A 57215-nucleotide genomic window follows, 5' to 3' on the forward strand; every position below is an offset into this window, starting at 1 on the left:
TAATCGAAGTTCTCGTCCCAATGGAACCCAAGTTCATCTTCCATAAGAACCACTCCATTCAAATCAACAATCTGTACCTTAAGGTCGGTCTTGTTGATGTACACTTTTATTTTGGAGGTAGTGATCACATATTCCGGTATCTCATCTTCCACGGTAAGTTCATTGTACCCAAGGTTTACATCTTCGCTAATGGCGTAGGAAAAATCGGGCTCGAACACATATTCCGTAGCATACCTGAAGCGCAGCACACTATCCCTGAGAATGGTCACCTGTAGAATTACTCCATTTTGAGTGGTAAAATATATTTTGTCGTTTTCATGTTTAAAATCGACTATGTGATTGGGGAACTGATTCCCTCTCTTTGCAATTTCCGTATTGGTTATCATCTGTAATCAGTTGAGGCTCACAAAAGAAATACAAAAGCCTGAATAATTAAAAATATGTTGTGAAAAGCAATCAACTATAACGTTTTAGTTGTATTTTATTTATACACGACCACACTCAATGGTGGAAGGTTCAATACAACAGACTGTCCATACCCGTTCCACTCGGTCTTGGAAGGCTTCACGGTTTTTTTGCCCATACCGCTTCCCGAATATTTTTTATCGTCACTGTTAAAAATCAATTTCAAGGTGGATGTCTTTGGAATCCCCAACCTATATTTTTCTCGCGGAACCGGGGTAAAGTTGCACACAACGATCAAATCATCTTTAGGATCTTCTCCTTTTCTGATGTAGGAAATGACCGTGTTTTCCTGATCATTGTACTCAATCCATTGGAAACCATCAGGACTGAATTGTCTTTGATACAATGCTGGATGGGTCTTGTACATCGTATTCAAGTCCTTGACCACTTCCTGTATACCGGAATGAAAATCGTATTGTGTTAGGTGCCATTGCAAGCTTTCCTGATAGTTCCATTCCGATGATTGGCCAAACTCCCCTCCCATGAACAACAAGTTCCCTCCGGGGTGGGTAAACATATAGCCGTAGAGCAATCTCAGGTTGGCAAAGCGCTGCCATTCATCCCCTGGCATTCGGTACAGTAGGGATTGTTTACCATACACTACCTCATCATGCGAAAAAGGAAGCATAAAATTCTCGGTAAAGGCATAGGTAAGGCTAAAACTGATCATGTTCAGGTCATACGAACGGTGTATGGGGTCTTTTTTGAAGAATTCCAAGGTATCGTGCATCCATCCCATCATCCACTTCATCCCAAAACCCAATCCGCCAAAATGCACTGGTTTCGTTACTCCGGTAAATGCAGTGGATTCCTCAGCGATGGTTTGCACTCCTTGAAAACTGGCATACACCTCTTGGTTCATCTCCCGCAAAAAAGACAAGGCTTCCAGGTTTTCGTTGTTCCCATACATATTGGGCTCCCATTCGCCATCTTCCCGCGAATAATCCAAGTAGAGCATGGAAGCCACGGCATCGACCCGCAATCCATCCACATGGTATTGATCGAGCCAAAAAATGGCATTACTGATCAAAAACGCCCGTACTTCATTTCTTCCATAATTGAATATTAGACTTTTCCAGTCTGGATGGTACCCTCTTCGTCTGTCTGGGTGCTCATACAGATGGGATCCATCAAAAAAGCCAAGCCCATGGGCATCTTCAGGAAAGTGTGAAGGTACCCAATCCAAAATTACCCCGATACCACGCTGGTGCAAGGCATCAACCAAAACTTTAAAATCCGATGGTTTTCCAAAACGCGAAGTCGGCGCAAAATATCCTGTTATCTGATAGCCCCAAGAAGGATCGTAGGGATATTCCATGACAGGCATAAACTCAACGTGTGTAAAGCCCATCTCCTCCACGTAATCGGCCAATTGTTCCGCCATCTCCAGATAGCTGAGTGATTCCCATCCGTTCTTTTTCTTCCATGAGGCCAAATGCACTTCGTAGACCGAATACGGCTTGTCCAGTCCGTTTTTCTCCTCTCTGGAGCCCATCCAGTCATCGTCCTGCCATTTATGGTTATCCTCCCAAACCACCGATGCCGTATGTGGCGGCTGCTCGCAAAAACGTGCGAATGGGTCGGCCTTCTCGGTCCAGATATCATTATTATTGGAGTGTATCTTATACTTGTACTTAGTGCCCTTGTCCACACCGGGAATAAACCCTTCCCAGATACCACTACTGTCCCAGCGTACATTCAATTTATGTTCGTCAGCGTTCCAATAATTAAAATCGCCAACAACGCTCACCGATTTGGCTGAAGGTGCCCAGACGGCAAAATACGTTCCCTTGACCCCATCGACTTCGGTAAGGTGGGAACCCAGTTTATTGTAAAGCCGAAAATGCTTTCCTCCTTTAAAAAGGTCAATATCAAAATCCGTAAAAAAACTATGAGGAACTACCTTGGACATATGAGCTGGTTTAGTACTATACAATAATAAGCATCTTTGAGCAAGAATACGATTATCCCAACATATTTGGTAAGGGAAACAACATTTTTTTAAAAATGGAACACTTTTTGATTTTATTGCAACAACAGTTAAAAATGAACACAAATCCAAAATCCAAAATCATGAATAAATTTAGTACAATTTTAGGTGCAGTTATCGTTTTTGTCTTCGCGGCATGTGAAGGTCCACAAGGCCCTCCCGGTTATGACGGCTTGGACGGATTCGACGGTCAAGATGGGCTTGACGGTATCCAAGGACAAGTCGTGGAGGTTGAAGGAGTCTACTTTGACTATATCCCCGAAGACAATGTCTTCAATACCTTGATTACTTTTTCCGATGTGACCGACTTTGAAGTATTTGAATCGGACGCTGTCTTGGTGTACAGACACGATGGTTTGATCGACCTAAATGATGGTTCCACTGCTGATGCCTGGACTCAAATACCACAGAATTACTTTTTGAACGAAGGCACCATTCAATATGTCTTTGCCCACACTTTTGTGGACTTGGAATTGTTCATCGATGGCAATTTTGACCTATCGGGATTGAGCACCGATTTTACGGACAATCAATTGTTCAGGATTGTATTTGTACCCAGCGAGTTTGCTCAATCAGCTGACTTTGATGCTTCAAATATTGACAATGTAATGTCCAAACTCAATATCAATGAAGGTGAAATCATGAAATTGGACATCAACTAAATCCCACAAAAAATGGTATCTTAAGTCTCATTGATAATCAATGGGACTTTTTTATTGGATTTTTTGAAAGGATTCCAATCCAATTACGTCCAAACACATAAAAAACGAACAATGGGAAAAAGATTGCTATTACTTCTTCTTATCGTATTCGCTGGATGCAAGGGAACATCCCAGGAAGAGAAAAAGGAAACGGTCAAGGAAACGGCTTTCAAAGTCGACAAAACCGATGCGGAATGGCGGGCAGAACTTACCGATATGGAATATTATGTGCTCCGAAAAGCCGCTACGGAAAATGCTTTTTCCAGCGATTTATTGGATAATAAGCAAAAGGGGACTTATGTTTGTGCTGGCTGCGGCACACCTTTGTTCAAAAGTGAGCATAAGTTTAAGTCGGGAACGGGATGGCCCAGTTTTGATAGGGAAATCAAAGGAAACGTAGCTTTTGACACTGATTATAAGATCGGTGTGGCCCGTACCGAGGAACATTGCGCTGTTTGCGGTGGACATCTGGGACATGTCTTCAATGATGGCCCGAGCAATACGACAGGAAAAAGACATTGTATCAATGGGGTTGCACTGGATTTTATCCCCGACGGCAACTAGACATTCCCAATACCCTATGGACAAAAAATATGGCGTAAACAAAACCGAAGAAGAGTGGAAAAAACAGCTTTCCGCAGAGGAATATTATGTTTTACGGCAAAAAGGGACTGAACGCCCCTATTCGGGCAAGTTCGACCTCCACTTTGAAAATGGCAACTACCGCTGTAAAGCCTGCAATGCGAAATTGTTCGAGAGCGACCACAAATTTGAAAGTGGTTGCGGATGGCCCTCCTTTGACCAAGCCGTTGAAGGTACCATTGAATATATTAGGGACACTTCACACGGCATGATCCGTACCGAGACCGTATGTGCCAATTGCGGCAGTCATTTAGGTCATGTCTTTAATGATGGCCCCAAGGAAACTACAGGCCAACGGTATTGCATCAATTCTGTGAGTATAGATTTTGATTCAGACCAGTAAATGAATTTCCAAGAGAATTATCTGTCCAATGTAAAGTTTGAGTTTCAGCGCTACAAAACGATGGGCAACAAAACTTTTGCCCAAATTTCAGATGACGACATACATTGGAAATACGCAGAAACCGACAATTCCATCGCCATTATTGTAAAACACATGATTGGCAATATGCTGAGCCGTTGGACCAATTTTTTAACAGAAGATGGTGAGAAGTCTTGGAGAGAACGCGATTTGGAATTTGAAAAACCATATATCACAAAAGCAGAAATGATTTCAGCATGGGAAAAAGGTTGGAAATGTCTTTTTGAAGCTCTGGAAAGTATTAATTCAACCAATTTTGACAGCAAAGTTTTTATCCGTGGGGAAGAACACTCCATCATAGAGGCCATTAACCGTCAATTGGCACACTATGCCAGTCATGTTGGTCAAATTGTATTTGTGGCAAAACTGATTAAAGGCAACAACTGGAAATCCCTTTCCATACCCAAAGGCGAATCCAAAACCTTCAATAAAAAGATGTTCGGCACAGATAAACCCTGATTTCACAAACTAATCCACATTTGAGTTTTTTCAACTTGGGAAATGGAGATTGATTTGCGTACTTTTGCACCTGCCGAATAACGGCTTTTTCTAATCTAACAACTAAAATCAAAATCTAATGAGCAAGTTCGATATAATTGTTTTGGGAAGTGGTCCAGGTGGATACGTTACGGCGATCAGGGCGTCACAATTAGGTTTCAAAACAGCCATTATAGAAAAAGAAAGTTTGGGAGGTATATGTCTTAATTGGGGTTGTATCCCAACCAAGGCCCTTCTTAAATCTGCTCAGGTTTTCGAATATTTGAAGCACGCCGAAGATTATGGTTTGAGCGCCAAGGATGTGGACCATGATTTTGAAGCCGTTGTTAAAAGAAGCCGTGGTGTTGCCGAGGGAATGAGCAAAGGAGTCCAGTTCTTGATGAAGAAGAACAAAATCGAGGTCATCAATGGGTTTGGAAAAATTCAACCAGGAAAAAAAGTATTGGTCAAAGGCACACATGGAGATACCGCAGAATACACAGCGGACCATATCATTATCGCCACTGGTGCTCGCAGCCGTGAACTGCCAAGTCTTCCTCAGGATGGAAAAAAGGTCATCGGTTACCGCGAGGCCATGTCATTGAAAAAACAGCCCAAGAAAATGATCGTGGTAGGTAGTGGAGCCATTGGAATGGAATTCGCTTACTTCTACCACTCCATGGGTACCGAGGTCACCGTGGTGGAATATATGCCGAACATTGTACCTGTTGAGGACGAGGACATCTCCAAACAATTGGAGCGTAGCTTCAAAAAATCAGGCGTAAAAATCAAAACCTCTGCCGAAGTCACCAAAGTCGATACTTCTGGCGATGGCGTAAAAGCTACCGTGAAAACCAAAAAAGGCGAAGAGGTACTCGAAGCTGACATTGTCCTATCCGCAGTGGGAATCAAAACAAACATCGAAAACATCGGGTTGGAAGACGTTGGAATCGCTACGGACAGAGACAAAGTATTGGTAAACGATTACTACCAGACCAACATTCCCGGCTACTACGCCATTGGCGATATAACCCCAGGGCAGGCCTTGGCACACGTTGCCTCTGCCGAGGGAATCATCTGTGTGGAGAAATTGGCAGGAATGCACGTGGAAGCACTGGATTACGGCAACATTCCAGGATGCACCTATTGTATCCCCGAAGTAGCTTCAGTTGGTTTGACGGAAAAACAGGCCAAAGAACAAGGATACGACCTTAAAATCGGTAAATTCCCGTTCTCTGCAAGTGGTAAAGCAAAAGCTGCTGGAACCCCTGATGGTTTTGTGAAAGTGATTTTTGATGCCAAATATGGTGAATGGTTGGGTTGTCACATGATCGGTGTTGGTGTTACCGACATGATCGCTGAAGCCGTGGTTGCCAGAAAATTGGAAACCACAGGTCACGAAGTGTTGAAAGCGGTTCATCCACACCCAACGATGAGTGAAGCGGTAATGGAAGCTGTTGCCGATGCTTATGATGAAGTAATCCATCTATAAAATATGCTAAAAATTTTTAGGGCCACTGCTATTTTAGAAGGTATTTCCTATCTACTCCTTTTCGGAATGACCATGCCGTTAAAGCATTGGGCAGATATTCCTGAACCGAACCAAGTTGTTGGGATGGCACATGGAATATTGTTTATTCTTTATGTAGTAGTGGCCACAGTTTTTTGCTGGGAAAGAAAATGGAAGCTCAAAAGGTTCCTTATTCTTTTTGTAGCATCCCTCCTGCCCTTTGGCACCTTCTACGCTGATAAGAAATATTTGAAGAATTTAGCTTAAAAAACTCTGGATGGCCAAATCATAGCTTTGGAGTCCAAATCCAAGGATGACACCTTTGGCCCCTGGCGATATGTAGGACACGTGGCGATACTCCTCACGCTGGTGCGTATTGGAAATATGCACTTCGATCACTGGGGTCTCCACAGCTTTGACCGCATCCCCAATACCAACAGATGTGTGGGTATAAGCAGCGGCATTTAGAATAATGCCATCGTAATCAAAACCCACCTCTTGTATTTTACCGATCAATTCCCCTTCTATATTGGATTGATAGTATTCCAGTTCCACTTGGGGAAACTTTTCCCGAAGTTGATTAAAATAGTCTTCAAAAGTGGTACTCCCGTAGACCTCGGGTTCTCGTTTTCCCAAAAGGTTCAGGTTGGGTCCGTTGATGATCATTAGTTTCATGCAATCAAAAATACAACAAAAAGAAAAGGGCGGGAAAACCCACCCTTAATTCATCATGTTTTATACATCAATTGTTGATGGCAAACTGGAGCCCAAAGCCAAAGGCCGCGACTTCATTTTCCCCTACATCGCTCAGCACCACGGAAGGTCGCCAATCAAAGTTGAGCACAACGGGAACCCCGTCAATCTTAAAGTCAAGTCCCAAATGTGGACGTAGCGCAAAAATATTATCCGAATTTTTAATAAAAATGACACTTGGTCCAACGCCTGCATACCAGCGCAAACCAGGTGCCCTAAAAAATCCTTTGTGGAAGGAATACAAGAATGTGGCAATGGTTGCATTATCCTCAAAACCCAAGTCGGCCTGACCTACATGGTTATCCGAGAAAAAGTATTTGCCTGAAGCTCCAAAAAAAGTGGCTTCGTCATAAAGGTCAATACCCAACCCCAAGGCCGCTCTATAATTGGTCTGGGCCTTTACAGCCAAATTGCCTAGCATAACAAGTGCAAAAACTAAAAGTGATTTTTTCATTTTTAAGTGTAATTAGTGGTTAATATTCATGGTTTAAACTGCAAGATTTGAGGTTACTATAGTTACTTTTTTTTCTAAAACAAAAACAGAATTCCCAATGCCGCCATCGAGAAATCATAATCATCACTTACTTTGACATAAGATATATTGAGTTCTGTGTTTCCACTTACATTTACCCCAATAATGGGCCGTAGATAACCCCCCCCCGTATTCCCATCATTTATACCTACAGCATAGCCTACATCGGCCCCCAATTTAAAATCGTACGTAGGGTAAAGTCGGAATACGGCAGCTACTGGAACATATTGGATGTTGGGAAAATCTCCTTCCACCGTCACTGGACCAGCATCCACGCTATCATTATTGATGAAAGCATTCATAAATCCAGTGGTCAATCCTGTATCAATCAATTCCGAAAGTGCTATATGGTATCCCACATCCAGACCCAATTCAAAATTTGAATGATCGGAAATATCACCAAACGGCACTCCTCCATGGATTCCAGCTTTAAAATTTGTTCTGTCCACCCTTTGCCCCATAGCGGAAAAACCAACACTGACCAAAGCGATTACCACCAATACAAATGTCTTTTTCTTCATTGTTAAAATTTTACTAAGAAGAAAACGTGATCATATTAAAAATAGTACAACTTGACTCGATTTTCCTACAAAAATCATTTTACTGATTTTTATCTTTCCGTATTCATTGGGGAAAATATGGAAATATAGGGTCTTTGCACCCTGCCATTTGACCAAAGGGTATTTTGAGTTGACCGATGGGTGGTTTTAATCAATCTTGATACGGTAATGTCACTATATTTGGACACATGAACTGGCAACAAGCAATAAAAGATTATCAAAATTATTTAAAGATAGAACGTGGTCTCTCCCAAAATTCCATTTCAAATTATACCATGGATCTACAAAAGCTTGTCAGCTATCTGGATGAGCAATCCCTAGATGAAAAACCGATAGGAATCAGCAAGGAAACGGTACAGCGGTTTATTTATGATATCGCCAAAATAGTGAATCCCAGAACACAGGCACGCATCATTTCAGGTTTGAAAGGCTTCTTCAATTATTTGGTGTTTGAAGATTATAGGGAGGACAACCCCATGGATTTGATTGAAACCCCTAAAATCGGTAGAAAATTGCCCGACACCCTTTCTGAAGAAGAGATAAACAGCTTGATTGCCGCCATTGACCTGTCCAAAGCAGAAGGTGAACGCAACAGGGCCATTCTGGAAACCTTGTATGGTTGTGGGCTTCGGGTATCTGAACTCATCAATCTAAAACTATCCGATCTTTACTTTGATGAGGATTTCATAAAAGTAACGGGGAAAGGCAACAAGCAACGTTTTGTCCCTATCAGTAATGTGAACCAGAAGTACATCAACATCTATCGGAAAGAGGTTCGGTTGCATTTGCCCATCAAAAAAGAACATGAGGATTTTGTTTTTTTAAACCGTAGGGGCAAACAACTGACCCGTGCCATGATCTTCACCATTGTAAAACGATTGGCTGAAACCATTGGACTGGAAAAAAGCATAAGTCCGCACACCTTTCGGCATTCCTTTGCCACGCATCTTTTGGAAAATGGTGCCGACCTTAGGGCCATTCAACAAATGTTGGGGCACGAGAGCATTACCACGACCGAGGTGTATATGCACGTAAACCGTTCACACTTGAACAAAGTGCTCATGGATTTTCATCCACGAAGGCAGGAGGATTAATCCTGTGTCAAAGTATCCCGTTCTACCTTATTCTGCTTTTTGAACGGTCGAATGATCAAACGGGCTTCACGATCGAATCGAATATAATTGTACACCCAATTGATGAAAACCACCACCCTGTTCCTAAAACCAATAAGGAAATACAAGTGCACGAACATCCATACAAACCAGGCAAATACTCCTTGAAACCTGAACTTTGGCATATCCACTACCGCTTTATTCCTTCCTACGGTGGCCATGCTGCCTTTGTCCTTATACACAAATGGCTTCATGGGTGTCCCCTCTATCAATCGAACCAAATTATCCCCAAGACTTCTCCCTTGTTGAATGGCAGGTTGCGCCATCATGGGCAATCCATGAGGAAAACGCTCGGTTTCCATTTGCGCCACATCGCCAATGGCAAAAACATTTTCCACACCGATAACTTGATGGCACTCGTCCACTTTTAAACGATTGCCACTGCTCAAGAGTTCCTCGCTATCCAATCCTTTCAATCCTACTGCCTTTACCCCTGCTGCCCAAACCAAGGTTTCAGCATCAAAAATGGTTTTGGTGTTCGTGGACACACGTTTTCCATCATAATCGGTTACACGTATGTTCTTCCATACATGCACACCAAGCTCTTCCAAAAATTTTTCCGCCTTTTCCGAAGCCTTCTCGCTCATGGCCGGTAAAAGTCTATCACCACTTTGCACTAGGTTTATCTGCGCCCTACGGGTATCCAAATCGGGATAGTCCTTGGGCAGTATTCCTTTTTTGATTTCGGCCAGAGCTCCTGCAAGTTCAACCCCAGTAGGTCCGCCACCGACAATGACAAAGTTCATCAAGGCATCCCTATGGTGGAGGTCATCGGTCAATAGTGCCTGTTCAAAATTCTCGAGAATCAAACTACGTAAGTTCAAGGATTGGGGAATGGTTTTCATGGCCATACCCTTGGTTTCAATATTTTTATTGCCAAAAAAGTTGGTCTCCGAACCCGTTGCCACCACCAGATAATCATAAAAGATTTCCCCAATATTGGTCTTGATCCTTTTATCATCGGTTTTTACCTCCTCAACCTGTGCCAACCTGAAGAAGAAATTGGGATATCCCTGTAATACTTTTCGAATGGGGTAAGCGATGGAATCAGGTTCCAACCCTCCTGTGGATACTTGATAAAGCAAGGGTTGAAAATTGTGGTAGTTGTGCTTGTCCACCAAAACCACTTGGGCTTCTTTTTTGCTTAATTTCTTTGCTAATGCAATGCCTCCAAAACCGCCGCCTATGATTACGACCCTTGGATAACTGGATTGAGGAATGTTCATGCTCGACATGCCAACAAATTTAAGTATTCCCCGCTTGAGCGAATCATCCCAGTGCTTGTTTTTTGTATCTTTCAAACTTTATTTCACAGAATTTCCACTGGAATTGTAACAAATGTCATGTTACGTATACCAATGAATAAAGCAAACTTACCAACCGCTTAGTGAACAAAGAACTGGAACATCGTTTTGTGACGGAACTTGAGGACAATCAGAATATTGTCCACAAGGTGTGCAGTCTGTATACCAACGACAAGGATTCCCACAACGACCTGTTCCAAGAAATCACTATACAGTTGTGGAAAGCTTATCCCAAGTTTCGGGGAGATGCCAAGTTCAGTACATGGATGTACCGCGTTGCTTTGAACACGGCCATAACCCTGTACAGAAAATCAAAGAAAAGGGTCAAGACCCAGGATTTTGATTCGGTCCTTTATAAAATCAAGGCCACAGATTATGATGATACCGAGGAACGGCAATTGAAACTGATGTACGATGCCATTAAGCAACTTGGCGATATTGATAAAGCCTTGGTCTTTCTTTATCTGGAGGACAAGGATTATTCAGAAATAGCCGAAACCTTGGGTATTACAGAAGTAAATGCACGAGTGAAGATGAGCAGGGTAAAAACTAAATTAAGAACCGTATTAAATCCGTGATTATGTTGGATGAACTGGAGCTCTTGAAAAAAGATTGGCAGAAGCGGGAAGCGAACCTTCCCAAACTGTCCTATGAGCAAATCTATCCGATGACCAAGAAAAAGTCGTCGTCCATAGTAAAATGGATTTTTTATATCAGCATTTTGGAATTTGTTTTCTGGGCAGCCATCAATGTTATTTTCAGTGGACCAGAGACCATGCAGGAGCTCAAGGACATGCATATCTATAAAGTAGTCATGGCCCTGAATGTCATCAACTATGCCATTATCCTTTACTTTATCTATAAATTTTATACCAATTACAGGAAAATCTCTTTCACGGATTCCTCCAAAAATTTGATGCGGACCATTTTGAAGGTTAAACGAACGGTTACCCAATACGTGTGGTTCAACCTTATCATCTTTACAATAAGTGCAATTATTTATGCCTATGGAGTTTTACTATACACATCAGAAGGGCAAGAATTAGTTCAGGCTGCTGCACAAGATGGGGATAGTACTGAATTTTGGGCATTAATCATTGTGACTTCAATAGCTATCACAACAGCAATACTATTCATAATATGGCTGTTTTATAGACTTCTATATGGCATCCTGTTAAAAAAACTAAGAAAGAATTACAACGATCTTAAACGGTTGGAGGTTTAACCATCCAACTTGCCCTTGTAGCTATATCGTCTTTTTTGGTTTTCCTCTTCGTAGGCAAGTAGCTCCTTCTCCGAAATTACTTTAAGGAATGATGGATGCTGCTCAATGGCATACTCCAATTTCTCCAAAATCGCATCAATGGATTCGTTGTCGTAATCAATATCCAATGGCTCCTTGATTTGCATGGATTGAAGAATCCCTTTCTTTTTTACCCTTAGTCCCTTTTTATCAAAAGAACGACGGAACCCATCAATCACTACGGGCACCACAACAGGCTTGTATTTTTTTATGATGTGCGCCGTGCCCTTTCGCAATGGTTTCCAAGGAGTGGTCGTACCTTGCGGAAAAGTGATTACCCAACCATCATCAAGTGCTTTACCAATATTGGAGATATCACTGAATTTCACTTGGCGGTTCACATTCTTGCCATCCGCTCTCCATGTTCTTTCTATACTGATGGAACCCGCGTAGGCCAGAATTTTGGTCAATAGACTCTTTCCCATGGTCTCCTTGGCCGCCACATAGTAAATGTTCAGTTTGGGATTCCAGAGATATCCTAAATTCTTGATATTATCGTCTCTGCCTTTTAAACTGGCATTGAACACATGGAACATAGCCACCACATCAGCAAAATAGGTTTGGTGGTTGCTCACGAAGAGCACATTGTTCTCCGGAAGCTCACGGATAATCTGCGACCCTTCGATTTCCAAAGTATTAAAACCCTTATAGCGCTGATGTGTCATCATGCCTGCAATACGAATCAGCCATCGCTTTAAAAATAAAATATGACCAAAAGGATTTTTCTTAAACAGACCCATGTAAAGTGTTGATTGTTGACGGCAAATTTACAAAATAGCGGTTAAAGCACTTGGCGCAAAAGCTCCTTGATCTCACTCAACATCATGGCCGTGGCGCCCCAAACCGTGTAACCATTTAATTTAAAGGCAGGTACATCTATATTTTTTGCGTAGGAGGTGCTCAAATTTTCTTGAATATGGTTGGAATCGTCCAAAAAATCCCTCAGATATACCTCTACCAAGCTTTCCACCTCACTTTCTTCCTTGATAAATGGTTGCGGATTTGGATAAATCCCAATGAACGGCCTTACCAAAAAGTTACTCGGGGGAATATACACTTCGCTGAGTTCCTTGATCACTTCCACTGCGCTGGGCGGCACCCCCACTTCCTCATGCGTTTCCCGCAAAGCGGTATCCATCAAATCTCTATCGATGCGTTCCACCTTCCCCCCAGGAAATCCGATTTGGTTGGAGTGAACGCCCTGATATACCTTTCTAAGGATCAAAAGCAATCGGGTTTCCTGCTCCACATCAGGGTAAAACAGTGCCATTACCCCTGCCCTTCTAGGGTTGGCATCCTGTACTCGATTGTCTTTCAACCATTGGATACGTAATTGAGGAGACATTTTATTATGGGAATCTTCCCCAGGAAGTGGGAGATTTTTTAATTTTAAAGCTAGTTCACAAAATTCATTAAAATTCATGCTGTTGAGACAATCGGCTATAACTACAACTATACTATTTCTATTATTCGTTTCCTGCGGAGAATCCCCTAAAAAGGATAAGGACAAAGTTCAGGAAAATATTGCAAATACCGATACCGTCCCAAAAGTAGCGGTAGATTCCACGGAAATCCAGGAAGAAGAGGAAGAACCCTTCAAGCTTACAGAGGAAAATGCTATTGACTTCTTTTTTGACTATTCCAAAAAACTAAAAAAGGATAAGGTCAAGATTACCACTACCATGGGCAGTTTTACCGTGCAGCTGTATGATGATGTACCCTACCACAAAGCCAATTTCATCTATTTGGCAAGGCAAAAATATTTTGACAGCACCCAATTCCATAGGGTGGTCAAGGATTTCATCATCCAAGGTGGCAATTCGGATGACCGAAAAACAGCGAGCAAACGTGGAGACATAGGGCGGTATCTACTTCCGCCTGATGCCAATAAGGGCCACAGACACCACCGCGGTACCATTTCCATGCCCAGTAGCGAAAGGGACAACCCGCACAAACTGGCCTCTCCCTATGAATTTTTCATTGTGGTAACCGACCCTGGCTCCTATCACCTTGATGGTTCCTACACGCCATTTGGACGTGTGGTGGAAGGAATGGATGTTGTGGATGCCATCAACAATGTTCCCGTTGGGGATGGCGATTGGCCATGGCAAAATGTCTACATTCTAAAGGCTGAAGTATTGTAATCGGTATCCATCATGATGCTTTTTTGAAGAGATTTTTGCCAAATAGCAAACCTTGGGAATAACCTTCCTTTTGATTTTTCAGTGGTAGATCTTTCTTTTCAAACACTTGTTTTCGTTCATAAATGGCAACAAGGGCCGCTATGATGATGATATTTTTCATGATGTATTGCCCTACCAAGGTCAGAGACAACGGCTCTTCGCCAAAAACATCATTTGGAAAAAAGAAAAGTGGTGCGAAAGTACATACCATATGGGCCAAAGCCAATAGTACAGCCTGCCTTCTGAAAAATCCAAAGACCAATAAGAATCCCAACCCCACTTCCCAAAAGGCAAGCAGGATTATGGAAACCTCATCGGGTATCATCCCAAAAGTGAGATGATGGATGGTATTTTTTGCCAGATCCTCAGCTGGACTAAGGTTCGGGACAAATTTCAATGCCCCAAACCAACAATATACCAAACCGATAGCAATAGCAATAAAACGATTTTTTCTGGTAGGATTTGAACGGTGCATACCTGTATTTTAAATTTTCATGTTGATTCCAAATATGATTTGACGAAAACCACCACCGAACACTCCCGAAGTGGCCCTGTTCAATCGCGAAGCCCTATAAATATTATCGGTAATGTTCTTTCCATTGACAAAAATGGTCGCATCGATTTTCTTGCCGATGGTCATATCATAGTTCAAAAAAGCATCAATCGTGGTGTAAGCTGGCAATTGGCCAATGGCCCCATCTGCGGATTCGTTCACAAAATTGTGAAACTCGGTGTATTGCTTGCCCACATGGTGCACATTAAATCCGCTCGATAATCTTTTCCAATCATAATTGAGACCAAGGCTCATATTGATATTGGGCGTATACGGTGCCTCCGAATCTGAAAGTCCTTCATTACCAAATGTGATGACACTCCTAGTGATGTTGGGAAATTGGGAAGTATCCACGGTTTGGTCGGTCAATAAGACTTCTCCACTTCCATTGTCCACATAAATTTCGTAAGCATCCCTGTTCGCATTTACCTTGTCCACATACTCGTTCTGCGTGGCGGTACCGTGAATAACCTGCGAAAAGAGATCTCTATCCTCCAATTTGCCCGCTTTTACCTTGGAATCCATATAGGTTACATTGCCCAAAAAGTGCAATTGATGCCCATTCATGTTCAAAAGCTCGGCATTGATGGCCATTTCCACTCCTTGCACATTGATTTCCCCCAACTCGGTAAACACTTCATTTCGTCCTCCAGCATAAAAGTTCCTGCTCGCATTGTGGAAATAGGTCAATTGTCCTTGGATACAATTGTCCAGTAGACTACCTCTCCAACCAATTTCCTTGTTCCAGCTCAACTCCGGTTCAATATTGATGCTCTGTCCCGCCAATGGATTGGTAACCACTCCGTCTTGCTCCACCAAAAACCCGAATACTTTAGAAGGTGCTATCATCCCTTGGTACACACTACCGTAAAATTCACCATTGCCATAATCGTAATTTACCGTGATTCCAGGTAAAAATTGATTGTACACATTTGGCTCCCTGCCTTCCGTGGTACTTTCCAAATCAGGATTTTGCGACAAGGCCAAAAGGTCCTGCCGGAACATATCCACGTGCTCGAAACGAAGAATAGGTGTCACTCCCCATTTTCCAAAATGGAACTCATTTCGGATATATCCATTGGCCGACCACAACCGATACCACAGATCTTTGGTCGCCGTCCCATACCTGGCCCATCTGGAATTGTCCGCCTCCAAGAAAACATCCTTGAAGGTTTCACGGTGCAGGTTGATGCTGCCCTCGAACTCACTTGGAGCACCAAAGGCCTCCCAATCTGCGTTTACGGTTTCCTTGATTCCGGAAACACGATAAATCCAACGACTGTCCGTAGTGCTTTCCTGTCCATTTTCCACTCGACCGACGATGACATAATCCTCATCATCAAATGTTCTTCCCGCTAAATATCCATATCTATCATTAAAAATTTCATCGCCCACATAATCCTGAACTTCGGAGGCCCGAACCTTAGCAGTGACCTGTCTCCACCAATCCCGTTCAAAATCCGATGCATACACTTTTGTGGTAAAGCTCAAATCATCCTTTGGGAGCCATTTATGGATTATATCCACACCGTAACGTCTCATGATAAATTGATCTGCATCCAAAGGGTTTTGGGACGGATCTGCTTCAAAAGTAAAAGGGGTCTGGGAACTCAAAGAAGCCTGATTGTCCTCAAACTGTCCACTGACCTTGAAATAAAGTGATTGATTTTCGGACAGTTTGGCAAAAATCTTGGCATTTAGGTTCAAGATCTCGACGGATGAATTATCGGTGAATCCATCAAACTTCTTATAAACGCCCTCGACCAATCCACCTATATCATTCCAAGTACCTCCATAAGAAAACAGCCCTGAAGTATAGTTTCGCTGACCTCCCGTCAATTTGAGTCGCAGGGTCGGTTTTTGTGGTGGTAGGGCCGTAATATAGTTCACAGCGCCGTACATGTTGTTGGGACCATACCGTAGCAAATCCGCCCCTTTGTACACTTCAATGGAAGTAATGCGATCACTCACAGGATTGTAATATGCTCCTGGCGCTATGTAAGGTGCAGGAGCCGATGGGGTGCCATCTTCCATCAACAACACCTTTTTGGAACGCCTTCCCCACGAACCTCGAATACTGATGTTCGGTCGGTTGGACAATCCCATATCACCCACTATGTTGACACCTGGAATAGTTCGCAGCACCTCTTCGGTACTCAACGGATTGATATTCTTCAAGGAAACGGGATTGATCCTGAAATTGCTCCCTTTAAACTCACTTTTGAAATTTTTGGGCGAAGCACTTACAATTACTTCGCTCAATGTGGTGTTGGACCTTTTTAATGCAATGGTTCCCAAATCGTGGCTGTCAGGTATGGACACTTCCCATTCTTCATAACCCAAATACTTTACTGCAAGTGAGCTATCATCAGAATCTGCTTGAACCTCAAAATTCCCAAAATCATCGGTCAAGGTTCCTTTATTGCTGGGTTTGAGAACAATTTGGGCACCGATCAAGGGTTGACCATCAGTGGCATCCACCACTTTTCCCTTTAGGCTCTCCTGGCTCTGGGCCTGAAAACCATGGAACAAAATAGATATGAAAAATAGAATTTGAACTGGAGAAACAACTGTTGTATTCATTGATGTGTATAAAACTTTTAATTATTGAATTGGTTATTTCAAAAGAACCAATGTAGCAGTATGTCCACGGGGTTCGGATTAACGAAAAAGTAAAATTGACTAATGAGAGGTTAATGGTGCTAAACAACCATTAACCAATATTGAATAAGGGTTAGGGAAGCAACTATTGAGTCTGCTTTTTATAAAGACCGGGCAAGCTTATTTTGAAACGCACGGCCAACAACCTAAGGAATATGACCACCAAAATACCCGCGATATAGGCATATTCTTCTTTAACGGGGAACTGTATGATCAAAAAGTAGCTCAACGCACCAAGTATACAAGCAGTCGCATAAATTTCCTTATGGAAAATCACAGGAATTTCATTACAGAGAATATCCCGTATCACTCCACCAAAACAAGCGGTCATGGTACCCAAGAAGATGCACATTACAGGCAAGAGTTCGGCTTCCAACCCTTTTTCCACGCCTACCATGGTATAAAGCCCGATACCTATGGTATCGAACAAGAACAACGACCTTCGGAGGTATTTGAGCTTGTTCACAAAAATGATGGCGAAAACCACTGAAATAAATATGGTAATGACATAGGTAAGGTCCTGCATCCAACCCACAGGGGTGTTTCCTATCAACAGATCACGCAAGGTACCTCCCCCGATAGCAGTCACGAAAGCAATGATGAACACCCCGAAGAGATCCAAACGTTTTTCCATGGCCACCAACACTCCCGAAATGGCAAAGGCGATGGTACCCAAAATGTCGATGGTCAAATACAGCATACCTACATTTTTTGGGTGTAGTAGTTATAATCTTTTAGTACTGTATCAATGTATTGTACGTCATAAAGATTGGAATTGGTTTTCAAGATGCTGTCCACCTTAACACGAAGTGCAGTCAAGGTTTTAAAATCCCCACTTTTCTTGGCTATTTGGTAGGTTTCCTTAATCAAACGCACATCTTTATCGGTCAACAAGGTAACATTGGTAAACTGTGGAACGTAGGCTTCTTCCACTTCTTCCAAAATGGTATGGGAGACCTTGGTCTTTTTTTTGGTACTGATGACAACCGTTCCAGCAGCCGCATCGCCCACACGTTGTCTTTTTTCAGAAAAAAGAATGCTCAAAATACCTATGGAACCCAAAAAAATCCAGATGTCCACCAAACGCAGCATCCACCGGACCAAAAGATTGCTCCAATGTACAGGGGTACCATCCAACCGTACCACGCGCATTTTCATCAACATTTTGCCCACTGTTTTTCCGTTGAACAAACTGTGCATCAACAAAGAATAGAACATTGCCGGCAAAAAAATAAGCATGGCCAATCCGCGCTGGGTCCAACTGTCCTCATAAACATACCCAATGGCATCACTGATCAAACTCACTAGATAAGCGTACATATAAAGTATGAGACCGTCGATCAGAAAAGCAATAATTCGCTCGCCAATTCCCACGATCTTATAATCTAAGTTGACATTTTGCGTTGTATTGATTTGGAGGTTCTCCATATAAACGTAATTTTAGATCAAGGAAAATTCCATGTATGCGCGAAGCTGCCTTTGTGAAGCAAAATAAGGAAAAATGGATTGCTTTTGAAAAAGCAATCGCCTCAGGTTCCCAAACAGATCCTGATGCCCTTGTGGATGGTTATATCCAGCTTACCAATGACCTAGCTTACGCACAAACCTATTACGCTGAAAGCAAGACTTTATTGTATTTGAACTCATTGGCTTCACAAGCGCATCAAAAAATTTACAAGAACAAGAAGGAATCAGGTAACCGTATTATTAAGTTTTGGGCAAAGGAGTTTCCATTGTTTTTTAAACAGTACCACAAAACACTCTTGGTCACTTTTTTAATTTTTATTGCTGCTACAGCTATTGGTTCCTTATCGGCCATAAACGACGCTTCTTTTGTACGATTGATTTTAGGCGATTCCTATGTAAACGAAACCTTGAACAATATTGCTAAAGGGGAACCTACGGCAATTTACAAGGGCGGAAGCGAGATCGGTACATTTTTGGGCATTACCATAAACAATATTCGAGTCGGTTTTTTGGCTTTTGCCTTTGGCGTGATAACAAGTATTGGAACGGTTTATATCCTATTTAGCAATGGGGTTATGCTGGGTGCCTTTATTACATTTTTTTATACCAAGGGGGTCTTTTTTGAAGCCAACCGTCAAATTTGGCTTCACGGTACCATAGAAATTTCAGTTATTATAATTGCTGGCTGTGCGGGCATCATTATGGGCAACAGCATTCTTTTTCCCAAGACTTTTTCTAGACGGATTTCTTTTATGAAAGGGGCAAAAGATGGTTTAAAGGTAGTGGTCAGCACCATACCTTTTTTTATCATCGCAGGGTTTATTGAAGGTTTTATTACCCGTTATGCCACAATGCCGGATTGGCTGGCCTTTTTCATCATTGGAGGCTCATTGCTCTTGATTGTTTATTATTATATCATATATCCCATCTTACTAAACCGAAAAATACATGAAGGAAAAATATATTGAGCTAAGAATCAACCATGATTTTGGGGACATCCTTTCCGTATATTTTGAGTTCTTACGACAGAACATCAAAAAATTCACCAATGTATTTTTAAGCTACAATGGTGTGTTTTTAATCGGATTGTTGATCACAAGCTATTTACTGGTATCGGGATTCATAGGCATGGTTACCGAAAGTTCCAATAGATATGGCATTGACGCAGGTGTATCGAACGAGGGAATGTACTGGACCTATATTGTGTCGGGCGGCATTCTGTTTTTCATTATTTTTTTGCTTGTCGCAGGACTCAATTTCAGCTTGAGCTCTTCCTATTTGATTAAATATGAGGAAAACAAAGGCATGGGTTTTGACAAAAAAGATGTTTGGAACCATACCAAAAACAACTTTGGGAAAACCTTGATCTTCATCCTTTTGCTGATTCCCATTTATATAGGTTTCTTTATCATAGCCATCATCCTTGCATTTATCCCGCTGTTGGGAATGTTCGCACAATACATCGTCCAATTTGGAATGACGGCGTGGATCGGTGTTTCCTTTTTTAGCATGATGAGCCAAAAAAAAGACACCGTAGAAGGCTATGGTGAAGGCTGGAGATTGATCAACAATAATTTTTGGAAGTCCGTCGGTGTGAATTTCATTTTGGGTTTGCTCAATGGACTGTTGGCATTCATCATATTATTGGTCCCATCCATTATCATTGGAATTTACACGTTTCACGTAGTGGAAAACAATGTGGATGTAGCAGGTTCGGTGGTTTCCACCATTGTCTACACCTTGGGATTGTGCATTTTCCTCATCTTAATGGTGTATGCCCAATGCCTATCCCAATTTGTAAACGGCATTCTGTTCTATGCCCTGCACGAGAAAGCCTATAACGTGAACACCAGAAGCAAAATAGACCAAATAGGACAATCAAATCAGTGATCAAGCACCTCTACATACCATTCTTTTTTATTGGGATGTATCTGGGGTTTACCCAAAATGATTCCATTCGGATTCCTGTTGATACTAGCTCCATTATAACAGAACGTACCATTGATGGGGACCTGAACGAAAAATACGCTGGGGAGGAATTTGATTATGATGTCAAAACAGGGGAATCCTCCAATTTGCTCAGTCGTTTTATCCGATGGTTTCTAAATACCTTGAACGATACTTTTGGATTCAACATTTCCCCAGAGACGCTTATTATCCTGGAATATGTGATCTATGTACTCATAGGTACTTTGGCCATCTATCTATTGGTCAGGCTGTTTGTGAATGAAAAATTCAACGCCATCTTTACCAAAAAGGCAAAATCGATTGACATCATCGACTTTTCGGAAGAGCATATTGAGACGGTCGATCTGGATTCCCTTATGGAGGAAGCCATCAAAAATAAAAACTACCGACTTGCCGTACGTTACCAGTTTCTCAAAATCCTGAAGCAACTCTCCCAAAAAAACATCATAGAGTGGCATTTTGAAAAAACCAATGTGGACTATGAGCGTGAAATTGATGAAGTTGGATTGCAACGGGAGTTCAAAAAAGCCTCTTATCTATACGAGAACATTTGGTACGGAGAGCAACCCATTGATGAAAATGGCTACGCCAGAACCAACTTACGCTTTGATGCCGTAAAAAATGCAATTCCAAAATAGCCATGGACAAAAAATCGAAAATAGTAATCGGTATATTTGCTCTGGTGGTCGTGGGAATTATCATCACGGAGGTCGTGCGTCCAAAACCCATCAATTGGAACCCCTCCTACACGGCTACGGACAAAATTCCCTTCGGATGCCATGTACTCTACAACGAACTTCCTACCATTTTTCCCAACAACACCATTGAAACTGTCCAAGAAAGTGTGTACAACGTTTTGCTGGAGCGGGATTCCTCCAAGTTATCCAACTATTTGATCATCAACGATGGTATACATCTGGACAAACAAGAAACCCACCAAATTTTAGACTACGTAAACCAAGGAAATACAGTTTTTATAGCAGCAGCTGGTTTGGGGTGGCAACTCATGGACACCTTGAACATTGCCATTAGTTCTGATTATTCATTAAAAGAGGGTTCGGCCATTTTAAGCTTGACCCATAAAAAATTCAAAGACGAGAAATTTACCTTGTCCAGAGGAGTGTTCAACTCCCACTTTACCAGCGTAGACTCCACGAACACCACTATTTTAGGGAACATAACCTATACGAGAGAAAACTATCTGGAAGAACAATCAAGCGAACAGGTAACCAAACCTAATTTTATAAGGACTGACTTTGGAAAAGGTGCTTTTATACTGTCCACAACCCCACAGGCCTATTCCAATTACTATATGCTCAAAGGCAATTCAAGCTATGTGACCCACTCATTTGGTTATTTGCAAAATAGGGAAGTACTCTATTGGGACAATTACAAGAAAGCAGGCAGGGTGGTCATAGATTCCCCCATGCGTTTTGTGCTCAACCAAGTTTCCCTTAAATGGGCCTATTATCTAACTATAATCGGACTACTACTGTTTGTTCTTTTCAAGGGGAAACGAGAACAACGGATCATTCCTGTAATTGAACCCCTCAAGAATTCATCGGTCGAATTTGCCCAAGCCGTTGGTTCGCTATATCATCAAAATAAAGATCATACAGACCTGATACACAAAAAAATAAATTACTTTTTGGCCTACTTAAGAAATCAGTATCATATCGAGACCACTAAACTCAACGAACAAACCATACAAATTTTGGCATCTAGGGCAGGAAAAGATATGACCGAGACCAAAAATTTGGTTGAATTTATTCTAAAACTGAAAAATAAAAATGTTCACTCGGAACAGGAAAGTATAGAACTGAACAAAAAAATAACCGCATTTAAGCAGTAACAATATGGAAGAAAACGAACAGCAGGAAGACGCATTACAATTTAATTCCCGTGTTGACCTTGGTCAACTACAAAATGCCGTTTCACAAATAAAGAGCGAGCTGGGCAAGGTCATTATTGGGCAACAGGACATGATAGAGCTCCTTATTATTTCAATTCTGGCCAACGGGCATTCGCTCATTGAAGGTGTTCCCGGAGTTGCCAAAACGGTAACCGCCAAATTACTGGCCAAGACCATGAGCGTGGATTTCAGCCGTATCCAGTTCACACCCGACCTTATGCCCAGTGATATTTTGGGGACTTCCATCTTCAATGTGAAGACTTCGGAATTCCAGTTTAAAAAGGGCCCCTTGTTCTCCAACATCATTTTGATTGATGAAATCAACCGTGCACCTGCCAAAACCCAAGCCGCCCTGTTTGAGGCCATGGCGGAGAGACAAATAACCATGGACGGTATTGAATATGAAATGGAACCACCTTTTTTGGTTTTTGCCACCCAGAACCCCATTGAGCAAGAAGGAACCTACCGACTGCCCGAAGCGCAATTGGACCGTTTTCTTTTCAAGATCAATGTCGAATACCCTTCATTGGATGAAGAAATACAGATTTTGGAAAGCAAGCACCAACAAAAAACCAAGGCGGAAGAGGATTTGGTCAGCGCATTGCTATCTGCAAAACAGATTGCTGAATACCAAGACACCATAAAGGGAATCATTGTAGAGAAAAACCTCCTAAAGTACATCGCTTCCATTGTGGACAACACCCGTACCAATGCCAACCTTTACCTCGGTGCATCACCTAGGGCTTCCATTGCCATCATGGACGCCTCAAAAGCCTTGGCCGCGATGAATGGCCGGGATTTTATTACGCCAGACGATATCAAGAAAGTGGCCGCCCCTGTTTTGGGGCATCGTATCATGCTCACGCCTGAGAGGGAAATGGAGGGACTTACATCGGAACAAGTGGTAAAGCAAATTGTCGACGGTATCGAAATTCCAAGATAGCACAGTGAAAAGGCTCTTTAGACCCATATACCTGCAAAAACGATTTTTCATCGCCCTTACCATCTTGATCGTGGGCTTTGTCGTCTCGTACATGGTCCCTAATTTATTCGGGGTGCTAAAGCTGCTATTTCTAATTTTGATTTTATTTCTCATTGCTGATATACTCCTGCTCTTTGCCTCCAAAGGTAAAGTTGAAGGCACACGGCTATTGCCCGATAAACTTTCCAATGGAGACGAAAACCCCGTACAGATTAAAATAACAAATGGGTATTTGTTTCTTGTGAAGCTTAAAATCATTGACGAGATTCCGTTCCAGTTCCAAAAAAGGGATTTTCAATTGCAGAGCAAACTTGGGAGCGGTAAAAGCAAGTCATTTTCATACCAATTAAGACCTACTGAACGTGGGGTATACTACTTCGGAAGTTTGAACATATTCGCTATTTCCCCCATAGGGTTTTTAGCAAAAAAATACAGTTTTGATGATGCGCGGGAAGTCCCTGTCTATCCATCGTTCCTACAATTACAAAAATATGACCTACTAGCCTTTAGCAACCGTTTGCACCAATATGGCCTAAAAAAAATAAGACGTATTGGACATACCATGGAGTTTGAACAGATTAAGGATTATGTACTGGGCGATGACATTCGGAACATCAACTGGAAAGCCACCGCCAAACGTGGACAACTAATGGTCAACCAATATCAAGATGAAAAATCACAGCCCGTTTACTCCGTAATCGATAAAGGTCGTGTTATGAAAATGCCATTCAATGGATTAAGCTTATTGGATTATGCGATTAACTCCACTTTGGTCATCAGTAACATTGCCTTGAAAAAACAGGACAAGGCAGGTATGTTCTCCTTTAGTGATAAAATTGAGAACAGAGTGGTCGCCGAGCGTCGTAGTTCCCAAATGAACCTCATTTTGGAAACCTTGTACAATCTGGAAACCAATTTCGTTGAGAGTGATTTTAGCAGGTTATATATTGATGTAAAGCGAAACTTAAATCAACGAAGCCTTTTGCTGCTCTACACCAACTTTGAAACCATGGATGCCCTACATAGGCAACTTCCCTATCTCGTGGCCATGGCCAAACAGCATTTATTAGTGGTCATTTTCTTTGAAAATACCGAACTCAACAAGTTTGCCTGTAAAAGTGCGGAAACGGTGCTTCAAATTTTTGAACAGACCATTGCTGAAAAGTTCATTTATGAAAAAAAACTCATTGTCAACGAACTTCGAAAGCATGGTATCCAAACCATTTTAACGAAACCCGAGGAGCTGACCGTGAACACCATCAATAAATATCTGGAAATAAAAGCTAGGGGAATTATTTGATTTGCCCCCATACTTTTTTTGACCCCAAAAGGCGTCAGTTCGAGTTTTTCCCAAAAGGAAAAGTATCGAGAACAAAGAATGTGTATCCATATTACAATTCTCGATAAAATTTTTCTTCGTTCCACTTCAAAAAATCACTCGAATTGACGGATTTACACAGATTTCAAAAAATCATCGCAATATTATTCAACAACAAACTGCTGATTGGAAAGTCCCAAAGTGTTCAATGATGGTAATTTACCTTCTAGCACCACAAATTCCGATGTTGGTTGAAGAAATTGCTTTTTCTTCTTTAGATCCAGTTTGGAATAACGTCCTCGTAAACGTCTTTTATCATCTTTTTTGGAGAAAAGGTCTATGGTGACCCCAATGGTGACCCCGCCTAAAACAGTTGCAGCCAAGTCATCATTGTCCCAACCATTTTCTCGCTGTCCCGCATCCACGGTTTCCTTGGCCAAACCAATAAGCGTACTGCCGGCTACGGAACCTACAAAAGTCCATATTCGGTTTCCGTCCGAAGCTTGTTTGGCGATTCCGGCCCCAGCAAGGCCAAAAAGATTGCCTCCCAGAAAATGGAGTGCTTTGTCCCGCTCCACTTGCCCATGGCAATGCGAGGCGAGCACAAAAAAGAGTAGTGTGGGGATAAGTGTTCTCATTGCGCTGGCTAAATATATTAAAAGTTTCTTAAACTCTTAGTGCAATGTCTTAATTGTCGCACATTTTGGCTTTCGTTTTATGGAATTCGGCCATCAATTCCTCAACAATTTCTGCAGCGGGGGTTATGTCATGGATCAAGCCCGAAACTTGGCCTATTTCCAATTCGCCTTCTTCCATATCCCCTTCGAACATGCCTTTTTTGGCTCTGGCCCTGCCTAATAGTTGCTTTAATTCTTCTTTGGTGGCACCATGGGCATACGCTTCCTGCACATCCCGAAAAAACTTGTTCTTGAGCAATCGTACTGGTGCGAGTTCCTTTAAGGTCAACTGGGTGTCTCCCTCTTTGGCATCCACCACCCATTTTTTAAAGAGTTCATGCGACGATGCTTCGGGGGTGGCCACAAACCTACTGCCCACCTGAACGCCGTCCGCTCCCAAGACCATGGCGGCCAACATGGCCCTTCCCGTGGCAATGCCCCCAGCAGCAATCAGGGGAATAGTTATTTTTTCTTTTACGGAAGGAATAAGTACCAGCGTTGTGGTTTCATCACGTCCATTATGTCCGCCTGCTTCAAAACCTTCGGCCACAACAGCATCCACCCCTGCTTCCTGAGCTTTGATGGCAAACTTTACGCTACTGACCACATGTACTACTGTTATTCCTTTCTCTTGAAGAAACTTGGTCCATGTTTTAGGGTTTCCTGCCGAAGTAAACACAATCTTCACTTCATGCTTGACAATAATATCCATCAACTTTTCTATGTCGGGATACAGCATCGGCACATTCACTCCAAAAGGTTTGTCCGTAGCCTTTTTACATTTGATGATATGCTCCTCCAATATTTTGGGGTACATGCTTCCCGCTCCCAACAAGCCCAATCCACCAGCATTTGAAACCGCTGAGGCCAAACGCCAACCGCTGGCCCAGACCATTCCCGCTTGAATGATGGGATATTCAATTCCAAAAAGTTGTGTGATTTTATTATGCATGGAAATTTGTGTTCAAGTTTCCACCAAAATAAACAAAATAAATAAGGAATCCGTTTACGAAATCACTCCAGAACCAATCAACTCGTCATTCAAATACCATGCGGCAAACTGCCCTTCGGTAATGGCAGATTGCTTCTCTTTGAAATCAACGAACAAGCCATTCTCTACTTTGTAGAGGGTTGCGGACTGTAACGGTTGACGGTATCGAATACGGGCTATGACCTCCATGGTCTCATCAACCTTCAAAGCTAAATCGGGACGTACCCAATGGAGTTCATCTTCTTTGATGAACAATGTATTTCTGAGCAGACCGGGATGTGCTTTTCCTTGTCCCGTATAAATGATGTTCTTATCAACGTCGGTATCGATGACGAACAAGGGTTCCTTGGTTCCGCCCACATTCAACCCTTTACGCTGCCCAATGGTAAAATAGTGCGCACCTTGATGCTCCCCTACCACTTTTCCGTCGGATTCGGAGTACACGGGTTTCTCAGCGCGAAACACCAATTTTTCCCGTTCGTTTTGAAAATCGGGAACCGTAGCTGAGAATTGGGCCGCATCGCTGGGCACTTCAACTATCACACCTTTTTTTGGCTTCAATTTTTGTTGTAAAAATTCAGGCAAGTGAACTTTGCCCACAAAACACAATCCTTGCGAATCCTTTTTATCCGCAGTAATCAAATTATTTTCAGCGGCTATTTTCCTTACTTCGGGCTTTAACAACTCTCCAATAGGAAACAAAGTTTTGGACAACTGTTCTTGTGAAAGTTGACAAAGGAAATAGGATTGGTCTTTGTTTGGGTCTTTTCCCGATAACAATTGATAGGTTTCGGTACCATCTTCATTCTGGATGGTTCCCTTTCTACAATAATGACCCGTAGCCACGTAATCAGCACCCAGTTGGAGGGCGATTTTCATGAACACATCGAACTTGATCTCGCGATTGCAGAGTACATCGGGATTGGGTGTCCTTCCCCTTTCGTACTCATTGAACATATAGTCCACGATTCGTTCTTTGTATTCGGCACTTAAATCTACCGTTTGGAAGGGAATCCCCAACTTTTCCGCTACAATCAATGCGTCATTGCTATCCTCCAACCATGGGCACTCCTCGGATATGGTCACTGAGTCATCATGCCAGTTCTTCATGAACAGGCCAATGACATCGTACCCTTGCTCTTTGAGCAGATAAGCAGCTACACTTGAATCCACTCCTCCCGAAAGTCCAACAACAACCTTTTTCATTGCAATGATTTAAGGCTACAAAAATACAAATTGACGTTTATTTAAAATGATAAATCTGTCATAAAGGAAAAGCATCAAAATATAATCCACTGAGATCATTGATTTTTATTTTGTTAAAGTTTTTAGTTAAAATGTTAAACATTGCTGTTTTTATTTTGTTTAAACATATTTTTAAAATATTAAACAAATAACTATCATCAAATGAAGACATTTAAACATTTAGCCCGACTGACCTTTTTATTATTATTTATCGGATTCACTTCGTGTTCCGACGATGACAACGGAACTACGCCTCCAATGGAAGAGGAGAACAACATTGTTGAAGCGGCACAAGCCACCTCTGAATTAAGCACTTTGGTCGCTGCCCTTCAAAAAGCGGATGAAAGTGCCAACAATGATTTGATTACTGCATTGAGCGGCGATGGTCCCTTTACCGTTTTTGCACCAACCAATGATGCATTTACCGATTTACTAGCCCAATTGGACGGTTTTGATTCGCTGGACGATTTCAACTCAGAACAACTACAAGACCTGTTGGCTGTGATTTTAACCTACCATGTAGTAGCTGATGCTGCCCTATCCACGGATTTAAGTGACGGTATGAGCCTTACTACCTTGCAGGGTTCTTCCTTACAAGTTTCTACTGAAGGTGGCGTGTTTATTCAAGATGCAACCGATGTAGCTGCTGAAGTAACTACTGCGGACATCGAAGTCTCCAATGGTGTTGTACATATAATAGACAAAGTATTGCTACCACAAACCATTTTGGATGAATTGGCAGATATCATTTTAGTTCCTATTACCGATTTGGCCATAGGAAACGAAAATCTACAAAACTTGGTAGCTGCACTTACAGCAGCCAATGGTGACCTACCAACCGTATTGCGCGGGGACGGACCATTTACAGTTTTGGCCCCGACTGATGAGGCATTTGAAACCTTCCTTGATGGTGCGGCCCTTGAGGATGTTCCAGTCGATGTATTGACCAATGTATTGCTCAACCACGTTATCAGCGGAAAAGTCACTTCCGAGGATTTGACTGGAATTGGTTCTGGTTATACGAATACCATGGCGATCGGAGCTGGAGATCAGAATGTAAGTTTATTCTTTGACACTTCCGATGGTGCAACATTTAACGGTGTATCATCCGTGGTAACACCAGATGTAAAAGCCATCAACGGTATTGTGCACGTAGTTGATGCCGTAATCGATATACCAAACATTGTGGACCATGCCATAGCCAATCCAGCTCTTTCCTCTTTGGTAGGAGCACTTACCGCTGGTGGAAACACAGCATTCACGGATTTGCTTTCCAATGAAGAGGAAATGTTTACCGTATTTGCCCCAGGTAACGATGCCTTTGATGCTTTTGCCAATCCAAATTCCAATGACTTGAACACTATTCTGGCCAATCACGTAGTGGTAGGCGCTGCCGCATTCTCTTCAGATTTGACAAATTCTTACGTGAATACCGCTGCTGAGTTTGATGTAGACGAAAACTTGAGTCTATATATCAATATCGATGAGGGTGTAACTTTGAATGGTACCAGCAACGTAGCCATGGCAGATATTGTGGCAAGCAATGGGGTAATCCATACTGTGGATGCTGTAATTGACTTGCCAACTGTTGTGACCTTTGCCCTAGCCGACCCTAATTTCTCCACTTTGGTACAAGCCTTAACTGAATTGACGCCAAATACGGATTTTGTGAGCGTATTGTCCGCCCAAGATGGTGCGGGAAGCGATCCATTCACGGTATTCGCACCTACCAACACGGCATTTGATGCCTTGGCGAGTATTCCAGATGAAGCAGACTTGGTTCCAATACTACAACACCATGTAGTGGCAGGTGCCAATGTACGTTCAGGAGACTTGAGCGATGGTACCACTGCAACAACTTTGGAAGGAGATATGATCACCATCAACCTACCCGGTACAGGGGACAACATCGCCGATATTACCGATGGTGCTGGAAACATGGGCATTGGTATCGATGCTGTGGATGTTCAGGCCATCAATGGTGTAATCCACGTAGTGGATACTGTATTGATTCCTGACACTTCAAACTAACTGGTTTTTGAGTAATAGATAGTGCAAAAAGCCCCCTCAAATAATTTTGAGGGGGCTTTTTATCGAGTGGGGTTTACCGTTCGTCGATGACACATCAAAATGGAATTATTTACCCACAAAAAGGAGCTGTTTTACAACTTTTAATTTTTTGGATATCGATAATGCCGCATCTTTGGAGTCCCAAATCTTTCCAAACCAAACCTGTAAATGAAAACTCCCCCAAGGCAATCTTGAGGGAGTTTTTTATTTTGACCAAAAAAAGTATTCTATCAGGATTATCTTCTTCCAGACTTCTTTTGCTCTTCGGCCTGTTCCATCATTTCGCGCATCTTACGCTGGAACTTGTTCTCTTTTTTAGGTTTCTTTTTGTTCTCCTGGATCTGGGCATGGATTTTATCCTCGTCCAAAATATAGTTCTTGATGGCCAACATAATAAAGATGGTGATCAAGTTGGAGATGAAATAGTACAAACTCAATCCACTCGCATAGTTGTTGAAGAAGAACAACATCATGATGGGTGATAGGTACATAATGAATTTCATGTTCGGCATACCCGGTTGCTGTTGCATCTGCATGCTCTGGCCCGTTGTCATCTGCATATAGAAAAATATAGCGATGGATGCCAAAATCGGGAACAGCGATACGTGGTCACCATAAAACGGAATGGTAAACGGTAACTCAAAAATGGTATCGTAAGAGGAAAGGTCCTCTGCCCACAAAAATGATTTTTGGCGCAGCGCAAAAGATGTTGGGAAAAACATGAACAGTCCATAGAAAATGGGCAACTGTAACAATGCGGGCACACAACCGCTCATTGGGCTTACCCCTGCCTTGTTGTACACCTTCATGGTCTCTTGCTGCTTTTTCATGGCATTGTCCTTGTACTTTTCGCTGATTTCCGAAATCTCGGGTTTCAACACCTTCATCTTGGCCTGCGACAAATAGGATTTGTACGTCACTGGGGACAAGGCCAATCGCACCATGATCGTCATGATGATAATGGCGATACCATACGGCAAGAAGGAACTCAAGAAAGTATAGAAGGGTGTGAATACATAGCGGTTGATCCAACCGAAGATTCCCCAACCGAAAGGAATGGATTCCACCAGACCCAAATCCTCATAATTATCCAAGACCTTGACGTCCGTAGGGCCGTAATACCAGTACATATTTTGGGACAACTCCCCTCCTTGGAACTCCAATGGAGCCCTTGTAGTGTATTCTTTGGTAAAGCGCAGTTCCTTGCTCTCTTCCTCAACCAAGTTGGTGGAGGTCAAATCCGCGGTCTTAAAATGGTCCTCCGTGGCCAAAATGGAACTGAAAAAGTGTTGACGGTACGACAGCCACTTCACATCCACTTCGGTTTCCTCATCAAAATCACTGCTCTCAGAGAGCTTGCTGATGTCGCCATCATCATGATTATAGGTTAGACGGGTATATCTATTTTCATATCGAATACTTTGATCATGTCGGATACCTTTCAGATCCCACTCCAGGGTAACAGGTTTGCTTGTGTTGAACACGCCACTCAATCCCTGTGAACGCACGGTAAAATCCACCAAATACTCATTCGGTTTCATCTCGTAGCGGTACTCCAAAAACTGGTTATTTGCCACTTTGGCCTTCATGGAAAGTACATGGTTGTCCCCACTTTGCGTCAGGGATGGTTCAAAATACAGGTCTGCAGTGCTTAGAATGCGATTGTCCGAAGTAGTGAAATTCAATGCGAAATTGGCATTGCCATCTTTTACCAAATACACTGGAACAGAGTCATGGGTCACAAAATTCTTCATTTTGGCCTCAACGATCTGCCCCCCTTTGTTGGCCACCTCCAATTGAAGCACCTCATTTTCCAAGATAGTGGTACCATCTGCCGTTTGTGTAAACCCAAAAGCCCCAACCGTATTTTTATATTCGGCCACTTGGGTGGAATCCGTAAGGTCGATGGTCTTTGTTTCCTGTACAGGTGCCGTTTTGGCCGTCTCCTCTGCTTTGGCCTCCTCTGCCTCTATCTGCGCTTGCTCTGCTTTTTGAGCCTCCAACTCTTCTGGCGTAGGCTGATTTTGGTAAAACATAAAGATGAGTATCCCAAAAATCAGTACAAATCCAATAATGGATTTAAAATCCAGCTTCTTTTCTTCCATGAATCGTATTTAGTAGAAATATTTTAACAGTATTTCAGGCTGCAAATATATGCCCAAATGCCCATTTTATGCCAAACTGGCATTGTTTTATTCCTGCTTGTGATCTAATACTGCCTTAACAAACCCGACAAACAATGGGTGCGGGCTTGCCACAGTACTCTTGTATTCCGGGTGGTACTGTACCCCAACAAACCAAGGATGCGACGGGATTTCCACAACTTCAACCAAACCTGTTTTTGGGTTGAGCCCAGAAGCCACCAAACCAGCTTCCTCCATTTGCTCCTTATATTGGTTGTTGAATTCGTAACGGTGCCTGTGGCGTTCCTCAATATCCGATGTACCATAGACTTCCTTTACCAAGCTTCCTTCCTTTAAGTGACAGTCCCAAGCGCCCAAACGCATGGTACCGCCCATATCGGTAATGGATTTTTGCTCTTCCATCAAGCTTATCACAGGGTCCGGTGTTCCTTTGTCCATTTCGGTGGAATTGGCTTTTTCCAAACCTAGAACGGTCCGTGCAAATTCGATGACGGCCATTTGCATGCCCAAACAGATTCCCAAGAAAGGGATGTTGTTCTCACGCGCATATTTTACTGCCGTTACTTTTCCTTCAATTCCTCTTTCACCAAAACCCGGGGCAACCAAAATACCGTCCAGGCCTTCAAGTTTCTTGGCTATGTTCTTGGCTGACAAATGTTCCGAATGAATGGATTTCACCTCCACATCGACCTCATTGGCCGCACCTGCATGGATAAAGGCCTCTTGGATTGATTTATAGGAATCGGGAAGTTCCACGTACTTACCGATCAATCCAATGGTTACTTTGTCCTTAGGATTTTTATGTCGTTGCAAAAATTCCTTCCACTGGTCAAGGTTAGGTTCCTTATCATCCGGAAGATTCAATTTTTGCAAAGTAACCGTATCCAATCCTTCTTCCTGCATCAACAAAGGAACATCGTATATGGTGGATGCATCTATGGACTGAATTACCGCTTCTTTCCGAACATTACAGAAAAGGGCCAATTTTTCCTTGATGTCCTCAGAAATCTGATGCTCGGTACGACACACTAAAATATCGGCTTTTATTCCACTTTCCATCAAGGTTTTGACGGAGTGTTGTGTGGGTTTTGTTTTCAATTCGCCCGCGGCTGATAAAAATGGCACCAAAGTCAAATGTACCACAATGCCGTTGTGCTCGCCCAGCTCCCAAAGCAACTGACGGACAGATTCTATGTAAGGCAAGGATTCGATATCACCCACCGTACCCCCGATTTCGGTAATCACAATGTCATAGTCGCCGCTGTTCCCCAAAATTTGGATACGCTCCTTGATCTCGTTGGTGATATGGGGCACTACTTGTACTGTTTTACCCAAAAATTCCCCTTTACGCTCCTTTTCGATCACGCTTTGGTAGATCCTACCTGTGGTCACATTGTTGGCCTGCGAGGTACGGACGTTCAAAAAACGCTCGTAGTGGCCAAGATCCAAGTCGGTTTCCGCACCATCATCGGTCACATAACATTCGCCATGCTCATAAGGGTTCAGTGTTCCCGGGTCCACATTAATGTATGGATCTAATTTTTGGATGGTGGTTCGGTACCCCCTGGCCTGCAGTAATTTGGCCAAGGATGCGGCGATGATTCCCTTACCCAACGAAGAGGTAACGCCTCCCGTAACGAAAATGTACTTGGTATCTGACATATTGCTCATTCTATTACGGGGCGTAAAATTAGTAATTGCTGGGCAAAAATCAGGTAGAATCGCGAGGAAAATCTTTTTGCAGCTTTCTTATGATGGGTTCCAGGTTGTTATCCTTTATGGTCAGCATGGTATTTAGGTAGTCACCCAGTTTCCCTTTGGGAAAACCTTTTTGACGGAACCAGACCAGATAGGGCAAGGGCAAATCCACAAGATAACGCCCCTTGAACTTGCCGAAGGGCATCTTGTAATGGGCCAATTCCAAAAGCTGTTTTGTATCGGGGCGTATTTCCATATCCAACTCGAAAATACTATCTTTCCGAGAACAAATCCACAAAATGAAACGTAGAAATTTTATAGCCACCGCCGCTGCTGGTTCGGCAGGACTGGCTTCAGCCTCCGCCATGACCTCAACTTCAGGGCAAACCAAAGAATTCAAACTCAAGAACAACATCAACCATAGTGTATGCGAATGGTGCTTTAGCGATATTCCTCTGGAAGATTTTTTAAAGACCCTCAACCAACTCGGTGTCAAGGCCATTGATTTGGTAGGCCCGGACAGATGGCCCATATTGAAGAAGTACGATATCCACTGCTCCATGTGCAACGGTGCTGAAATTGGTCTGGACAAGGGATGGAACAATCCCAAATATCATGAACAGCTCATCAAAAACTACACGGAAATGATTCCGAAGGTGGCCAAAGCAGGTTATACCAACCTTATCTGCTTTAGTGGCAATCGCGATGGCATGAACGATTATGTGGGATTGCAAAACTGTGTTGACGGACTTTCACAGATCATGCCCTTGGCCGAGGAACATGGCGTTGTGATTCAGATGGAGCTCTTCAACCAAGTGAACCATCCGGATTATATGTGTGATAACTCCATTTGGGGCGTGGAACTCTGCAAACATTTGGGCAGCGATAATTTTAAATTGTTGTTCGATATCTACCACATGCAAATCCAAGAAGGCGATATTATCCGAAGTATACAGAACTACCACCCTTATTTTGGGCACTACCATACAGCAGGCGTTCCCGGCAGACATGAGATTGATGAAACTCAGGAATTATATTACCCCGCTATCATCAAGGCTATCCATGCCACTGGGTTCAAAGGATACGTAGCCCAAGAATTTATAGTGACCTGGGAGGATAAAATTGAGGCGTTGAAAGATGGGTTTATGCGGTGCGATATTTAACCCAAGAACTTTTAAACTTAAACGTATTGAGACGAGGGGCTTGCCCCCTCTTTTCATAGTTCATCGCTCTGCACCATCCTTAAGAGCTTCAGCAATCTTCAAATTCCACTCCAATTGCTTTTCACGGTTTCGGGAAAAGTTGGTCTCCCAGTCGTACCGTTCCTGATACTGCTGTAGCTCCTTTAAAATATCGCTATAAATCTTCCTTACCTCAGCTTTTACATCATCGGAAAAGGAGGTTCTACGCAATTTTTCGCGCATTTTACGGGCAAACAACTCGGTAATATCAAAATGAAGCTGCTCGTGTGCCAAGGTATTTTCGTTGCACAATTCGGGCTTGTACCATGATTCATTGGGATAGAAATAGGCATTCACTTCAAAATCCAAATGGACCTCGTGGTGCAATAAATTCGCTGTGTAGGTATAACTGATACCACTTGCGGTGGTTGCTGCGGATGGTTCCCCTGTGGGTACCCTACCTTTAAAATCGGCCCATGTGAGCCTAAAGTCTTTATCCCAAAGAACTCCTTCCTCGATTTCCTGTGCAAATCCAAAAAAACCGAGCAGAAAAATACATCCTATGGAAATTATTTTATCCAATTAAAATCGATTACTCTTTCAATATCGGGGTGCAAACTATAGTTTACCGGACATGTATTGGCGGTATGCTCCAAAATCTTCCTGTGTTTTTCCGACACCGATGCGGGCAACTCCAATTTTACCTCAATTTTGGAGATCCTTCTTGGATTTGCCTCCATGTGTTTTGTCACTTCAGCAGTGGCACCTACCAAATCCACACCCAAGTCACGGGCCTTGATACCCATCATGGTCATCATGCAATTGGCCAATCCGGTTGCCACGGTATCTGTTGGGGAAAAGGCTTCGCCTTTCCCGTTGTTGTCCACTGGTGCATCGGTAATGTACTCGCTTCCAGAACGCAGGTGTACACAAGTAGTGCGAAGGTTTCCGTTATAGGTTACTTTTGATGTCATTCTTTTTTGGCTCTACTTCTTTTATTGTAAGGTCCTCATACTCCATAATGTAGCAAGCACGATTGAAATAACCTGAGGTCCAATCATTGAAATAATCAAACCCATTGCCTGCATATTCCGTTAAACCAATGTATTTGGAGGTTTCGAAAAGATTGTTCTTGTATGCCAACTTCAGCAGTACATCCATGGTCACGTCAAATCCTCGGACAGCATATCTATCGGGAATCAGGCCATTGTATTTTTTACCATATGCATTGATAAAATCCGCATTCCCGGATTCCCTATAAAATGATGAAAAGGTAAACTTAAGGTTGGACAAATGGGTCTTTGACACTGCCTCATTTTCAAAAGCAGCATTATAACTTGTTGTAAACATACGCACTTTGACCTCTGGCACTTCCTCATCACTTATTATAGCGGTATTGGCCGAGTTCAAAATAGAGGTAACACTGGCCACCATATTGGGCTGTTCGGTTTCCAAGAACACCCAGTTTTCCTTTTCCTCTGAAAGTTGAATCAAGAATTCATCCAAATGCAAGGATTTATTATCGATTACCTTCGCTATTTGGGCGGAAGGAAATTTACTCAAAATGGAATCGTGTGCCACTTGATGCGTTGAATCCGCAATGATGATGATATTTTCATTTGTATGGATTTTCTCCATGTAGGACAGCATTTTATCCCGAAGCACCACGTCCCTGGGCACTGAGAAGAACACATTGCTATGGCTCAATTCACTATCGGAAGAAATCGGGGCAATCACGGGAATGTTTTTCGCCGAGGCCTGAACAGCCACCTCATCCAAAGGTCCTGGAGCCAATGGGCCAATGATGGCATCGACACCCGCCAAGTTTTCCCTGAACAAAATTTCCTTTACCTTGGCTTGGTCCAGTTGGGTATCAAAGGTTTTCACATCCACCGACACCCCTGATTTTTTGATTGAATCCAAAGCCACCATGGCTCCCGTGTAAAAACCAAGACTCAAGGCAAGGTCCCTACGATTTTTGATAAGCTCTTCGGCCTTCTCGGTATCGTTCACATTGACCTTGTCCAATCGGAAGGGAAGCATAAACACCAACTTTGGTCTATTTTCCACATTGATGCTGTCCACCAAATTGATTTTGTCCAATACCAAAGCATTTTTCACTTCAAGCTCCTCCGCTTTCTCTTTGGGCAGTTTCAACACCATTCCGGCCTTGAGTCCATTTTCAAGGGCTGGGTTCAAACGGAACAGTTCATCCCGCGTGATTTTAAGGTTCTGGGTAATTCTGAATATGTTTTGTTTGGGCTTCACTTCATAAAAAATGAAGTTCTCCGTGTTGACCTCTCCTACATCATCCTTCTTTTTGGGAAGCCGAACTACCATTCCCTCCTTGAGACCTCCTTCTTCCATGATCTCTGGGTTCAATCGAACAATGGAATCCGTGGGAATACCATACTCCCTTCCCAAACTGTACAGGGTCATTTTTGGGGGTACGGTGTAAGAAGTAAAGATTTCTGTTTTCTGCTCTTTAAGGCTATCCCCTTTGGGTCTTGGCAATTTCAATTCCTCTCCAGCGGCCAAATAATTGGTGGTCTTGTCCAATTCCGGGTTCAACACCAACAGACTGTCCACACTTATGCCATATTTGTGGGCAATGCTCCATCTGGTTTCTTTGGGCTGAACGATATAGGTTTCAAAATCCAGCTCTTTTTCTTCATCCTCATCCACTTCCGGGAACACGGGAATCTGAAGTACCATTTTACGTTCGAGGGCTTCGGAATACAACCTCGTATTGTATCGTTTTAACTGATCTTCGGTAATGTTGTATTTCTGGGTAAGACCAAAAACGGTTTCCTTTCTTTTTACCCTATGCCGAATAAACCGAATCGGTTTTATTTCTTCCTCTTGTTCTTCTTGCTTGGTCTCTGTTTTGTTTTCAACAGGTTGTCCGTTCAAGGGAATGATAAGAATAGTGTTTTCCTTGACATCGGAAGCACTTTTAATTTCCTTGTTGGCCTGTAATATGCTGTAGGGTGTTACCCGATATTGTTGGGATATACTTTTCAGCGTTTCCCCTTCCTTTACAGCATGTGTTGCGTAGTTCTGTGCGGAAACTGGCACCATGGCCAACAAAAAGACCATGGCAAACACCAGTTGTAAAATATGTTTTTTCATTCCCATTCTATAGTTGCCGGTGGTTTTGAGCTTATGTCGTACACCACTCTATTAACGCCTTTAACCTTGTTTATTATATCATTAGAGGTTTTTTGCAGGAATTCATACGGTAGATTTACCCAATCGGCGGTCATGCCATCTGTACTTTCCACCGCTCTGAGTGCCACACATTTTTCGTAAGTGCGTTCATCTCCCATAACCCCTACACTATCTACGGGCAAAAGCATGGCTCCGGCCTGCCAAACCTTGTCATAAAGTCCCCATTTTTTCAATCCATCAATAAAAATGGCATCCACTTCTTGCAAAATGGCCACCTTTTCTGCTGTTATATCCCCCAAGATACGGATTCCGAGACCAGGCCCTGGGAATGGGTGTCTGCCCAAAATTTCGGCTGACATATCCATACTTGCGCCCACTCTCCTTACCTCGTCCTTGAACAACATTTTCAAGGGCTCCACTACTTTCAATTTCATGTAGTCGGGCAACCCCCCTACGTTGTGGTGGCTTTTTATTACGGCTGATGGTCCACCACTAGCCGAGACCGATTCAATCCTATCTGGATAAATGGTCCCCTGTGCCAACCATTTTGCATTTTCCACTTTGTGGGACTCATCATCAAAAACCTCGATAAAGACCCTTCCGATGATCTTTCTTTTTCCTTCAGGGTCGGATTCCCCTTTCAAGGCATCCAAAAAGCGTGCCGAAGCATCAACCCCCTTTACGTTCAACCCCATGTGTTTGTACTGATCAAGGACACTTTCGAATTCATTTTTACGGAGGAGTCCATTGTTGACGAAGATACAATACAAATGGTCTCCAATGGCCTTGTTCAACAACATGGCTGCTACACTGGAGTCCACTCCACCGGACAGCCCCAATATCACTTTTTCATCTCCAATTTCCTCTCTTAGCTCTTCAACCGTGGTTTCCACGAAGGCATCCGGGGTCCAATCCTGTTGCAACCCTGCAATGTTCACCAAAAAGTTTTCCAACAGTTTTTTCCCATCAGTGGTATGGTACACTTCGGGATGGAATTGGATTCCGTAGGTGGTCTCGCCTTCAATCCTGTAGGCTGCATTTTCCACGTCGTGGGTGCTGGCCAAACGAACAGCCCCCTCGGGAAGCTCTTTAATGGTGTCGCTATGACTCATCCAAACTTGGCTGCCCTCCCCAATTCCGGTCAAGAAATCTTCATCTTGTTTCACATAGGACAGATTAGCCCTTCCATATTCCCGGGTTGCAGATGGCGCTACGTTCCCCCCATGAAAATGGGACAAATATTGTGCTCCATAACAAATGCCCAACAAGGGTTTCTTTCCTTTGATCTCCGATAAATCGGGATGAGGGGCCTGCTCCGCGCGCACCGAAGATGGTGAACCAGAAAGAATGACCGCCTTGTAATCCGATAAATCTTCGGGCAGTTTATTGTATGGTTTGATTTCTGAGTAAATGTTGAGTTCCCTAACGCGTCTTGCGATCAGCTGTGTGTACTGGGAACCAAAGTCTAGGATGAGTACGTTGTTCTGCATGGGCAAAAATAGCAATTTGCTTTAGTTGCAAAAGTATCTTTTAAAGGTTATTTACCACAAGTTTTTCCGGAAAGGAATTCCAACGGGTTATCAACAGGTTCATCTTTCCCATATTGCTTTACACTTTATTTTGAAAACGAGACACCCTTATATAATTTTTTTCTTAATAGATTTCATTATTTCTTTGCCTTTTAAAACAGCATTGACCATGATTAAGGGTTTTATTTTTGATTTGGATGGCGTAATCACGGATACCGCGGAACTTCACTATACGGCATGGAAAAAACTGTCGGACGATATGGACTGGCACTTTGACCGTGACCTTAATGAGAAACTTAGGGGGATTTCCAGAATGGATTCCATAAAAGTGATCATGGACCACAATGATGTGTCTTTGGATGATGAGGCCGTAGTTGAACTGGCCACCAAAAAGAACGACATCTACGTTGAGAGCTTGGACGACATGACCCCTGAAGATTATTTGCCCGGTGCCAGAGAACTTTTGACCCATTTGAGGTCGGAAGGGTTTCGTGTGGCCTTGGGAAGTGCCAGTAAAAATGCAAACAAGGTATTGAAACAACTCAATGCCACCCATTTTTTTGATGTCATCGGAGATGGCAACAGTGTTTCCAAGAGCAAACCTGCTCCTGACATTTTTCTGTATGCCTCGGAAAAACTGGGGTTATCTCCTGAAAATTGTATTGTTTTTGAAGATGCCGAAAAAGGAATTGATGCCGCCAAAGCTGGAAAGTTCCACAGTGTGGGCATTGGCCCGGAAGAAAGGGTAGGTCATGCGGACATTAGGTTCGACACCATGAAAGAAGCCACCTTATTTGAGGTGAAATCACATTTCAAGGATTTGTTCTAAACTTTGTTTGGACATAAAAAAAAGCCCCGGGAACCACTCCGGGGCTTTTCAATAAAATCAAAACCAACCTAAACATATGAGTTAACCAACTCAAAATTTAAATTTTCATAGCTATTTACACCTATGGAACAACCGAAGATGTAAATACCCTACCTTGATTTTGATTTTTTTTTTTGAAAAACTTTAAATCGCGCGTTGAAATGGCGGCCTTATTGATGTTTTAAAACAATGAAGTCCTTGGAGAATGGATCTAAGGCATCCAACAACAAGGGAATTAGGTCCTCGCCCATCTCTAGATAGATTTCCGAAAAGTTCAATTGCCTTTCTTGAAGCGATTTATTGGGGAACAACTCATTTTGAAGATCCGTTAAACGTACCACATGGTCCTTTAACTTACGTTTTTGAGCCCGTAACAAACGTTTTTCCAGATGGTCCAGCCCTTTTTTCTGCTTTACCTCTTGCGCCTTTACCGCACCCAAAAAACTTTTATCCGTTTTTTCGACCAGTTCGTACATATACTCAAATTGCTCTTCCAACAATTTTTTCTGCGGCGAAAAATCAATGTCAATATTGGAAATGTCCCGTATTTTTTTGTTGATGAGCGAATGTTGCTTCATGAACAAATGGGAAACGTGCAATCCCATCTTCGCTACTTTTTCCGACTGTTTTTCGGTAATCAGCAAAGCTGAATTACGCAGCATCAACATAGGGAAAGTAACCCCAACCTCATCAAAATAGGATTTGAGCTCCAACCAATACGCCAGTTCCCCTCCCCCACCTATGTAGCACAAGTTGGGCAAAACCACTTCCTGGTACAACGGACGGGCCACCACATTGGGTGAAAAACGTTCTGGATATGTTTCAAGTTCTTGCAGGAGTTCTTCCTTGGAAAAATCGATATGGGTATTGATCACATGGTATTTTCCCTTTTTCAGGATGATTCGCTCCCGCAAATCATCTTTTAAATAGAAATAATTGATTTCCCTAGGGTTGACTTGAATCGTATAATCTGGTGAAACCTCGCCCAAAGCTTCAATGGTCTCTGATATTTTCTCATACGGGGTGTAATCAAAAATATCCCTTTTGGCATAGGGAACCAATAATTTCTTGAGTTCCTTATTATCGCCATCCACTATGACCAATCCTGCTTCTCCAAATAATGCATTGGCAAGATAGCGGGTCGCATCCGTTAAATTGTCATGCTCCAGATATGCTTTTTTGAAAAGATCTTTCAATTTATCCGTGAGTCCCAAATTACCCAGTTCGGAAGCAAATATTCCATAAACCTCATCCAATCCATCGGTGGGCAATCTTCCCACTGCCCCCGATGCTTTTTTGTTCCAAAGCACTTTTTTTCCATGTAGATTGAAATAATTGATCTCATCAAAATCATGATCCTCTGTTGCCATCCAATATACTGGCACCACATGATTGTCAGGATGTTCCTTGTTCAGTTTTTTGGCCAAGTTAATGGCGGAAATGATTTTATAGAGGAAGTATAGCGGCCCCGTGAACAAGTTCAACTGATGCCCAGTTACCACTGTAAAGGATGTCTCATTTTCAAGGGCGTCGATATTTTTTTGGGTAGCCTTGGAAACCTCGACTCCCTTGTATTGGTCCTTTAACGAATTTACCAGTACCTCTCTGTGCTCCTTTGGATAATTGGTTGCCTTCTCTTTGATCTGATCACCAAAGTTCCCGGGCACGGGGTATCTATTAAAAAAGGGGGACAGCTCTTTCTTTTGTTCTAAATAATCACAAATTAATTGGGAAAAATAACCAGTCTCCTTAAAGGGTATACATTCTACTTCCATTCAAACTGTAATGAGGTGTTCAAAGATAAGTCTCTTCTTTTTTTCTCTTCCTAAAAATACGTTAATTGAATTTTTTGCAATTTTAGTGAGCCGCTCCCAATAAAATTAGGTTTCTGCTTTAATTTATTAGTAGATTTGGTAGGATCAATTAACCCTGGCATGACCAAATTTTTATTTTCCCTCGTTCTTTTAGCATCAATTTCCGTATCCGCACAACAATTAAAGTCCCCTTCGGAGTTTTTGGGTTACGAACTCGGAACACAGTTTACCCGCCATCATGAAGTGGTGGATTACTACGAATATTTGGCAGAATCCGCCCCGGACAGGGTACAACTGACCGTTTATGGAAAAACCAACGAACGACGACCATTGATTTTGGCCTACGTATCCTCCTCTGAAAATTTGGCCAATCTGGAAACCATCCGTAAAGAGCATTTAAAAGATACAAAGGGAACCGGAGATTCCTCTAAAGCGATTGTTTGGTTGAGCTACAATGTGCATGGGAACGAAAGCGTGAGCACCGAAGCATCCATGAAAACCATTTATGAGTTGTTGACCAAAAAAAGTTCCTATTTGGAAAACACCGTAGTGATCACGGACCCCTGCATCAATCCTGATGGGCGTGACAGATACACTAACTGGTACAACCAATACAAGAACACACCATTCCAAGTAGACCCGAATAGCAAGGAGCACCATGAAGGTTGGTGGAGTGGACGAAGCAACCACTATATGTTCGATTTGAACCGTGATTGGGCTTGGCTTACACAGATTGAAAGCCAACAACGCCTAAAAATATACAACCAATGGCTGCCCCACGTTCATGTGGATTTCCACGAACAAGGTGTGAACAACCCCTACTATTTTGCTCCAGCAGCAGAACCGTATCACGAGGTGATTACCGATTTCCAACGAGATTTTCAAGTGACCCTAGGGAGGAACCATGCCAAATATTTTGATGCCAATGGTTGGTTCTATTTCACCAAAGAAGTATTTGATTTGCTCTACCCAAGTTATGGGGACACCTATCCTATTTACAACGGTTCCATAGGAATGACCTACGAACAGGGAGGTAGTGGAAGAGCCGGACTTGGAGTGATCACTGCCATTGGGGACACCTTGACCTTAAAGGACAGAATCGCCCATCACTTTACAACGGGGCTTTCCACTGTGGAAGTATCCTCTAAAAATGCAGGGAAATTGAACGAGGAATTCAGAAAGTTCCATCAAAACAAGGATTTTAAATATAAAAGCTATGTGCTAAAAGGTAACAAGGACAAATTGAATGCCCTTAAATCACTTTTGGACAAGCACAATATTGAATACGGGGATTTATCAAGCGGCTCCTACAAGGGACACAGCTATGAAACAGGTAATAGTGGCAGCCTGTCCATCAACAAAAATGGCATGGTGGTCTCTATAGATCAACCCAAAGGAACCTTGGTAAAAGTATTGTTTGAGCCCAGCACAAAACTTACGGATTCGCTGACCTACGATATCACTGCATGGTCCTTGCCCTATGCCTACGGGTTGGAGGCTGTGGCTTCCACTTCTTCGATTTCCGCTCAAAATGTGCAGGAAACATCGACTCTCCCCTCCATTAGCAGAGGAAGCTATGCTTACTTGACCGACTGGAACAGCATGGACGATGCACGCTTTTTGGCAGCACTCCTAAACAAAGGGATTCGTGTACGCAAAGCCGATCATCCCTTCAGTATAGAGGGCAAATCCTTTGATCGTGGCACATTGATCATTACCAAGGGGGACAACGAAAACAAAGAGGACTTTATCCAAACCTTACAAACCATTGTCACAACGTTTAATAAGGAAATTACCCCCACAAGTACAGGCTTTGTGGATTCCGGGAAGGATTTTGGCTCTTCATCCATTCAAATGATCACAAAACCCAAGGTCGCTGTTTTATCGGGCGGACCGACCTCTACCCTTCGATTTGGCGAAATTTGGCATTTCTTCGAACAACAATTGCACTATCCGCTTACAGTACTGGATGATGATTATACAACCAGAGTCGACCTCGACGAGTACAATATTCTGGTATTGCCCGATGGAAGATATGGCAACCATTTTAAAGAAGGCCAACTATCCAAACTGAAAAATTGGGTGCAACAAGGCGGAAAAATAATCGCCATGGGAGGGGCAATAGATGCTCTTGATGGTGAAAAAGGGTTCCGTATTGTAAAAAAGAAGCAGGCAAAGGATTCCAGCGAAAATACACCACAACCCTATAAAAATTGGGAAAGGGAACGTATAAAAGGTGCAATCACAGGGGCCATATTCAAAACCAAGGTGGATAACTCCAATCCATTGGCCTATGGCTATGGTTCAGATTATTTTTCTTTAAAACTGGGTAGTAGTGCCTATGATTATCTCGAAAACGGAAACGCCGTATATCTGGAACAAAACACCAAGCCTTTTTCTGGTTTTGCGGGTACCGAAGCACAAAAAAGGATTTCCGAATCCTTAGTGTTCGGTGTAGAAAACCATGGTCGTGGCCAAGTGATCTATATGGTGGACAATCCTTTGTTTCGAGGGTTTTGGGAAAACGGAAAATTGTTCTTTGCCAATGCCCTTTTCATGGTGGACTAAGGTTTTTCAGCTTATTTAAAGGGATTTGTTCACTTTTTTAACGAAAACTATATTGATACGTATACCCATTTTTTTGTACATTTAGTAAAAGTAACAAGGAAAAATTGCGGATATGCCACAGATAACCCCATTATTGTTTTTAAAGCCAAAATCAAAAATGTTGCATTTTTTGGCAATATCCATTTTTGCAATGCTGCTCCCTCTGGAAACCATGGCATTTCAGCAGAATAACGCAATTGATTACAATGAATACAGCGGAGAGGTAAAAGAAGAGTCCAGCAATAAATCCTTGGTTTTCGCCACCCTTACCGTAGAGGGCACCAACATCAGCACCATTACCAACACCGAGGGTAACTTTCTATTGAAAGTACCCAAGCAGTTTATCGATAAAAACATTGTTGTTTCTTTTTTGGGCTACAAAACCAAAATGGTACCTATTTCCAGTCTAAAACCCGAAAAAAATGAGATTTCATTGGAAGTCTCCGTGACCCAGCTCTCTGAAATCAATATCAATGCACCCAAAGATGCATTGGCACTGGTACGCGAAACCCTGAAGAACAGGGATGAAAACTATTTTAAGGACCCTGCGCTCATGACAGCCTTTTACAGGGAGACCATAAAAAGAAGAAGAAGAAACGTTTCTTTGGCCGAAGCTGTGGTCAATATATACAAAACCCCTTATGATATTGGTCGTGATGACGCAGTTGAACTTTATAAAGCAAGAAAAAGCACAGATTACAGCAAATTGGACACTGTTGCCTTAAAGCTACAAGGCGGTCCATACAACACGCTATATGTGGACTTGATGAAATACCCCGAATACATATTCTCAGAAGAATCCCTGCTCAACTATAAATTTACTTTTGATCGTTCCACAACCACCAATGACCGATTGATCTATGTCATAAGGTTCAATCAACTTGAAAATGTATTGGAACCTCTGTACCAAGGTGAATTGTATATCGATGTGGAAAACAAAGTCCTGACCGGGGCCATTTTCTCCCTGAACATTACCGACCAGGAACAAGCCGCCCAACTTTTTGTACGAAGAAAACCCGCCAGAGTCGATGTATGGCCCACAGAAGTGTCCTACCGTGTCGACTATAGGGAAAAAGACGGAAAATGGTACTACGGCTACAGCAGCGTGTTCATGGAGTTCAAAGTGGACTGGGAAGACAAGTGGTTCAATTCACAATACAGCATGACTGCTGAAATGGCCATCACGGATTGGGAAAGTGTCAGTAGAACCGAAAGGCCCAAATATCGACAAAGAATCAAAAAGTCGATTATCCTAAGTGACGAAGCTTCTGGATTCTCCGATCCTGACTTTTGGGGTGAATATAATATCATAGAACCCGAAAAGTCCATTGAATCAGCCATTAGGAAAATCCAAAGACAACTGCGAAGAGCTGAAAGAAACAGTGATTAGTTCGTGCTTTTCTTCTAAATTTTGTGCATTTTTACCCTTGCGTTGCATAATCCAATCCAAATGTCCAAAAGAAGAAGTTTTTTAAAATCGGCAACGGCTCTTGGCGCCGTAACCCTTTTACACCAAACAAGTTGGGGAAACGAACCCATTTCCTCTCCAAAACCCAAAATAAAACCCAACAAATTGAAACCGGGCGATACCATTGGCTTGGTTGCTCCCGGATTTGCCATAAAACCAGAAAAGCTCTATTTGGCAATGGAAGCATTGGAAAAAATGGGTTTCAAGACCTATCATACCGATCGCATCAAAGGCAACTATGGCTATTTCAGCAACACGGATGAAGAACGTGCAAAGGATGTGAACGAAATGTTCGCCAATCCCGATATCGATGCCATACTTTGTGCCCGGGGTGGTTACGGGTGTACCCGTATTCTTGACCTATTGGATTATGAGGTCATTGAAAACAATCCCAAGGCCTTGATTGGCTTTAGTGATATTACCGCATTGATCAACAGCATATACAAAAAAACAGGCCTTGTCTGTTTTCACGGTCCGGTGGGCAGCACTATCGATGATGAATATAGCCAGGCATACTTTAAAAAAGTATTGATGGAACCCCAAGAGGTCCTTCCCATCAAAAATGCCATACTAAAAGACCCAAAACAATACAGAAACAGCGAATACTACCGATATACCATTACCCCGGGAGTTGGACAAGGCGAACTTGTAGGGGGCAGTTTAACCCTGGTGACCGCTATGATCGGAACACCTTACGAAATTGACTTTACTGATAAACTTGTTTTTTTGGAAGATGTCGAAGAAGCTCCTTATCGCATAGACCGTATGCTTACCCAACTCTCCGAGGTCGATAGTTTTTTGAAGGCCAAAGGAATAATTTTTGGTGTCTGCAAAGGTTGCGACCGCAAACGGACCACCGACAACTTTACGCTAAGGGAAGTGATCATGGACAGGATAGCTCCCTTGAACATCCCTGCCGTTTATGGGATGAGTTTTGGGCACATTCCCCAAAACTCAACCCTTCCCATTGGTATCGAAGCAAGCTTCAATGCCTATAAAAAGCAGCTTCGCTTGTTGGAAGCTGCAGTTTGCTAGTATTTATCCTTTCTTGAATTCATTAAGCGTTTTGATGATGATGGAAACACAATCCATCAACTGCTCGTGATTCATGACCAAGGGCGGTGCAAAACGGATAATGTTACCATGGGTTGGTTTGGCCAATAGTCCATTTTCCTTCAGGGCCACACAAATATCCCATGCCGTGGAGCTATCTTCGGTATCGTTGATCACAATGGCATTCAGTAATCCTTTTCCCCTAACCTTTACTACCAAATCAGAAGTAGGAATAAACTTGTTCAACTCTTCACGGAACAATTCGCCTAACTCCTGGGCGTTCTGTGCCAAATGCTCTTCTTTGATGACCTCCAATGCTGCCGTACTTACCGCAGCAGCTACTGGATTTCCTCCAAAAGTACTCCCGTGGCTACCAGGCGTGATCACTTCCATGATATCGTCGTTGGCCAAAACGCCAGAAACCGGATATACACCTCCAGATAAGGCCTTGCCCAAAATCAGAATGTCGGGTTTTACATCTTCATGATCTACAGCCAACATTTTACCTGTCCTTGCAATCCCTGTTTGTACTTCATCTGCAATAAAAAGCACATTGTATTTTTCACAAAGGGCTTTTGCCCCTTTCAAATACCCTCCGGACGGCACATAAACCCCAGCTTCGCCCTGGATAGGCTCCACTAAGAAACCCGCAACGTGAGGATTGCTTTTAAGTGCATTCTCCAACGCTGTCAGATTATCATACTCTATTGTTACAAATCCTTCGGTGTAAGGGCCATAATTCTCCCGTGCAACTTCATCATTGGAGAAGGAAATAATGGTGGTAGTTCTCCCATGAAAGTTGTTTTCACATACAATCACTTTGGCCTGATTTTCCGGGATCCCCTTCTTCTGGTAAGCCCATCTTCTACACACCTTCAAAGCGGTTTCTACAGCCTCTGCACCTGTGTTCATGGGCAATAGCTTATCAAAACCAAAAGTTTCCGTTGCATATTTCTCATACTTCCCCAACATGTCGTTGTAAAATGCCCGTGAAGTCAAGGTCAATGTTTTTGCTTGCTCCACCATGGCCCCAACGATTTTAGGGTGGCAATGCCCTTGGTTTACGGCAGAATATGCAGAGAGAAAGTCATAATATTTTTTTCCTTCCACATCCCACACATAAACACCTTCGCCCTTGCTCAAAACCACGGGTAGTGGATGGTAGTTGTGTGCTCCGTACTTGTTTTCCAAATCTATCGCTTGCTGCGATGTTAAATGCTCTAAAACAGCCATTTCATTAAATGATTAAAATTGATAAAATAACCATTCCTACTGTACCTTTATTCTTTCGAAGTCTCGAAAAAGCAGCGTGGGAGAGAAATCATCCCTTGGAGTGCCTGCAAATTACAAATTAATTGATGAAAATGTAATTTTCTGAAAACGTTTCAGCCACCTATAACCAAAAGTTTACATGCAATTTAAGAAGCTGTGTTCTGCGAAATACCAAAAAGAACTTACTTTTGCGACATGCGTAAAAACAGAAGGAGAAAAACGTTTGAAAACGTAGAGGTAGTCGATGCCGGAGCAAAAGGAAAATCAGTAGGAAAAGCCCCAGATGGACGGGTTATTTTCTTGACCAATGCAGTGCCAGGCGATGTGGTGGACGTGATGACGACCAAGAAACGAAAAGCCTATTTTGAGGGAGTTGCCACCAACTTCCACACCCTTTCCGATAAAAGAACGGAACCTGTTTGCCAGCATTTCGGTACTTGTGGAGGCTGTAAATGGCAACACATGGGCTATGAACACCAACTCTATTTTAAGCAAAAAGAGGTAGAAAACAACCTTAAAAGAATCGGTAATCTAGAATTGCCCGATACCATGCCGATCCTAGGATCCGAAGAGCAGTATTTTTATAGAAACAAAATGGAGTTCTCCTTTTCCGATAGCCGTTGGTTGACCCCAGAGGAAATAAATTCAGATGTAGAGATCGAGGACAGAAATGCACTCGGGTTCCATATTCCAGGCATGTGGGACAAAATATTGGACATTAAAAAATGTCATTTACAGCAAGACCCTTCCAACTCCATACGATTGGAGGCCAAGAATTTTGCCAACAAAAACGGCCTTAGCTTTTTCAATCCAAGAAATCAGAAAGGGCTTTTACGAACCTTAATGATCCGTACATCCTCCACGGGAGAAATTATGGTGCTCATACAATTTTTTGAAGATGATGAAGAAAGCCGGGAATTATTATTGAACCATCTGAAGGAAAAATTCCCTGAAATTACATCGCTGCTATATGTCATCAACTCCAAAGGAAACGATACCATTTACGACCAAGAAGTAATTTGCTTTGCAGGTCGCGACCATATTTTTGAGGAAATGGAAGGGTTACAATTCAAGATCAATGCTAAGTCTTTTTACCAGACCAACTCGGAGCAAGCATACGAACTCTATAAAGTCACAAGGGATTTTGCTGGATTAACAGGTAATGAACTAGTGTACGATTTATATACCGGTACAGGTACCATAGCACAATTTGTTGCCAAAAACGCAAAAAAAGTAGTCGGTGTGGAATCCGTTCCCGAAGCCATTGCCGATGCCAAAGCAAACGCCCTGCATAATAATATATCCAATGTGGATTTCTATGTGGGCGATATGAAGAATGTGTTCAATGATGATTTTATTGCAGCACACGGGCAACCCGATGTGATCATAACCGACCCTCCTCGTGACGGAATGCACAAACAGGTAGTTGAGCAATTGTTACAGGTAGCTCCGCCAAAAATCGTCTACGTGAGCTGCAACAGCGCAACCCAAGCACGTGATCTGGCTCTAATGAAAGAACAGTATGCCGTCACACAAGTGCAACCAGTGGATATGTTCCCGCAGACGCACCACGTTGAAAATGTTGTACTTTTGGAAAAACGGGTGTAATTTTTGAAATAAAATCCTTAGGTAACCGGAATGAAGAAAATAATCCCTTTCCTACTTATTGCATCAATGCTTTTTTATGCTTCATCCTGTGAGAAGGATGATATCTGTGTTGATGGTGACACACCGCTTTTGATCGTTGGTTTTTTTGATATTGAGGATACCACGGCCTTCAAAAGTGTTGAATCCATTCGAATCAGAAATATTGACATAGATAGCATCATATCCAGCGATTCTTATGAGAGTGCATTCAGTGATAGGTCCAATATCGCCGATTCTGTTCTGGTCCCGTTACGAAGCAATGCCGTTACCACAATGTACGAGATCATTTCAAATTCGGCCGATGATGATGAAACCAATCTGGAAACTGGCAACATTGACACCCTGACCATTTCTTATGAGCTTGAAGAGGCTTTTATCTCAAGGGCATGTGGCTTTGTGACCAATTACAACAATATATCCGTTACAGTTACGGAAAATGCCGAAAACTGGATTCAAGATATCAAGGTTGTTCAACCCAATGTAGTAAATACCGATAGCATCCATGTCAAAATATATCATTAGTATTTGTATTGCCCTGCTACCCATTGTGGCGCAAGCACAAAGCAAACCCATTGATCTCTCGCAAAAGGATACTGTTACGTACAAAGACCCCTATGGTCTTCGTGTGGGTGCGGACATCAGTAAATTGATACTTTCCTTTGCAGATGAAGATTACACGGGTCTTGAACTGGTTGGCGACTACAGATTGACACGGAAATTGTACCTGGCCGCTGAGATAGGCAATGAAACCAAAAGACAGGACGAAAGCCTGAACAACACCCTTTTGTACGACTACGAAACCTCTGGAAGCTACATCAAGGCAGGTGTGGACATAAACACCTACACCAATTGGTACGGTATGAACAATGCTATAACCATAGGTGGGCGTTATGCAATCGCGAGCTTTAACCATACCCTGTACGATTATAGCCTTTATGAAACAAATCAGTTTTTTAATCCAGAGTTCTTACCGGGCGAAGACCCCAATAGGGAGTTTAGCGGACTTTCCGCTTCTTGGCTGGAATTTGTTATTGGGGCCAAAGTAGAGCTGTTCGCCAATATTTTTGTGGGCATGAGTGCGAGATTGGGCTTTTTGATCACCAATTCGGAAGATGAACAATTCCCTAACCTATGGATCCCCGGATTCAACAAAGTGACGGATGGAAGTAATTTTGGTGTGAACTACAATTACTCCATCAGCTACTTCATACCCCTATATAAAAAAGCAAAAAAGAACAAAGAGAAAAACAGCCAGTAATATGAAAGCACCCATCGACTATATCGAATTGAAATCCACAGACCTTCAAAAGACCAAGGATTTTTATTCCAACACATTTGGTTGGGATTTTACCGATTACGGCCCAGCTTATACTTCGTTTTCCGAAATTGGTGTAGCTGGCGGTTTTGAACTGACTTCCGGACCCATTGTCAATGGTGTTCTCATTGTGCTGTACTATAATGCTCTTGTTGAAATAAGGGACAAAGTAATCGATGCCGGAGGCACTATTACCAAAGAGATTTTTGAATTTCCTGGTGGTAAACGATTTCATTTTACAGACCCATCGGGTAACGAACTTGCTATTTGGTCAGAAAAATAAAAGGAGCCACAAAGGACTCCTTTTATAAAATTTGGTTGAGTTAGTTAGTCGTGTTCTAAACACATTTCCAAATCTAAACAATTCTTTCGCTATATCCCAAATATAATTTTGGTCAAGATCAAATTCACAACTTTTTGTTGTGTATGCAACTAATTATTGTTTTTGGCTTTTTTACTGCCCTCATAAATCTCATACTTTACCAATCGGGCTTCCAACTTTCCATTGAAGGTCTTGATTCTTTTGGACGTCTTTAAACCTATATGCTTTAGTGCCTCCAAATTGGAAGTAACCAACCATGCATCCGTTCCCTGATACACTTTTTTGAAGGTATCCCCAATTTTCCCATAGAAGATTTCCATATCAATGGGCAATCGTTCCCCATAGGGTGGATTGAACAACATGTGCAACTTACCTTCAACAGGCTTATCCGCCCTGAAAAAGTCCTTGCGCTCCACCGTGATATAGTCCGATAGATTGGCGTGTTCCACGTTCTCTTGGGCTTTTCTTACCGCAGAAGGGGCCTTGTCATACCCAATAACTTTATGATGGAACTCCCTGACTTTTTTCAGGCTCGCATCCACAATTTTATCATGTAACTTAGCATCGTAATCATTCCAATGCATAAATGCATACGACTCCCTGTTGATGTTTACCGGAATGTTGCAGGCAATCATGGCCGCCTCGATCAAAAAGGTCCCGCTTCCACACATGGGGTCAAAGAAATCCGTCTCTCCGTCCCAACCACTTTGAAGCAACAGACCAGCCGCCAACACCTCGTTTATTGGTGCAATATTGGTCAAAATACGGTACCCCCTTTGATGAAGCGATTTCCCTGAACTATCCAATGAGACCGTACAGGTGTTTTTATAAATATGGATATTGATTCGAATATCTGGATCTTGGGTCTGCACATTGGGACGGTCACGAACCACTGCCCTAAACTTGTCCACAATGGCATCCTTGGCCTTTAAGGAAACAAACATGGAATTGTCAAAAACCTGGGTATTGGCAATACTATCAATGGCAAAGGTTTTCTCCACATCAAAAATATCGGGCCAGTCCAGATCATAAATATGTCTGTACAGGTCCTTCTCGTTAAAAACCCTGAATGTTTTTATGGGCTTGAACACCTTCAAGGCAGTTCTAAGACAAAGATTGGCTTTGTACATAAATCCCGTATCCCCTTCAAAAGTTACATTTCGCACTCCTTCTTCCACATGCCCTGCACCCAAATCACGAAGTTCTTTCGCCAAAATTGTCTCAAATCCGTAAAGGGTCTTGGCCATCATCTTGAAATTTCCTGCCATGTTCTTGTAATTTCTTTCGGCAAAAATAGACTATTTTTGCTCCTTTAATTCCCACTATGGATTTTCCTTCCGCTATCATCTACATTATCCCCATTGTGGCCGTTTGGGCCGGATTTGCATTTGTATGGTTTACCAAGCCCAAAAACAACAACAATATTAAACTCCTACTGGCATTTAGTGGTGCGTTTCTGTTGTCCTTGACGTTTTTCAAGCTTTTACCGGACGTATATGATGGTCATGATCCCAAAACCATAGCACTGTATATCTTGGGAGGAATTTTGCTACAGGTATTCTTGGAGTTTTTTTCCAAAGGAGCTGAACATGGGCACATGCATGTGCACTTAAAGGAAAATAAATTCCCAACCTTATTGTTTCTCAGCCTTTCCGTACATGCTTTGGTCGAAGGTGTTCCGATACACGGCAACGATTCCATTCTCTATGGAATCATCATCCACAAGATACCCATAGCCATCATTTTGAGCATCTTTTTGGTCAATTCAAAAATGAAACTGTCCACTACCCTCTTGTTCATCGCCGCTTTTTCTTTGATGACACCCTTGGGCAGCTATATATCCACATCGGCTTGGATAGAAAATTATGGGCACCAGCTTACCGCATTGGCCATTGGAGTGTTCTTTCACATATCCACCGTTATTTTGTTTGAAAGTGCACAAGGACACGCTTTCAATCTCAGAAAACTGGTGGTCATCATATTGGGAATCGGAATTGCCTATTTGGTGTAGACTCTTGTCACATGGTTCTCAAAGACCGCTTTTTGCTCAAGGACCAGATGAAATCCTTCCAAAGCCTCAAGATCTTTCTCATTACGAGTATTTGTAATGATATAAGCTCTGGGATACTTTTGTAGGTAAACCTCGATTTGTTGAACCGTATCATAAACGGGGAATGTCCTTCTAAAATTGATGGGGAAAGCACTATCAAACCTTTTAAAGGCAATAATTTTGGAATCAGCGGGTATTTTTAACAAGGCCAAGGAAACAGGGCTCAGCTGGGTAAGGGTAGGATAAATAACTCCAAACAGGGAAAAGGCCATCAAAATCCATCCGCAGGAAATGCTTAAAAAAGTATGTTTAAACCTTCCTTTTTGATAAAAGTAAAACCCAACAATCGCGGACAATGTTGCCAACAGTAGAAAAAGGCTTACAGGCCTAAAGAGTTGCAATTGCTTTTCAACGGTTAGGCCAATCCAACCGCCAATAGGCAAGATCACTCCCACAACAATCAAAAAGATAAGACTGGCCGTGATGAACCTTGTTTTTTTACCAATCAAGAATGCTTTGTAGAGATAAAAACCTATCAGAATGGCCACAAAAGGATAGGACGGCATAGGATAATTGGGAAGTTTGGTGCTAGAAACACTGAAAAACAGCATGGTAATGGTTGATACAATCAATGAAAACAACACAAAATCGTTCTTCCTTCTAACCTTCCAGGCATTATAAAAACCCTGAATTATAAAAACCGAAAATGGCAATAAGCCCAAAACCACATACAAAGATGTCAAGACAAACAGACCCCCGTGCCCTTCCTTTTCAGAACCGAACCTAGACATGTTATGGTCCAGAAAAAAGCCTTCCGTCCAGATACCTTCGGTATGTATATGCACCAGATAATACCAAGGTCCGGCAATCAACAATATCAATAAGAGTCCAAAAAAGGGACGTAATCCTAAAATTGTTTTGAGGTTAAAATCTTTTTTGAACAGTAAAAAAGAAGGAACAATCAAACCAGGCAAGACTATGGCTATGGGACCTTTCGTAAGCACTCCCAATGCCATGGCACCATAAAATGGAAACAACCAACTCTGTTTCTCAGTCTTATAAAAACCATAGAATGAAAAGAGTGACAGCGTTATAAAAAATATAAGATAAGGATCGGGTACCGCCAAATGAAACTCTTGCACAAAGAACAAGGATGACAGTAAAACCGTGCTAACGATTATTGCCAAGGTTTGGTTTTGCCATTTTTTAATATTCCAATATGTTATCAAAACAGTAAGGGCACCAAAAACTCCGGAAAAAAAACGGGCTCCAAAAGCATTTACACCAAATAGCTTATAGCCCAGAATCATAAAAAAGTAATGAAGCGGTGGTTTATCCGTACGGAGTTGCCCATTAAAAAAGGGAACAATATAATTTCCCGAAGCCAGCATCTCACGTGCCGCCTCAGAGTTTCTGGCTTCGTCCAAAATGTAGATGGGATATATACCCACAAAAGAGATACAGATTATTAGTCCCATAAAAAAGACTATCCAAACATCATATTTCCGCCAAGACCTCATGAAAAATTTGATTCCCTCAAATTAGTCATTAAAAAGCTGTTTCAAGACATTTTGAGTCGATTGCTGCAGGTGTTGCACATCAATCTTGATTTGTTTGGCGTGCCATTTTTTGGGATAAGATCTAACCACTAGGTAAGCGATTACACTTGATAGGGTGCCAAAGAGCATTCCAAAAAATACATCAGCAAAAAAATGTTGCACCAAATAGATTCGGGAAAAACCCACAATCAAACCTAAAATCATCAAAACCCAACTTGCGGTTTGGTTTCTGGAAAGTAATGCAAAAAAGGAAACCAAAAAGAATATGGTTGCCGTATGCCCCGAAGGAAATGAATTCACATAGCGAATTTTTACGCCCTCTACGAACTGGATGGCATCCATTATACCCAATTCCTTAAAATAAAGGTATGGTCTAAGTTCGCCAGCGTAAATTCCTTTTTTAAGTAATAATACCACCACTACCTGAATCGCAAAAGCCAAAAGAAAAACGGCCAGCCATTTCAATTTGAACCGGAGTACCAAGAATACCACAAGAGCCACAGTCCATGCATTGCCCAAAGCACTGGATTTAATAAAAAACATGTCCAAAAACGGTGTCCTTAACTGGTTGACAAAAAGAACAATTTCTCCTTTGTCAACAAATAAAAGTGGGAATAAGAATGCTAGAAACAAAAAGAACGGAAGCAATCTATGGAGTACAATTTTCATCTTATTGAGGTTTGTACTCAAAATTATTTCAGGCAGAAATAGAAGTCGTTAAATATAAATCATTTGATGTTTATGAATGCATTCAATTATTGTAAATAAATTTTTATCAAAATATTGAAGAAAACATCTGGTTACAATATCTTAAAATAAGGTTACAATATAATATGAGACATCAAGAGCCAATGACTTATAGCCCCTCCAATCACAAAAAAATGCCATATTAGATGATTATATGGTATTCTTTTTACCGCGTAGAACACTATTCCAATAGTATAGAAAGCCCCTCCAGAGGCAAGGTATATCAGTCCAGATGAGGGCATGTGTTCCAACAAATAGGGTAAGTCTATTACGATAAGCCATCCCATCACACCATATAACACCAAAGAGAAAGCCTCAAACCGACCTGTAAAGAATATTTTCAATACTGTTCCAAATAGTGCAATGCCCCAAACCAAATAAAATAACAACCAACCTTTAGATGGCAATAAAACGGATAGGCATACGGGGGTATAGGTTCCTGCAATCAAATAATATATACTGATATGATCTAGAATCCTTAGCCGCTTTTTGAGCTTTGGGTTTTCTACCGCATGATAAATGGTGGATGCAGTGAACAATAAAATCAACGATGAAGTATAGGCAATGATGCTTCCTTGCATAAAAGGAATGTTGTCCAAATAATTTTCGTTTTTTAATAAAACGATTCCACCCATAACCGCCAATACAATTCCCAATGCATGGGAGTAGGCATTCAGTTTCTCTTCTAGTAAGACAGGATTGGATTGTATACTCAATGGTATGGATTAAAGCATTGTTTTGTATGGACAAAGATACCATATAAAAACAAAAAAGCCCTTCACGTAATGTGAAGGGCCTTGAGGAAGGCGGCGACCTACTCTCCCACCTGGTGTGGCAGTACCATCGGCGCAAACGGGCTTAACTTCCCTGTTCGGAATGGAAAGGGGTGGGCCCCGTCGCCATGGCCACCTAG

Annotated in this window: 55 protein-coding genes and 1 rRNA gene (1 of these 56 only partly in view); 27 read left to right on the forward strand and 29 right to left on the reverse strand. The window is 42.3% G+C overall.

Annotation, left to right across the window (positions count from 1 at the left end; translation table 11 throughout):
* A protein-coding gene (locus PY092_RS15335) for a glycoside hydrolase family 31 protein (RefSeq protein ID WP_275616685.1) crosses the window boundary here: on the reverse strand, positions 1-386 show its 5' portion. The gene continues 2014 nt to the left of window position 1, outside the view; the window shows 386 of its 2400 coding nt (coding positions 1-386); it begins with the start codon at positions 384-386; its stop codon lies off the left edge, out of view.
* Between the two features lie 95 nt (positions 387-481).
* A complete protein-coding gene (gene glgB / locus PY092_RS15340; protein WP_275616686.1) occupies positions 482-2377 on the reverse strand; it encodes a 1,4-alpha-glucan branching protein GlgB in 1896 nt (631 codons plus the stop codon).
* Positions 2378-2538: 161 nt separating this feature from the next.
* On the opposite strand from glgB, the gene PY092_RS15345 reads away from it, so the two are divergent.
* The 6 genes from PY092_RS15345 to PY092_RS15370 all read left to right on the forward strand — a co-directional run bounded on the left by PY092_RS15345 (position 2539) and on the right by PY092_RS15370 (position 6473).
* Positions 2539-3117: a collagen-like protein gene (locus PY092_RS15345; RefSeq protein WP_275616687.1), complete on the forward strand. Its 579-nt coding sequence runs from the start codon at positions 2539-2541 to the stop codon at positions 3115-3117.
* Between the two features lie 111 nt (positions 3118-3228).
* Positions 3229-3720, forward strand: a complete 492-nt coding sequence (msrB, locus tag PY092_RS15350; RefSeq protein WP_275616688.1) for a peptide-methionine (R)-S-oxide reductase MsrB — start codon at positions 3229-3231, stop codon at positions 3718-3720.
* A 16-nt stretch (positions 3721-3736) separates the two neighbouring features.
* Positions 3737-4141 carry a peptide-methionine (R)-S-oxide reductase MsrB gene (gene msrB, locus PY092_RS15355; RefSeq protein ID WP_275616689.1) on the forward strand — a complete coding sequence of 135 codons (405 nt, stop codon included), beginning with the start codon at positions 3737-3739 and terminating at the stop codon, positions 4139-4141.
* Complete coding sequence (locus tag PY092_RS15360) at positions 4142-4678, forward strand: DUF1572 domain-containing protein (RefSeq protein WP_275616690.1); 537 nt, start codon at positions 4142-4144, stop codon at positions 4676-4678.
* A 118-nt stretch (positions 4679-4796) separates the two neighbouring features.
* The gene (gene lpdA, locus PY092_RS15365; RefSeq protein WP_275616691.1) at positions 4797-6188 is read left to right on the forward strand and encodes a dihydrolipoyl dehydrogenase; all 1392 of its coding nucleotides are present in this window, start codon (positions 4797-4799) and stop codon (positions 6186-6188) included.
* A gap of 3 nt (positions 6189-6191) precedes the next feature.
* Positions 6192-6473 (forward strand): DUF3817 domain-containing protein, encoded by a 282-nt coding sequence (locus PY092_RS15370; RefSeq protein WP_275616692.1) that lies wholly within the window; start codon positions 6192-6194, stop codon positions 6471-6473.
* On the opposite strand, the gene aroQ is transcribed toward PY092_RS15370, so the two are convergent.
* From aroQ to PY092_RS15385, 3 genes are all read right to left on the reverse strand, one after another.
* Complete coding sequence (aroQ, locus tag PY092_RS15375) at positions 6465-6881, reverse strand: type II 3-dehydroquinate dehydratase (RefSeq protein ID WP_275616693.1); 417 nt, start codon at positions 6879-6881, stop codon at positions 6465-6467. The genes PY092_RS15370 and aroQ overlap by 9 nt on opposite strands.
* A 67-nt stretch (positions 6882-6948) precedes the next feature.
* The gene (locus tag PY092_RS15380) at positions 6949-7413 is read right to left on the reverse strand and encodes a hypothetical protein (RefSeq protein WP_275616694.1); all 465 of its coding nucleotides are present in this window, start codon (positions 7411-7413) and stop codon (positions 6949-6951) included.
* Between the two features lie 74 nt (positions 7414-7487).
* On the reverse strand, positions 7488-8012 hold the full coding sequence (locus PY092_RS15385) for a hypothetical protein (protein ID WP_275616695.1): 525 nt from the start codon (positions 8010-8012) through the stop codon (positions 7488-7490).
* A 227-nt stretch (positions 8013-8239) separates the two neighbouring features.
* Here PY092_RS15385 and xerD point away from each other — a divergent pair, with 227 nt between their 5' ends.
* Positions 8240-9145 (forward strand): site-specific tyrosine recombinase XerD, encoded by a 906-nt coding sequence (gene xerD / locus PY092_RS15390; protein ID WP_275616696.1) that lies wholly within the window; start codon positions 8240-8242, stop codon positions 9143-9145.
* Here xerD and PY092_RS15395 read toward each other — a convergent pair.
* Positions 9142-10449, reverse strand: a complete 1308-nt coding sequence (locus PY092_RS15395; RefSeq protein WP_275616741.1) for an NAD(P)/FAD-dependent oxidoreductase — start codon at positions 10447-10449, stop codon at positions 9142-9144. The two genes, xerD and PY092_RS15395, sit on opposite strands and share 4 nt — an antisense overlap.
* A 161-nt stretch (positions 10450-10610) precedes the next feature.
* Between PY092_RS15395 and PY092_RS15400 the strand changes: the two genes are divergently transcribed.
* Both PY092_RS15400 and PY092_RS15405 read left to right on the forward strand, forming a co-directional pair.
* A complete protein-coding gene (locus PY092_RS15400; protein WP_275616697.1) occupies positions 10611-11105 on the forward strand; it encodes an RNA polymerase sigma factor in 495 nt (164 codons plus the stop codon).
* A gap of 2 nt (positions 11106-11107) precedes the next feature.
* Positions 11108-11752: a hypothetical protein gene (locus PY092_RS15405; protein WP_275616698.1), complete on the forward strand. Its 645-nt coding sequence runs from the start codon at positions 11108-11110 to the stop codon at positions 11750-11752.
* On the opposite strand, the gene PY092_RS15410 is transcribed toward PY092_RS15405, so the two are convergent.
* Both PY092_RS15410 and PY092_RS15415 read right to left on the reverse strand, forming a co-directional pair.
* Positions 11749-12570: a lysophospholipid acyltransferase family protein gene (locus PY092_RS15410; protein WP_275616699.1), complete on the reverse strand. Its 822-nt coding sequence runs from the start codon at positions 12568-12570 to the stop codon at positions 11749-11751. The two genes, PY092_RS15405 and PY092_RS15410, sit on opposite strands and share 4 nt — an antisense overlap.
* A gap of 41 nt (positions 12571-12611) precedes the next feature.
* On the reverse strand, positions 12612-13253 hold the full coding sequence (locus PY092_RS15415) for an NUDIX hydrolase (protein ID WP_275616700.1): 642 nt from the start codon (positions 13251-13253) through the stop codon (positions 12612-12614).
* Between the two features lie 4 nt (positions 13254-13257).
* On the opposite strand from PY092_RS15415, the gene PY092_RS15420 reads away from it, so the two are divergent.
* On the forward strand, positions 13258-13974 hold the full coding sequence (locus PY092_RS15420; protein ID WP_417958240.1) for a peptidylprolyl isomerase: 717 nt from the start codon (positions 13258-13260) through the stop codon (positions 13972-13974).
* A 10-nt stretch (positions 13975-13984) separates the two neighbouring features.
* Here the strand turns inward: PY092_RS15420 and PY092_RS15425 are convergent, their stop codons facing one another.
* The 4 genes from PY092_RS15425 to PY092_RS15440 form a co-directional block, all read right to left on the reverse strand.
* Positions 13985-14488, reverse strand: a complete 504-nt coding sequence (locus PY092_RS15425; RefSeq protein ID WP_275616702.1) for a hypothetical protein — start codon at positions 14486-14488, stop codon at positions 13985-13987.
* 9 nt (positions 14489-14497) lie between these two features.
* Positions 14498-17149 (reverse strand): carboxypeptidase-like regulatory domain-containing protein, encoded by a 2652-nt coding sequence (locus tag PY092_RS15430; protein WP_275616703.1) that lies wholly within the window; start codon positions 17147-17149, stop codon positions 14498-14500.
* 163 nt (positions 17150-17312) lie between these two features.
* Positions 17313-17927 carry a trimeric intracellular cation channel family protein gene (locus PY092_RS15435; RefSeq protein ID WP_275616704.1) on the reverse strand — a complete coding sequence of 205 codons (615 nt, stop codon included), beginning with the start codon at positions 17925-17927 and terminating at the stop codon, positions 17313-17315.
* A 2-nt stretch (positions 17928-17929) separates the two neighbouring features.
* Positions 17930-18655: an RDD family protein gene (locus PY092_RS15440; protein ID WP_275616705.1), complete on the reverse strand. Its 726-nt coding sequence runs from the start codon at positions 18653-18655 to the stop codon at positions 17930-17932.
* Positions 18656-18690: 35 nt separating this feature from the next.
* Here PY092_RS15440 and PY092_RS15445 point away from each other — a divergent pair, with 35 nt between their 5' ends.
* The 6 genes from PY092_RS15445 to PY092_RS15470 are packed head-to-tail and all read left to right on the forward strand — an operon-like array spanning position 18691 to position 24856.
* Positions 18691-19662: a stage II sporulation protein M gene (locus PY092_RS15445; RefSeq protein WP_275616706.1), complete on the forward strand. Its 972-nt coding sequence runs from the start codon at positions 18691-18693 to the stop codon at positions 19660-19662.
* The gene (locus PY092_RS15450; RefSeq protein ID WP_275616707.1) at positions 19643-20584 is read left to right on the forward strand and encodes a hypothetical protein; all 942 of its coding nucleotides are present in this window, start codon (positions 19643-19645) and stop codon (positions 20582-20584) included. The genes PY092_RS15445 and PY092_RS15450 overlap by 20 nt, the downstream gene beginning before the upstream one ends.
* Positions 20581-21300, forward strand: coding sequence for a hypothetical protein (locus PY092_RS15455; protein WP_275616708.1), 720 nt, complete (start codon positions 20581-20583; stop codon positions 21298-21300). Before PY092_RS15450 ends, PY092_RS15455 begins: the two co-directional genes overlap by 4 nt.
* 2 nt (positions 21301-21302) lie before the next feature.
* Positions 21303-22514, forward strand: a complete 1212-nt coding sequence (locus PY092_RS15460; RefSeq protein ID WP_275616709.1) for a DUF4350 domain-containing protein — start codon at positions 21303-21305, stop codon at positions 22512-22514.
* A gap of 4 nt (positions 22515-22518) precedes the next feature.
* Entirely contained in the window at positions 22519-23517 is a 999-nt protein-coding gene (locus tag PY092_RS15465; protein ID WP_275616710.1) for an AAA family ATPase, read from the forward strand.
* Between the two features lie 4 nt (positions 23518-23521).
* The gene (locus PY092_RS15470) at positions 23522-24856 is read left to right on the forward strand and encodes a DUF58 domain-containing protein (protein ID WP_275616711.1); all 1335 of its coding nucleotides are present in this window, start codon (positions 23522-23524) and stop codon (positions 24854-24856) included.
* 182 nt (positions 24857-25038) lie between these two features.
* On the opposite strand, the gene PY092_RS15475 is transcribed toward PY092_RS15470, so the two are convergent.
* From PY092_RS15475 to mnmA, 3 genes are read right to left on the reverse strand one after another with little or no spacing between them, the layout of a single operon-like run.
* Positions 25039-25512: a YfiM family lipoprotein gene (locus tag PY092_RS15475; RefSeq protein WP_275616712.1), complete on the reverse strand. Its 474-nt coding sequence runs from the start codon at positions 25510-25512 to the stop codon at positions 25039-25041.
* Positions 25513-25561: 49 nt separating this feature from the next.
* Positions 25562-26503: an NAD(P)H-dependent flavin oxidoreductase gene (locus PY092_RS15480; protein ID WP_275616713.1), complete on the reverse strand. Its 942-nt coding sequence runs from the start codon at positions 26501-26503 to the stop codon at positions 25562-25564.
* Between the two features lie 54 nt (positions 26504-26557).
* A complete protein-coding gene (gene mnmA, locus PY092_RS15485) occupies positions 26558-27748 on the reverse strand; it encodes a tRNA 2-thiouridine(34) synthase MnmA (RefSeq protein WP_275616714.1) in 1191 nt (396 codons plus the stop codon).
* A 201-nt stretch (positions 27749-27949) separates the two neighbouring features.
* Here mnmA and PY092_RS15490 point away from each other — a divergent pair, with 201 nt between their 5' ends.
* Complete coding sequence (locus tag PY092_RS15490) at positions 27950-29818, forward strand: fasciclin domain-containing protein (RefSeq protein ID WP_275616715.1); 1869 nt, start codon at positions 27950-27952, stop codon at positions 29816-29818.
* Between the two features lie 275 nt (positions 29819-30093).
* Here the strand turns inward: PY092_RS15490 and yidC are convergent, their stop codons facing one another.
* The 3 genes from yidC to PY092_RS15505 all read right to left on the reverse strand — a co-directional run bounded on the left by yidC (position 30094) and on the right by PY092_RS15505 (position 33955).
* Complete coding sequence (yidC, locus tag PY092_RS15495; RefSeq protein ID WP_275616716.1) at positions 30094-31962, reverse strand: membrane protein insertase YidC; 1869 nt, start codon at positions 31960-31962, stop codon at positions 30094-30096.
* An 87-nt stretch (positions 31963-32049) separates the two neighbouring features.
* The gene (locus tag PY092_RS15500) at positions 32050-33663 is read right to left on the reverse strand and encodes a CTP synthase (RefSeq protein WP_275616717.1); all 1614 of its coding nucleotides are present in this window, start codon (positions 33661-33663) and stop codon (positions 32050-32052) included.
* A 49-nt stretch (positions 33664-33712) separates the two neighbouring features.
* Positions 33713-33955: a DUF3820 family protein gene (locus PY092_RS15505; protein WP_127137028.1), complete on the reverse strand. Its 243-nt coding sequence runs from the start codon at positions 33953-33955 to the stop codon at positions 33713-33715.
* 43 nt (positions 33956-33998) lie between these two features.
* On the opposite strand from PY092_RS15505, the gene PY092_RS15510 reads away from it, so the two are divergent.
* A complete protein-coding gene (locus PY092_RS15510; protein ID WP_275616718.1) occupies positions 33999-34862 on the forward strand; it encodes a hydroxypyruvate isomerase family protein in 864 nt (287 codons plus the stop codon).
* A gap of 60 nt (positions 34863-34922) precedes the next feature.
* Here PY092_RS15510 and PY092_RS15515 read toward each other — a convergent pair whose 3' ends face one another.
* The 4 genes from PY092_RS15515 to guaA are packed head-to-tail and all read right to left on the reverse strand — an operon-like array spanning position 34923 to position 39541.
* The gene (locus PY092_RS15515) at positions 34923-35462 is read right to left on the reverse strand and encodes a DUF922 domain-containing protein (RefSeq protein ID WP_275616719.1); all 540 of its coding nucleotides are present in this window, start codon (positions 35460-35462) and stop codon (positions 34923-34925) included.
* Positions 35450-35854 carry an OsmC family protein gene (locus PY092_RS15520; RefSeq protein WP_275616720.1) on the reverse strand — a complete coding sequence of 135 codons (405 nt, stop codon included), beginning with the start codon at positions 35852-35854 and terminating at the stop codon, positions 35450-35452. Before PY092_RS15520 ends, PY092_RS15515 begins: the two co-directional genes overlap by 13 nt.
* The gene (locus PY092_RS15525; protein ID WP_275616721.1) at positions 35832-38012 is read right to left on the reverse strand and encodes a LysM peptidoglycan-binding domain-containing protein; all 2181 of its coding nucleotides are present in this window, start codon (positions 38010-38012) and stop codon (positions 35832-35834) included. The genes PY092_RS15520 and PY092_RS15525 overlap by 23 nt, the downstream gene beginning before the upstream one ends.
* Positions 38009-39541, reverse strand: a complete 1533-nt coding sequence (gene guaA, locus PY092_RS15530) for a glutamine-hydrolyzing GMP synthase (protein ID WP_275616722.1) — start codon at positions 39539-39541, stop codon at positions 38009-38011. The genes PY092_RS15525 and guaA overlap by 4 nt, the downstream gene beginning before the upstream one ends.
* A gap of 208 nt (positions 39542-39749) precedes the next feature.
* Here guaA and pgmB point away from each other — a divergent pair, with 208 nt between their 5' ends.
* Entirely contained in the window at positions 39750-40409 is a 660-nt protein-coding gene (gene pgmB, locus PY092_RS15535) for a beta-phosphoglucomutase (RefSeq protein WP_275616723.1), read from the forward strand.
* Between the two features lie 209 nt (positions 40410-40618).
* On the opposite strand, the gene bshC is transcribed toward pgmB, so the two are convergent.
* The gene (bshC, locus tag PY092_RS15540; RefSeq protein ID WP_275616724.1) at positions 40619-42223 is read right to left on the reverse strand and encodes a bacillithiol biosynthesis cysteine-adding enzyme BshC; all 1605 of its coding nucleotides are present in this window, start codon (positions 42221-42223) and stop codon (positions 40619-40621) included.
* Positions 42224-42382: 159 nt separating this feature from the next.
* Here bshC and PY092_RS15545 point away from each other — a divergent pair, with 159 nt between their 5' ends.
* The 3 genes from PY092_RS15545 to PY092_RS15555 all read left to right on the forward strand — a co-directional run bounded on the left by PY092_RS15545 (position 42383) and on the right by PY092_RS15555 (position 47372).
* A complete protein-coding gene (locus PY092_RS15545) occupies positions 42383-44830 on the forward strand; it encodes a M14 family metallopeptidase (protein ID WP_275616725.1) in 2448 nt (815 codons plus the stop codon).
* 112 nt (positions 44831-44942) lie between these two features.
* Positions 44943-46259, forward strand: a complete 1317-nt coding sequence (locus PY092_RS15550) for a carboxypeptidase-like regulatory domain-containing protein (RefSeq protein ID WP_417958230.1) — start codon at positions 44943-44945, stop codon at positions 46257-46259.
* A 60-nt stretch (positions 46260-46319) separates the two neighbouring features.
* A complete protein-coding gene (locus tag PY092_RS15555; protein ID WP_275616726.1) occupies positions 46320-47372 on the forward strand; it encodes a S66 peptidase family protein in 1053 nt (350 codons plus the stop codon).
* Between the two features lie 3 nt (positions 47373-47375).
* On the opposite strand, the gene rocD is transcribed toward PY092_RS15555, so the two are convergent.
* On the reverse strand, positions 47376-48623 hold the full coding sequence (gene rocD / locus PY092_RS15560; RefSeq protein WP_275616727.1) for an ornithine--oxo-acid transaminase: 1248 nt from the start codon (positions 48621-48623) through the stop codon (positions 47376-47378).
* A gap of 234 nt (positions 48624-48857) precedes the next feature.
* On the opposite strand from rocD, the gene rlmD reads away from it, so the two are divergent.
* Genes rlmD through PY092_RS15580 form a run of 4 tightly spaced genes read left to right on the forward strand, consistent with a single transcriptional unit; the run spans position 48858 to position 51907 of the window.
* A complete protein-coding gene (rlmD, locus tag PY092_RS15565) occupies positions 48858-50270 on the forward strand; it encodes a 23S rRNA (uracil(1939)-C(5))-methyltransferase RlmD (RefSeq protein WP_275616728.1) in 1413 nt (470 codons plus the stop codon).
* A gap of 30 nt (positions 50271-50300) precedes the next feature.
* A complete protein-coding gene (locus tag PY092_RS15570; RefSeq protein ID WP_275616729.1) occupies positions 50301-50831 on the forward strand; it encodes a DUF6452 family protein in 531 nt (176 codons plus the stop codon).
* A complete protein-coding gene (locus tag PY092_RS15575) occupies positions 50812-51567 on the forward strand; it encodes a DUF6048 family protein (RefSeq protein WP_275616730.1) in 756 nt (251 codons plus the stop codon). The genes PY092_RS15570 and PY092_RS15575 overlap by 20 nt, the downstream gene beginning before the upstream one ends.
* A 1-nt stretch (position 51568) precedes the next feature.
* Positions 51569-51907 (forward strand): VOC family protein, encoded by a 339-nt coding sequence (locus PY092_RS15580; protein ID WP_275616731.1) that lies wholly within the window; start codon positions 51569-51571, stop codon positions 51905-51907.
* Positions 51908-52056: 149 nt separating this feature from the next.
* Here the strand turns inward: PY092_RS15580 and PY092_RS15585 are convergent, their stop codons facing one another.
* Positions 52057-53214, reverse strand: coding sequence for a THUMP domain-containing class I SAM-dependent RNA methyltransferase (locus PY092_RS15585; protein ID WP_275616732.1), 1158 nt, complete (start codon positions 53212-53214; stop codon positions 52057-52059).
* Between the two features lie 56 nt (positions 53215-53270).
* Between PY092_RS15585 and PY092_RS15590 the strand changes: the two genes are divergently transcribed.
* Positions 53271-53957 (forward strand): ZIP family metal transporter, encoded by a 687-nt coding sequence (locus PY092_RS15590; RefSeq protein WP_275616733.1) that lies wholly within the window; start codon positions 53271-53273, stop codon positions 53955-53957.
* On the opposite strand, the gene PY092_RS15595 is transcribed toward PY092_RS15590, so the two are convergent.
* The 4 genes from PY092_RS15595 to rrf all read right to left on the reverse strand — a co-directional run bounded on the left by PY092_RS15595 (position 53945) and on the right by rrf (position 57215).
* On the reverse strand, positions 53945-55474 hold the full coding sequence (locus PY092_RS15595) for an ArnT family glycosyltransferase (RefSeq protein WP_275616734.1): 1530 nt from the start codon (positions 55472-55474) through the stop codon (positions 53945-53947). The two genes, PY092_RS15590 and PY092_RS15595, sit on opposite strands and share 13 nt — an antisense overlap.
* A 63-nt stretch (positions 55475-55537) precedes the next feature.
* On the reverse strand, positions 55538-56224 hold the full coding sequence (locus PY092_RS15600) for a phosphatase PAP2 family protein (RefSeq protein ID WP_275616735.1): 687 nt from the start codon (positions 56222-56224) through the stop codon (positions 55538-55540).
* 152 nt (positions 56225-56376) lie between these two features.
* Complete coding sequence (trhA, locus tag PY092_RS15605; protein WP_275616736.1) at positions 56377-57018, reverse strand: PAQR family membrane homeostasis protein TrhA; 642 nt, start codon at positions 57016-57018, stop codon at positions 56377-56379.
* An 85-nt stretch (positions 57019-57103) separates the two neighbouring features.
* Positions 57104-57215: ribosomal RNA gene (rrf, locus tag PY092_RS15610) — 5S ribosomal RNA — on the reverse strand.

It is taken from the genome of Flagellimonas yonaguniensis (genome assembly GCF_029193885.1).
GTDB classification, from domain to species: Bacteria; Bacteroidota; Bacteroidia; order Flavobacteriales; family Flavobacteriaceae; genus Flagellimonas; species Flagellimonas yonaguniensis.

Bases quoted from the DNA above. Each gene is read 5' to 3' on its own strand.
- glgB (WP_275616686.1), bottom strand. From the start codon at position 2,377: ATGTCCAAGGTAGTTCCTCATAGTTTTTTTACGGATTTTGATATTGAC.
- PY092_RS15345 (WP_275616687.1), top strand. From the start codon at position 2,539: ATGAATAAATTTAGTACAATTTTAGGTGCAGTTATCGTTTTTGTCTTC.
- msrB (WP_275616688.1), top strand. From the start codon at position 3,229: ATGGGAAAAAGATTGCTATTACTTCTTCTTATCGTATTCGCTGGATGC.
- msrB (WP_275616689.1), top strand. From the start codon at position 3,737: ATGGACAAAAAATATGGCGTAAACAAAACCGAAGAAGAGTGGAAAAAA.
- PY092_RS15360 (WP_275616690.1), top strand. From the start codon at position 4,142: ATGAATTTCCAAGAGAATTATCTGTCCAATGTAAAGTTTGAGTTTCAG.
- lpdA (WP_275616691.1), top strand. From the start codon at position 4,797: ATGAGCAAGTTCGATATAATTGTTTTGGGAAGTGGTCCAGGTGGATAC.
- PY092_RS15370 (WP_275616692.1), top strand. From the start codon at position 6,192: ATGCTAAAAATTTTTAGGGCCACTGCTATTTTAGAAGGTATTTCCTAT.
- aroQ (WP_275616693.1), bottom strand. From the start codon at position 6,881: ATGAAACTAATGATCATCAACGGACCCAACCTGAACCTTTTGGGAAAA.
- PY092_RS15380 (WP_275616694.1), bottom strand. From the start codon at position 7,413: ATGAAAAAATCACTTTTAGTTTTTGCACTTGTTATGCTAGGCAATTTG.
- PY092_RS15385 (WP_275616695.1), bottom strand. From the start codon at position 8,012: ATGAAGAAAAAGACATTTGTATTGGTGGTAATCGCTTTGGTCAGTGTT.
- xerD (WP_275616696.1), top strand. From the start codon at position 8,240: ATGAACTGGCAACAAGCAATAAAAGATTATCAAAATTATTTAAAGATA.
- PY092_RS15395 (WP_275616741.1), bottom strand. From the start codon at position 10,449: ATGAACATTCCTCAATCCAGTTATCCAAGGGTCGTAATCATAGGCGGC.
- PY092_RS15405 (WP_275616698.1), top strand. From the start codon at position 11,108: ATGTTGGATGAACTGGAGCTCTTGAAAAAAGATTGGCAGAAGCGGGAA.
- PY092_RS15410 (WP_275616699.1), bottom strand. From the start codon at position 12,570: ATGGGTCTGTTTAAGAAAAATCCTTTTGGTCATATTTTATTTTTAAAG.
- PY092_RS15415 (WP_275616700.1), bottom strand. From the start codon at position 13,253: ATGAATTTTAATGAATTTTGTGAACTAGCTTTAAAATTAAAAAATCTC.
- PY092_RS15425 (WP_275616702.1), bottom strand. From the start codon at position 14,488: ATGCACCGTTCAAATCCTACCAGAAAAAATCGTTTTATTGCTATTGCT.
- PY092_RS15430 (WP_275616703.1), bottom strand. From the start codon at position 17,149: ATGAATACAACAGTTGTTTCTCCAGTTCAAATTCTATTTTTCATATCT.
- PY092_RS15435 (WP_275616704.1), bottom strand. From the start codon at position 17,927: ATGCTGTATTTGACCATCGACATTTTGGGTACCATCGCCTTTGCCATT.
- PY092_RS15440 (WP_275616705.1), bottom strand. From the start codon at position 18,655: ATGGAGAACCTCCAAATCAATACAACGCAAAATGTCAACTTAGATTAT.
- PY092_RS15445 (WP_275616706.1), top strand. From the start codon at position 18,691: ATGCGCGAAGCTGCCTTTGTGAAGCAAAATAAGGAAAAATGGATTGCT.
- PY092_RS15450 (WP_275616707.1), top strand. From the start codon at position 19,643: ATGAAGGAAAAATATATTGAGCTAAGAATCAACCATGATTTTGGGGAC.
- PY092_RS15460 (WP_275616709.1), top strand. From the start codon at position 21,303: ATGGACAAAAAATCGAAAATAGTAATCGGTATATTTGCTCTGGTGGTC.
- PY092_RS15465 (WP_275616710.1), top strand. From the start codon at position 22,519: ATGGAAGAAAACGAACAGCAGGAAGACGCATTACAATTTAATTCCCGT.
- PY092_RS15475 (WP_275616712.1), bottom strand. From the start codon at position 25,512: ATGAGAACACTTATCCCCACACTACTCTTTTTTGTGCTCGCCTCGCAT.
- PY092_RS15480 (WP_275616713.1), bottom strand. From the start codon at position 26,503: ATGCATAATAAAATCACACAACTTTTTGGAATTGAATATCCCATCATT.
- mnmA (WP_275616714.1), bottom strand. From the start codon at position 27,748: ATGAAAAAGGTTGTTGTTGGACTTTCGGGAGGAGTGGATTCAAGTGTA.
- PY092_RS15490 (WP_275616715.1), top strand. From the start codon at position 27,950: ATGAAGACATTTAAACATTTAGCCCGACTGACCTTTTTATTATTATTT.
- yidC (WP_275616716.1), bottom strand. From the start codon at position 31,962: ATGGAAGAAAAGAAGCTGGATTTTAAATCCATTATTGGATTTGTACTG.
- PY092_RS15500 (WP_275616717.1), bottom strand. From the start codon at position 33,663: ATGTCAGATACCAAGTACATTTTCGTTACGGGAGGCGTTACCTCTTCG.
- PY092_RS15505 (WP_127137028.1), bottom strand. From the start codon at position 33,955: ATGGAAATACGCCCCGATACAAAACAGCTTTTGGAATTGGCCCATTAC.
- PY092_RS15510 (WP_275616718.1), top strand. From the start codon at position 33,999: ATGAAACGTAGAAATTTTATAGCCACCGCCGCTGCTGGTTCGGCAGGA.
- PY092_RS15520 (WP_275616720.1), bottom strand. From the start codon at position 35,854: ATGACATCAAAAGTAACCTATAACGGAAACCTTCGCACTACTTGTGTA.
- PY092_RS15525 (WP_275616721.1), bottom strand. From the start codon at position 38,012: ATGAAAAAACATATTTTACAACTGGTGTTTGCCATGGTCTTTTTGTTG.
- guaA (WP_275616722.1), bottom strand. From the start codon at position 39,541: ATGCAGAACAACGTACTCATCCTAGACTTTGGTTCCCAGTACACACAG.
- pgmB (WP_275616723.1), top strand. From the start codon at position 39,750: ATGATTAAGGGTTTTATTTTTGATTTGGATGGCGTAATCACGGATACC.
- bshC (WP_275616724.1), bottom strand. From the start codon at position 42,223: ATGGAAGTAGAATGTATACCCTTTAAGGAGACTGGTTATTTTTCCCAA.
- PY092_RS15545 (WP_275616725.1), top strand. From the start codon at position 42,383: ATGACCAAATTTTTATTTTCCCTCGTTCTTTTAGCATCAATTTCCGTA.
- PY092_RS15550 (WP_417958230.1), top strand. From the start codon at position 44,943: ATGCCACAGATAACCCCATTATTGTTTTTAAAGCCAAAATCAAAAATG.
- PY092_RS15555 (WP_275616726.1), top strand. From the start codon at position 46,320: ATGTCCAAAAGAAGAAGTTTTTTAAAATCGGCAACGGCTCTTGGCGCC.
- rocD (WP_275616727.1), bottom strand. From the start codon at position 48,623: ATGGCTGTTTTAGAGCATTTAACATCGCAGCAAGCGATAGATTTGGAA.
- rlmD (WP_275616728.1), top strand. From the start codon at position 48,858: ATGCGTAAAAACAGAAGGAGAAAAACGTTTGAAAACGTAGAGGTAGTC.
- PY092_RS15570 (WP_275616729.1), top strand. From the start codon at position 50,301: ATGAAGAAAATAATCCCTTTCCTACTTATTGCATCAATGCTTTTTTAT.
- PY092_RS15575 (WP_275616730.1), top strand. From the start codon at position 50,812: ATGTCAAAATATATCATTAGTATTTGTATTGCCCTGCTACCCATTGTG.
- PY092_RS15580 (WP_275616731.1), top strand. From the start codon at position 51,569: ATGAAAGCACCCATCGACTATATCGAATTGAAATCCACAGACCTTCAA.
- PY092_RS15585 (WP_275616732.1), bottom strand. From the start codon at position 53,214: ATGGCAGGAAATTTCAAGATGATGGCCAAGACCCTTTACGGATTTGAG.
- PY092_RS15590 (WP_275616733.1), top strand. From the start codon at position 53,271: ATGGATTTTCCTTCCGCTATCATCTACATTATCCCCATTGTGGCCGTT.
- PY092_RS15595 (WP_275616734.1), bottom strand. From the start codon at position 55,474: ATGGGACTAATAATCTGTATCTCTTTTGTGGGTATATATCCCATCTAC.
- PY092_RS15600 (WP_275616735.1), bottom strand. From the start codon at position 56,224: ATGAAAATTGTACTCCATAGATTGCTTCCGTTCTTTTTGTTTCTAGCA.